At 70.8% G+C, this 56,744-nt stretch carries 46 protein-coding genes and 1 pseudogene (1 of these 47 running past the window's edge); 13 read left to right on the top strand and 34 right to left on the bottom strand.

Going from position 1 to position 56,744, the window contains the following annotated elements; translation table 11 throughout:
* Window positions 1-528: the 5' end (the start) of an MFS transporter gene (locus D7Y21_RS06295; protein WP_121711900.1), read on the bottom strand. It extends 723 nt beyond the left edge of the window; the window shows 528 of its 1,251 coding nt (coding positions 1-528); it begins with the start codon at window positions 526-528; the stop codon falls past the left edge of the window.
* A gap of 85 nt (window positions 529-613) precedes the next feature.
* Here D7Y21_RS06295 and D7Y21_RS06290 point away from each other — a divergent pair, with 85 nt between their 5' ends.
* Window positions 614-1,315 (top strand): SIMPL domain-containing protein, encoded by a 702-nt coding sequence (locus D7Y21_RS06290; RefSeq protein WP_120567328.1) that lies wholly within the window; start codon window positions 614-616, stop codon window positions 1,313-1,315.
* Between the two features lie 22 nt (window positions 1,316-1,337).
* Here D7Y21_RS06290 and D7Y21_RS06285 read toward each other — a convergent pair whose 3' ends face one another.
* From D7Y21_RS06285 to D7Y21_RS06270, 4 genes are all read right to left on the bottom strand, one after another.
* Window positions 1,338-2,612, bottom strand: a complete 1,275-nt coding sequence (locus tag D7Y21_RS06285) for a pyridoxal phosphate-dependent aminotransferase (RefSeq protein WP_121711928.1) — start codon at window positions 2,610-2,612, stop codon at window positions 1,338-1,340.
* Between the two features lie 39 nt (window positions 2,613-2,651).
* Window positions 2,652-3,134, bottom strand: a complete 483-nt coding sequence (gene dps, locus D7Y21_RS06280; RefSeq protein WP_121711898.1) for a DNA starvation/stationary phase protection protein Dps — start codon at window positions 3,132-3,134, stop codon at window positions 2,652-2,654.
* A 113-nt stretch (window positions 3,135-3,247) separates the two neighbouring features.
* Window positions 3,248-3,775, bottom strand: coding sequence for a carboxymuconolactone decarboxylase family protein (locus D7Y21_RS06275; RefSeq protein WP_120550488.1), 528 nt, complete (start codon window positions 3,773-3,775; stop codon window positions 3,248-3,250).
* A 6-nt stretch (window positions 3,776-3,781) separates the two neighbouring features.
* Entirely contained in the window at window positions 3,782-4,336 is a 555-nt protein-coding gene (locus D7Y21_RS06270; protein WP_014394422.1) for a peroxiredoxin, read from the bottom strand.
* 501 nt (window positions 4,337-4,837) lie between these two features.
* Between D7Y21_RS06270 and D7Y21_RS06265 the strand changes: the two genes are divergently transcribed.
* The 5 genes from D7Y21_RS06265 to mxcH are packed head-to-tail and all read left to right on the top strand — an operon-like array spanning window position 4,838 to window position 10,760.
* Window positions 4,838-6,046 (top strand): MxcI, encoded by a 1,209-nt coding sequence (locus tag D7Y21_RS06265; protein ID WP_233612002.1) that lies wholly within the window; start codon window positions 4,838-4,840, stop codon window positions 6,044-6,046.
* Window positions 6,047-6,100: 54 nt separating this feature from the next.
* Window positions 6,101-6,430 carry a hypothetical protein gene (locus D7Y21_RS06260; RefSeq protein WP_120567331.1) on the top strand — a complete coding sequence of 110 codons (330 nt, stop codon included), beginning with the start codon at window positions 6,101-6,103 and terminating at the stop codon, window positions 6,428-6,430.
* The gene (locus D7Y21_RS06255; protein ID WP_233612001.1) at window positions 6,427-6,705 is read left to right on the top strand and encodes a hypothetical protein; all 279 of its coding nucleotides are present in this window, start codon (window positions 6,427-6,429) and stop codon (window positions 6,703-6,705) included. Before D7Y21_RS06260 ends, D7Y21_RS06255 begins: the two co-directional genes overlap by 4 nt.
* Window positions 6,702-8,255 carry a PepSY domain-containing protein gene (locus D7Y21_RS06250; RefSeq protein ID WP_121711894.1) on the top strand — a complete coding sequence of 518 codons (1,554 nt, stop codon included), beginning with the start codon at window positions 6,702-6,704 and terminating at the stop codon, window positions 8,253-8,255. Before D7Y21_RS06255 ends, D7Y21_RS06250 begins: the two co-directional genes overlap by 4 nt.
* Window positions 8,256-10,760 carry a TonB-dependent siderophore myxochelin receptor MxcH gene (gene mxcH / locus D7Y21_RS06245; protein ID WP_233612000.1) on the top strand — a complete coding sequence of 835 codons (2,505 nt, stop codon included), beginning with the start codon at window positions 8,256-8,258 and terminating at the stop codon, window positions 10,758-10,760. It abuts the gene before it with no gap.
* A gap of 27 nt (window positions 10,761-10,787) precedes the next feature.
* Here the strand turns inward: mxcH and D7Y21_RS06240 are convergent, their stop codons facing one another.
* Genes D7Y21_RS06240 through D7Y21_RS06215 form a run of 6 tightly spaced genes read right to left on the bottom strand, consistent with a single transcriptional unit; the run spans window position 10,788 to window position 19,587 of the window.
* Entirely contained in the window at window positions 10,788-12,692 is a 1,905-nt protein-coding gene (locus tag D7Y21_RS06240; protein ID WP_199735371.1) for an IucA/IucC family siderophore biosynthesis protein, read from the bottom strand.
* Entirely contained in the window at window positions 12,689-14,272 is a 1,584-nt protein-coding gene (locus D7Y21_RS06235) for an MFS transporter (protein WP_121711893.1), read from the bottom strand. Before D7Y21_RS06235 ends, D7Y21_RS06240 begins: the two co-directional genes overlap by 4 nt.
* Window positions 14,269-15,699, bottom strand: a complete 1,431-nt coding sequence (locus D7Y21_RS06230) for a lysine N(6)-hydroxylase/L-ornithine N(5)-oxygenase family protein (RefSeq protein ID WP_121711891.1) — start codon at window positions 15,697-15,699, stop codon at window positions 14,269-14,271. Before D7Y21_RS06230 ends, D7Y21_RS06235 begins: the two co-directional genes overlap by 4 nt.
* Window positions 15,696-16,283 (bottom strand): GNAT family N-acetyltransferase, encoded by a 588-nt coding sequence (locus D7Y21_RS06225; protein WP_120567335.1) that lies wholly within the window; start codon window positions 16,281-16,283, stop codon window positions 15,696-15,698. Before D7Y21_RS06225 ends, D7Y21_RS06230 begins: the two co-directional genes overlap by 4 nt.
* On the bottom strand, window positions 16,280-18,064 hold the full coding sequence (locus tag D7Y21_RS06220) for an IucA/IucC family siderophore biosynthesis protein (RefSeq protein WP_120567336.1): 1,785 nt from the start codon (window positions 18,062-18,064) through the stop codon (window positions 16,280-16,282). The genes D7Y21_RS06225 and D7Y21_RS06220 overlap by 4 nt, the downstream gene beginning before the upstream one ends.
* A complete protein-coding gene (locus D7Y21_RS06215; protein WP_121711889.1) occupies window positions 18,061-19,587 on the bottom strand; it encodes an aspartate aminotransferase family protein in 1,527 nt (508 codons plus the stop codon). The genes D7Y21_RS06220 and D7Y21_RS06215 overlap by 4 nt, the downstream gene beginning before the upstream one ends.
* Before the next feature lie 915 nt (window positions 19,588-20,502).
* On the opposite strand from D7Y21_RS06215, the gene D7Y21_RS06210 reads away from it, so the two are divergent.
* The gene (locus D7Y21_RS06210; RefSeq protein ID WP_121711920.1) at window positions 20,503-22,092 is read left to right on the top strand and encodes a sigma 54-interacting transcriptional regulator; all 1,590 of its coding nucleotides are present in this window, start codon (window positions 20,503-20,505) and stop codon (window positions 22,090-22,092) included.
* Window positions 22,093-22,099: 7 nt separating this feature from the next.
* On the opposite strand, the gene D7Y21_RS06205 is transcribed toward D7Y21_RS06210, so the two are convergent.
* From D7Y21_RS06205 to D7Y21_RS06170, 8 genes are all read right to left on the bottom strand, one after another.
* The gene (locus D7Y21_RS06205) at window positions 22,100-22,693 is read right to left on the bottom strand and encodes a hypothetical protein (protein WP_121711887.1); all 594 of its coding nucleotides are present in this window, start codon (window positions 22,691-22,693) and stop codon (window positions 22,100-22,102) included.
* A 96-nt stretch (window positions 22,694-22,789) separates the two neighbouring features.
* Window positions 22,790-24,154, bottom strand: coding sequence for a hypothetical protein (locus tag D7Y21_RS06200; protein WP_121711885.1), 1,365 nt, complete (start codon window positions 24,152-24,154; stop codon window positions 22,790-22,792).
* Window positions 24,151-25,077 (bottom strand): biotin-dependent carboxyltransferase family protein, encoded by a 927-nt coding sequence (locus D7Y21_RS06195; RefSeq protein WP_121711884.1) that lies wholly within the window; start codon window positions 25,075-25,077, stop codon window positions 24,151-24,153. The genes D7Y21_RS06200 and D7Y21_RS06195 overlap by 4 nt, the downstream gene beginning before the upstream one ends.
* Before the next feature lie 237 nt (window positions 25,078-25,314).
* Window positions 25,315-26,604, bottom strand: coding sequence for a LamB/YcsF family protein (locus D7Y21_RS06190; RefSeq protein WP_121711882.1), 1,290 nt, complete (start codon window positions 26,602-26,604; stop codon window positions 25,315-25,317).
* A gap of 27 nt (window positions 26,605-26,631) precedes the next feature.
* Window positions 26,632-27,324 (bottom strand): histidine phosphatase family protein, encoded by a 693-nt coding sequence (locus tag D7Y21_RS06185; RefSeq protein WP_121711880.1) that lies wholly within the window; start codon window positions 27,322-27,324, stop codon window positions 26,632-26,634.
* 1 nt (window position 27,325) lies between these two features.
* A complete protein-coding gene (locus D7Y21_RS06180) occupies window positions 27,326-28,405 on the bottom strand; it encodes a phosphotransferase family protein (RefSeq protein ID WP_121711878.1) in 1,080 nt (359 codons plus the stop codon).
* Window positions 28,406-28,407: 2 nt separating this feature from the next.
* Window positions 28,408-29,646 (bottom strand): acyl-CoA dehydrogenase family protein, encoded by a 1,239-nt coding sequence (locus D7Y21_RS06175; RefSeq protein ID WP_121711877.1) that lies wholly within the window; start codon window positions 29,644-29,646, stop codon window positions 28,408-28,410.
* 87 nt (window positions 29,647-29,733) lie between these two features.
* Entirely contained in the window at window positions 29,734-30,456 is a 723-nt protein-coding gene (locus D7Y21_RS06170; protein ID WP_233611999.1) for a TetR/AcrR family transcriptional regulator, read from the bottom strand.
* 133 nt (window positions 30,457-30,589) lie between these two features.
* On the opposite strand from D7Y21_RS06170, the gene D7Y21_RS06165 reads away from it, so the two are divergent.
* Entirely contained in the window at window positions 30,590-31,240 is a 651-nt protein-coding gene (locus tag D7Y21_RS06165) for a hypothetical protein (RefSeq protein ID WP_121711873.1), read from the top strand.
* 58 nt (window positions 31,241-31,298) lie between these two features.
* Complete coding sequence (locus tag D7Y21_RS06160; protein WP_121711871.1) at window positions 31,299-32,438, top strand: aminotransferase class V-fold PLP-dependent enzyme; 1,140 nt, start codon at window positions 31,299-31,301, stop codon at window positions 32,436-32,438.
* Between the two features lie 34 nt (window positions 32,439-32,472).
* On the opposite strand, the gene cysK is transcribed toward D7Y21_RS06160, so the two are convergent.
* Window positions 32,473-33,393, bottom strand: a complete 921-nt coding sequence (gene cysK, locus D7Y21_RS06155; RefSeq protein WP_120567348.1) for a cysteine synthase A — start codon at window positions 33,391-33,393, stop codon at window positions 32,473-32,475.
* 45 nt (window positions 33,394-33,438) lie between these two features.
* Entirely contained in the window at window positions 33,439-34,284 is an 846-nt protein-coding gene (gene epsC / locus D7Y21_RS06150; protein WP_120567349.1) for a serine O-acetyltransferase EpsC, read from the bottom strand.
* 218 nt (window positions 34,285-34,502) lie between these two features.
* On the opposite strand from epsC, the gene D7Y21_RS06145 reads away from it, so the two are divergent.
* Entirely contained in the window at window positions 34,503-36,146 is a 1,644-nt protein-coding gene (locus D7Y21_RS06145; protein WP_121711870.1) for an AMP-binding protein, read from the top strand.
* Here the strand turns inward: D7Y21_RS06145 and D7Y21_RS06140 are convergent.
* The 8 genes from D7Y21_RS06140 to D7Y21_RS06105 form a co-directional block, all read right to left on the bottom strand.
* Window positions 36,133-36,573 (bottom strand): TfoX/Sxy family protein, encoded by a 441-nt coding sequence (locus D7Y21_RS06140; protein ID WP_121711868.1) that lies wholly within the window; start codon window positions 36,571-36,573, stop codon window positions 36,133-36,135. The two genes, D7Y21_RS06145 and D7Y21_RS06140, sit on opposite strands and share 14 nt — an antisense overlap.
* A 58-nt stretch (window positions 36,574-36,631) precedes the next feature.
* Window positions 36,632-37,072 carry an imm11 family protein gene (locus D7Y21_RS06135; RefSeq protein ID WP_370038197.1) on the bottom strand — a complete coding sequence of 147 codons (441 nt, stop codon included), beginning with the start codon at window positions 37,070-37,072 and terminating at the stop codon, window positions 36,632-36,634.
* Between the two features lie 138 nt (window positions 37,073-37,210).
* The gene (locus tag D7Y21_RS06130) at window positions 37,211-38,551 is read right to left on the bottom strand and encodes an AHH domain-containing protein (protein ID WP_121711866.1); all 1,341 of its coding nucleotides are present in this window, start codon (window positions 38,549-38,551) and stop codon (window positions 37,211-37,213) included.
* A complete protein-coding gene (locus D7Y21_RS06125) occupies window positions 38,548-40,776 on the bottom strand; it encodes a DPP IV N-terminal domain-containing protein (protein WP_121711864.1) in 2,229 nt (742 codons plus the stop codon). The genes D7Y21_RS06130 and D7Y21_RS06125 overlap by 4 nt, the downstream gene beginning before the upstream one ends.
* Before the next feature lie 34 nt (window positions 40,777-40,810).
* Window positions 40,811-42,202, bottom strand: a complete 1,392-nt coding sequence (locus D7Y21_RS06120; protein WP_120567355.1) for a PLP-dependent aminotransferase family protein — start codon at window positions 42,200-42,202, stop codon at window positions 40,811-40,813.
* A gap of 71 nt (window positions 42,203-42,273) precedes the next feature.
* Window positions 42,274-42,849 (bottom strand): imm11 family protein, encoded by a 576-nt coding sequence (locus D7Y21_RS06115; RefSeq protein ID WP_120567356.1) that lies wholly within the window; start codon window positions 42,847-42,849, stop codon window positions 42,274-42,276.
* Window positions 42,846-44,192, bottom strand: a complete 1,347-nt coding sequence (locus D7Y21_RS06110; RefSeq protein WP_121711862.1) for an AHH domain-containing protein — start codon at window positions 44,190-44,192, stop codon at window positions 42,846-42,848. Before D7Y21_RS06110 ends, D7Y21_RS06115 begins: the two co-directional genes overlap by 4 nt.
* 7 nt (window positions 44,193-44,199) lie before the next feature.
* Window positions 44,200-45,516, bottom strand: a complete 1,317-nt coding sequence (locus D7Y21_RS06105) for a putative sensor domain DACNV-containing protein (RefSeq protein WP_120620102.1) — start codon at window positions 45,514-45,516, stop codon at window positions 44,200-44,202.
* A 191-nt stretch (window positions 45,517-45,707) separates the two neighbouring features.
* Here D7Y21_RS06105 and D7Y21_RS06100 point away from each other — a divergent pair, with 191 nt between their 5' ends.
* On the top strand, window positions 45,708-47,081 hold the full coding sequence (locus tag D7Y21_RS06100; RefSeq protein ID WP_121711861.1) for an amidohydrolase family protein: 1,374 nt from the start codon (window positions 45,708-45,710) through the stop codon (window positions 47,079-47,081).
* Window positions 47,082-47,102: 21 nt separating this feature from the next.
* Here the strand turns inward: D7Y21_RS06100 and D7Y21_RS06095 are convergent, their stop codons facing one another.
* A complete protein-coding gene (locus tag D7Y21_RS06095; protein ID WP_120565257.1) occupies window positions 47,103-47,405 on the bottom strand; it encodes a hypothetical protein in 303 nt (100 codons plus the stop codon).
* Window positions 47,406-47,597: 192 nt separating this feature from the next.
* Here D7Y21_RS06095 and D7Y21_RS06090 point away from each other — a divergent pair, with 192 nt between their 5' ends.
* Both D7Y21_RS06090 and D7Y21_RS06085 read left to right on the top strand, forming a co-directional pair.
* A complete protein-coding gene (locus tag D7Y21_RS06090; protein ID WP_120565256.1) occupies window positions 47,598-48,071 on the top strand; it encodes a YqaA family protein in 474 nt (157 codons plus the stop codon).
* Window positions 48,072-48,249: 178 nt separating this feature from the next.
* On the top strand, window positions 48,250-49,971 hold the full coding sequence (locus D7Y21_RS06085) for a lamin tail domain-containing protein (RefSeq protein WP_121711859.1): 1,722 nt from the start codon (window positions 48,250-48,252) through the stop codon (window positions 49,969-49,971).
* Between the two features lie 111 nt (window positions 49,972-50,082).
* Here the strand turns inward: D7Y21_RS06085 and D7Y21_RS06080 are convergent, their stop codons facing one another.
* The 4 genes and pseudogenes from D7Y21_RS06080 to D7Y21_RS41695 all read right to left on the bottom strand — a co-directional run.
* Window positions 50,083-51,906, bottom strand: a complete 1,824-nt coding sequence (locus tag D7Y21_RS06080) for a S28 family serine protease (RefSeq protein WP_121711857.1) — start codon at window positions 51,904-51,906, stop codon at window positions 50,083-50,085.
* 76 nt (window positions 51,907-51,982) lie between these two features.
* The gene (locus D7Y21_RS06075; RefSeq protein ID WP_158627240.1) at window positions 51,983-54,313 is read right to left on the bottom strand and encodes an Ig-like domain-containing protein; all 2,331 of its coding nucleotides are present in this window, start codon (window positions 54,311-54,313) and stop codon (window positions 51,983-51,985) included.
* A gap of 26 nt (window positions 54,314-54,339) precedes the next feature.
* The gene (locus tag D7Y21_RS06070) at window positions 54,340-54,774 is read right to left on the bottom strand and encodes a hypothetical protein (protein WP_147469198.1); all 435 of its coding nucleotides are present in this window, start codon (window positions 54,772-54,774) and stop codon (window positions 54,340-54,342) included.
* Window positions 54,764-56,744: pseudogene (locus D7Y21_RS41695) on the bottom strand (hypothetical protein); the annotation flags it as partial. The pseudogene D7Y21_RS41695 and the gene D7Y21_RS06070, both read right to left, overlap by 11 nt.

The following is a 56,744-nucleotide window of genomic DNA, read 5'->3' as shown; positions in this document are numbered from 1 at the left end:
CAGCGCCGACATGACCAGGAACAGCCCGGACCAGCCGATGCTCGCGCTGGCCCACACCAGCAGCCCGCCGCCGGTGAGCATGCCCACCTTGTAGCCCACCACCTGCGCGGTGTTGCCAAGGCCCAGCTCCTCCGGACGCAAGAGGTCCACCGCGAAGCCGTCCACCGCGATGTCCTGCGTCGCGGCGAAGAGGTTCATCACGAAGATGAGGCCCAACAGCAGCGGCAGCGAGTCCTGCCCCGCCGCGAAGGCCGCCCCCGCGCACGCGATGGCGAGCCCCGCCTGCATGGGGAGAATCCACGAACGCCTGCGCCCGATGCGCGCGGAGCCGTAGCGGTCCACCATCGGCGCCCACAGCGCCTTGAGCATCCACGGCAGGGACAGCGCGCCCGCGAAGCCCAGCGCGGCCAGGGACACGCCGCGCGTGCGCAAGTAGACGGGCAGCGCCGTCACCTGGAAGCCGAAGGGCAGCCCCTGCACGAAGTATAGCGCGCACAACAGCCACAGCCGGGACGGGATGCGTCGCATGGTCGTGGCGCGAGCATAGGCATGCCCTCCGGTGTCCGTCGTGGGCCTATACTCGCCGTTCCAGTCACCAACCCCGGGGAGACGCATGCCGGAGCAAGCCGCAACCGAGTCGGGACTCATCGTCGTGGAGCTGTCCGCCGAGCACGAGCTGGAGGCGGATCACGTGGACGCGGTGGTGGACGTGAAGGCTTCCGAGTTCTTCACCGGCAACGCGGCCTTCACCAACGCGCGCGAGGTGGCCTCGCTGGTGGGCCGCATGGGGGAGCTGGGCGTGCCGGCCTCGGCCTTCACCCTCCAGGCGGTGCAGGCGGAGACATCGGAGGGGCTGCTCTCGCGCTCCTCGTCCGCGCGCTACACGGTGCGCATCCACCTGGCGGACATGGGTCGGGTGGGGGACGTGCTCGCGGCGCTCTCCGGTCTGAAGCAGGCGACGCTGCGCGAGCTCCGGTGGGGCTACACGCGCGAGCCGGAGGCCCGGCAGGACTGGCTGGAGGCGCTGGCCCGCGAGTCGGTGAAGAAGGCGCGCCGCGTGGCGGCCGGGCTGGGCGTGACGCTGGCCGGGCTGCACCGCTTCTCCGAGCGCACCTGGGAGTCGCAGACGCGGGTCTTCGGGCTCCGGGCCGGGGGCTACGGCGGAGACGATGACATGCGACCCCTGGCCTCCACGGTCAGTTCCTACAGCGCGCCTCGCGCCTCCGCGTCCATGGGCTTCACCGTGTCCCACCGCAAGAAGGTGCAGGTGATGGCCACCGCGGAGTTCCGCACGCATCCGGCCCCCGAGTCCTGAGCCCGGGGCCGGGCGTCGCGCTTCACGGCAGGGCGCCGGGCGTGTGCTGGAGCACGAGCGCCTCCAGCCGCTGGAGCGCCTTGTCCAGCGTCTCCCACGACGGGCCGAAGGACAGGCGCACGTAGTTGCGGAAGCGCGAGGCCCGCGCGCGGCGCTTGCCGGGGTTCACGTCGAAGAACTCACCGGGCACGGTGATGACCTGGTGCTCCAGCGCGGCGCGGAAGAAGGCCATGCCGTCGTTGAGCGGCGCGGGCAGCCCGGACAGGTTGCCCCAGACGTAGAACGTCCCGTCCGGCGCGCGGTCCGTGCGGATGCCCAGCCGCTCCAGCCGGGAGTGGAACCTGTCCCGCTTCTCCCGGAACGTGTGGTGGATGGCGCGTGTCTCCGCCACCACCGTGTCCTCCTGGAGCAGCGGAATCGCCGCGCGCTGCAGGGGCCGGCTGCCGCCGCCGTCCAGGAAGCTGCCCGCGCTGGAGACCGTGTCGATGACCTGCTTGGGCCCCACCGTCCACGTCATGCGCCAGCCCGGGTAGCGCCAGTTCTTGGTGAGCCCGTCGAAGAGAACCACCGGGTCGCGGTTCACGTCCTCCACGTACCGGGCGGCGCTCTCCACCGGCAGCACGCCCGGGCGGCCCGTCCAGATGTAGTGCGAATAGAACTCGTCGATGAGCAGCGAGCACTCCAGCTCGCGCGCCACGCCCACCCACCGCGCCAGCTCCTCGCCCTGCACCAGCTTGCCGGTGGGGTTGCACGGGTTGGAGAAGAGCAGCGCGGACAGCCCGCGCCCCTGAATCTCCCGGCGCAGGTCGTCGTGCGTGAAGGCGTAGCCGCGCTCGCCCTCCAGCAGGATGGGGATGGCGGTGAACGCCTTGAAGACGTCCAGCAGCTCTTCGTACGCGGTGTAGTCCGGCAGGAAGTGGCCCAGGTTCACCTGGCCCAGGCTCGCCGCGGCGCGGGTGAGGGCCGCGCGGCCGCCGCCGGACAGGCAGACGTTCTCCGCCTTGTACTGGGACGGCATCCCCTTGCGGTAGAGCCGGTTGTAGAGCGCCGCGATGGCCTCCCGCACCTCCCAGAGGCCCGCGACGGGGGCGTACTCCTGGTCCGCCATGTCCACCGTCACCGAGTGCACGCGCGACGGGGCACCGGGCAAATCCCCCGTCTCCGGCTGACCCTGGCCCAGGTTGCACCAGTCCGGGTCGCCGGGACGGTAGCCGCGGCGCGTGGCCTCGGCGGTGACGAAGATGACGCCCGTGCGGGGCACGGTGCGAAACGCATGCAGGGGGACGCTGTCGCTCACGGACAGCACGCTAGCGCGCCCCCTGCTTCGGCGCAGCCCCTAGCCTTCGAGGGAGGCCCGGAGGAACCAGGCGTGCTTCTCGAACTCGGTGATGATGCCCGTGAAGAGGTCCACCGTGTCCGTGTCCTTGTGGCCCTCCACCGCCGTGCGGCTCTCACGCAGGCCGTTGAGGTACACCTCGATGCGCTCGGCCAGCAGCTTCACGTGCTCCAGGTCGCGCGAGGTCTCCTGCGGATACTCCGGCAGGTGGCTGCTCTTGCCCACGTGGCGGCTGGTGCCGTACGCGCGGCCGCCCAGCGTCACCGCGCGCTCCGCGATGGAGTCGTTGTGGTTGGCCAGGCTCACCGCGAACGTTTCGAACAGCGGGTGCAGCGCGGCGAACTGCGGGCCCTTGATGTTCCAGTGGGCGACCTTGATCTGCGAGTGCAGGTCCAACCCATCCGCGAGCCGCTCGTTGAGGGTGGCGGCGATGGCGGTGCGGGCCTGCTCGGAGAGGGGACTCGGGCTCTTGTAGAGGGCCATGACGAACACGTTCCTTTCGGGTGAGGGGTGGGACGTCGAAGAGAAAAGACAGCGCCCCCCGGTGTCTTCCACCGGAGGGCGCCAGTCACAGCTCGGAGATAACGACGAGGGGACTAGGACTCCAGTCCAACCGCCGCCGCGTGGATGACGCTCGCGATGCGGACCGCATCGTGCACGTGGTCCTCGCTCAGGCCGCCTTCCAGCACGACCTTCTCATGCGACTGGATGCACATCTCGCAGCCGTTGATGGCGCTGACCGCGAGGCAGACCAGCTCGAAGTCCACCTTGTTGGTCAGCACCTGGGCCAGCCGGTTCATCCGCAGCCCGGCCCGCTTGGTCGCGTACGACTCCTTCCCGATCATGTGACGGAACCGGTAGAAGACGTTGTTCATCGCCATCAGCGAGGCCGCAGCACGCGCGTCCTCGATGACCGGCGTGGCCTTGTCGCCCAGTGCCTGCTTCGCCTCGTTGAGCATGGCCTCCTTCAGCCGCTCGTTCCGGGCGGCGAAGGCGCATGCCACGGCCGTCCCCCAGCGCTGCTCGGGGGTGAGGGTCGTGCTCTCCAGGACCGCGGAGAGGTTGAGGCGGGTGTCCTTGTGGGCGTCCGCGAGTTCGCTGCGGACGACTTCGAGCGAAGCCATGGGTGCTTACCCCGCCTTCTGCAGCTTGGAGGTGAGCGTCTCCTCACCCTTCTGCCAGTTGCACGGGCACAGCTCGTCGGTCTGGAGCGCGTCCAGCGTGCGGACGGTCTCCTTGACGTTGCGGCCCACGGACAGGTCGTTCACGGACACGTGGCGGATGATGCCCTCGGGGTCCGCGATGAACGTGGCGCGCAGGGCCACGCCCTCCTCCTTGTGCAGGATGCCCAGCGCGCTGGACAGCTCGCGCTTGATGTCCGCCAGCATGGGGAAGGGCAGGTTCTTCAGGTCCGGGTGGTGCGTGCGCCACGCGTGGTGCACGAACTCGCTGTCGGTGGACAGGCCCAGCACCTGCGCGTCGCGGTCCTGGAAGTCCTTGTTGTGCTTGCCGAACTCCGCGATCTCCGTCGGGCAGATGAACGTGAAGTCCTTCGGCCACGCGAACAGGACCGTCCACTTGCCCTTGTACGTGTCGTTGGAGATGTCCTGGAATTCCTTGTTCTTCTCCAGGCTCACGGTGCCCTTCAGCTTGAAGTTCGGAAGCTTGTCGCCAACGGTCAGCATGGGATTCGACTCCTTGGGGATGGGGGGCGGGCCACCGTGGTCCACCCCAGAGGTTGTGGGTTGCTACGGGTATTTGCAGCCACCGTGCCAGTACATCAACCGCCCTGATTCCAGAGGGTTACGGCTCCCCCTGAGAATCGCACCGGCGGGGCGGTGACGCTGGGTCGGTGCATAACGAAATCCCGGTGTCTTTAGCCACTGCAATTTCGGTGAACCATCTCACCGGGGCGCGTGGAGACTGTTCGACGTCTCGGGCACGAGCGCCACGGAAAATACTCGAAGCCACGAGGGGTTGCCTCAAGGGCAAGCAGCTGGCCGGACGAATGATGGTTCGCCAACGCCCCACGCCCGCGCATGTCGGCGCGAAGAATTGACAGGGGACGGCCGGGCGAGCTACTCCCCGGGCCTCGCCGATAATTTTGAAACTGAGTGTCAATTTCAGGAGTCGACGAACCCCGTTCGTCCGAGGAGCACGTGATGCTGGGAGCGCCGAGGGCTGGCATGGGCAGTGTCGCGCGGGGACTCCTGGCGTGTGCCGCCCTGGTGCTGGGCGCGTGTGGGGACGATCCGAAGCCGGTGGAGGAGAACCCGGGACCGCAGGATGGCGAGCTGTACCTGGTCCACTCCGCGGTGGAGACGAACGGCAGCCGGACGAACTACTTCACCCTGGTGGACTCCCTGGAGGGTTCCAGGACGCTGGACTACACAAAGTCGCTGGAGCTGCCGGGGCGCCCGCGGCTCTATGCGGCGAAGGGCGTGGGCTTCTTCGCCATTGGCGCGGGAGAGGCCCCCACCATCACCCGCTACGAGGTGCGCGACGGCACGCTGGTGGCGGGGCAGAGCATCTCCTTCCAGAACCTGGGCGTGAAGCGGATGGGCGCGCAGGCGGTGCACTTCGTCAGCGAGACGAAGGCCTATTACAAGGATGACGCGCAGGGCCTGGTCATCGTCTGGAACCCGGCGGAGATGTCCATCGTGAAGACCCTGCAGTTGCCGGCGGAGTTCATCCGGCAGGGGTACGTCACGGCGCTGAGCCAGTGGATTGGCCGCGACGGCGAGGCGTTCTTCGCGCTGGGCTGGTCCACGTCCACCTATGACGGGGCGCTGCCGGGCTCCGTGCTGGTGCGCGTGGACACGGCGACGGACGAGATGACCTGGACGCGCGACGAGCGCTGCCGCGACCTGTTGAAGGTGGGGCGCCAGGGAGACTCGCTCTATTTCTTCAGCGGCGTGGTGAACGGCCTGGGCTACGCGGTCAAGGGCACCGGCGAGTTCGGCCAGCAGGACTGCTTCCTGCGCATCTCGCCGGGGCAGAAGACGTTCGACGCGGACTTCGTGGGCAGCGTGGCCCCCGCGCTGGGCGCGGGCAAGGTGGGCGCCGTCATCGCGTTGACCGAGGACGGCACCGCGTGGATCCAGGTGGCGGACACGAGCGTCACCCCGACGGCGCCGGGCACCACCTACGCGGACTGGTACAGCAAGGGGTGGAGCTGGTACCGGATGCCGCTGGCCACGTTGAAGGAGCCGGTGCGGGCCCCGGGCGAGCTGGGCGCCTACAGCGGCTTCACCTTCGTGGCGGGCTCCCAGTTGCTCATCACCCAGAGCGCGGCGGACTACTCCACGTCGTCGATGGTGGACCTGTCGGGCGGCACTCCGCAGCCCCGATTGACCTTCCCGGGCTTCGCGCTGGACATCGCCCGCATCCGTTAGTTCGAGCCTTCCGCCGGGCGCCGCGCGGCGCCTCTGCCCCATGAGGTGCGCTGCATGGACATCCTGGCTCCCTCGCTGCTGTGGCTCGGCGTGGTGTGTCTCTATGGTGCGTGGTGGTGCCGGCACACCGGACGGTGGCAGGACTTCCCGCGCGCGCCCTGGTTCCTGAACGGGGCGGGACTGGCGTTGCTGCTGGGCGGGCTCGCCGCGTCGCTCCGGGGAAGCGTCTCCGCGGGCGCGGCGGTGGGCGCGGCCATGGCGTACGTCATGGCCGCGGGCTCGCTGCTCGCCATCTTGACGCCGCTGGCGCGCAAGCCGGTGTGGGTGATGGGGTTGCTGCTCCCGGTCGGTCTGGTGCTGGGGATGCTGGAGCGGGTGTCGTGACCCTGGCGGGGACGCGGGCCCGCCCGGGGTGGCGCTGGGTGCTGGCGGCGGCGGTGGGTGCGCCGTTGGCGGCGCTGCTGGCCTCGCTCGCCCTGTCCGCCGTGGTGCCCGTGTCCCCGGACCTGCGTTACCTGGTGGCGTGCGTCGCGGTCGCGCCGCTGATGGCCGCGGCCCCATGCGCGGCGCTGCTGGCCCGCTCGGAGGCCCGTGCGTGGGCGGGGGTCGCGCTGACCTGCTGCGTGTCCCTGCTGCTGCTGTGGAGGGCGCTGCCGTGAAGCTGCGCTCCGACACGTATCGCCTGCTGTGGGAGGCGCATGCGTGGGCGGGCGCGGTGGCGTCGGTCCTGCTGGTGGGCATGTTCCTGCTCGGGGTCGCGTCGTTGTTCCGCCATGAGCTGGTGCCCTGGCAGGAGCCGCGCCTGCGCGCGCCCGTCGCCGCCGACGAGTCGCGAGTGTTGGCCACGCTCCAGGCGTGGCTGGACGCGCGCGTGGGCAGGGACGGGCCCGCCACGCTGGACGTGGACCTGCCCGCGCCGTACGCGCCGTGGATGCGGCTGGAGTGGCGGGCCGCGGGCGGCGAGAAGCAGGCCGTCTGGGTGGAGCCGGCCACCGGCGAGGAGGTGCCGGAGCGCAGCGACCTGGGCTACTTCCTGTTCCTCGCGCACTTCCTCTATCCGCTGCCTGGGGGCATGGCCCTGGCCGGCCTGGTGGCGGTGGTGCTGCTGCTGGTGGTGGGCACGGGGCTGATCATCCAGTTGGGACGGCTGCGCCGGGAGCTGGTCCGCTTCCGTCCGCGCGAGGCGCTGCGCACGGTGTGGGGTGACCTGCACAAGGTGCTCGGGAGCGTGGGGACGCCCTTCCAGGCGATGATGGCCTGGACGGCGGCCATCATCTGCTTGAACGCCGCGGTGCTTCAGCCGGTGGTGGTGCGCACGGCGTTCCAGGGCGACGTGGACGCGGGGCTCCAGACGCTGGGCTATCCGCGCGGCGCGAAGCCCTCCGGACAGGCCGCGCCCGCGCCCCGGGTGGCCGCCATCCTGGCCCGGGCCCGCGAGGCGCTGCCGGACGTGCGCCACTACCGCTTCAGCCTGCGCAACCTGGGGGACGCGTCCGCCTACGCGGACGTCCGGGGCTCCGCGCGCGACGGGCTCGCCGAGTTCACCACCGTGCGGGTGGCGGGCGACGGGCAGCTCTTGCACGTGCGGCGGGCCGGTGGGCCGAGCGCGTCCGCGAAGCTGCTGGAGGGGGCCTACGTGCTGCACTCCGGCCTCTATTCGGGCATGGGGCTGCGGCTCGCATACGCGCTCCTGGGGCTCTTCAGCGCGCTGTGCGTCGTGACCGGCAACCTGGTGTGGCTGGAGCGGCGGGCGCGCTCCATGCGCCGGGTGGACGTGGCGCTCGCGCGGCTGACGGCGGGCGGCTGTGGGGGCGCGGCGTTCGCGCTCGCGGCGGTCTTCCTGGCGAACCAGCTGCTGCCGGACGCGCTGCCCCACCGGGTGGAATGGGAGCACCGCATCTTCTTCGGGGCCTGGTGCGCCAGCGTGCTCGGCGGGCTCGTGTATCCCCGCGCCCGGGGCTGGGCGCGGTGGCTGCTGGGCCTGTCCGGCGGAGTCCTGGTGGTGCTGCCCTGGCTGGATGCGTGGCGCCACCTGCGGCGCGTCTTCGACCCCGCGGGTTCGCCTTTCGTGTTCTTCGTGGACCTGGGGCTCGCGGCCCTGGGCGCCGCGTTCCTCCTCTCCGCCTGGGCCATCGGGCGCATCGCCCCCCACGACCCGGGTGGGGCCCGGGTCGCACCGCTGGGTGTTCCGGCGCACGAAGGGCGCTGAATGTCCTCCAGGTCCTGCTCCCCGCGTGTCTCGCGGCTCGCTCCTCGCACCATGTCCATCCTCTCCGGCCGTTCCGCCTCGCCCGTGTGTCTCCCCCGCTCGCGCTCGCGCGTGGGCTGGAAGCGGGCCCTGGGGGCGCTGGCCCTGTGCCTGTCGGTGCCCGCGCTGGCGCAGGACGCGGTGGTGCCCGCGCCGGGCGTGGGCGAGCTTTCGGGCCAGCTGACCGCGTGCGCGGACGGGGACCTGGGGAAGGCGGAGCTGCTCCTGCTGGAGCCGGATGGGAACACCCGGGCGCCGGGGATGGACGCGCGCCGCCGCTTCCAGGTGAAGGGGCTGAGCCCCGGCGACTACGAGCTGCACGTCTACGTCCCCGGCTGCGAGCCGCGTGCATGGCGCGTCCAGGTGTCGGCGGGGCAGCGGACGGAGGTGGAGGCCCGGCTGGAGGTGGCCCTCGACATGGGGACCACCATCGGCGTGACGGGCCGGGAGCTGAGCAAGTCGGAGGAGCGTGCCCTGTCCGCGGAGTCGGTCCGCGTGGTGGAGCTGGAGGCCGCGAAGCAGCAGACGGCGGACCTGGGCGAGGTGCTCAGCCGCAACAGCGGCGTCAGCGTGCAGCGCACCGGCGGCCTGGGGTCCAACGCCCGCTTCTCGCTCAACGGCTTCACGGGGGAGCAGGTCCGCTTCTTCCTGGACGGCGTTCCGCTGGAGCTCGCGGGCTTCGGGCTGGGCATCGCCAACGTGCCGGTCAACCTGCTCAAGCGCGTGGAGGTGTACCGGGGCGTGGTGCCCGTGCGCTTCGGCGCGGACGCGCTGGGCGGCGCGGTGAACCTCGTCTCGTCGGACGGCAATGAGAAGGACGGCCTGTCCGCGTCGCTGCAGGCGGGCTCGTTCGACACGTACCGGGGCTCCGTCTCCGGCCAGTACCGGCTGGGGCCGAGCGGCGTGTTCCTGCGCGGCCACGCCTTCGGGGACTTCGCGCGCAACGACTACGCGGTGGACGTGGAGGTGCCGGACGACCGGGGGCGGCTCCAGCCGGCCCGCGTGCCGCGCTTCCACGACGGCTTCGCCGCGGGAGGCGCCGGGCTGGAGCTGGGCGTCGTCGACAAGCCCTTCGCGGAGCGCCTGTCGCTGCGCGCGTTCGGGTCGCGCTACCGCAAGGAGCTCCAGCACAACGTGGTGATGACGGTGCCCTACGGAGAGGCGCTCTCCTCCGAATCAAGCTATGGCGCGCTGGCCACCTGGGCCCGGGGCGGGCTGTTGTCCGGGAGGCTGCGGCTGGAGGCCGTGGGCGGCTACAGCCGCCGGGACACCGACTTCCGCGACACGTCGCTGTTCGTCTACGACTGGTACGGCACCCCGGTCACCGAGCGCCGCCAGCCGGGCGAGCTGGGCGCCACGCCCACGGACCAGACGCTCTGGCAGCACAGCGCCCTGGCGCGTCTTCACGCGGGCTACGAGCTGTCGGAGTCACAGCGCCTGCGCTTCACGCTGGCGCCCACCTTCGTGAGCCGCCAGGGGCAGGACCGGCTCAAGCAGGACACCGGGCAGAGGGATCCGCTCGACGCGCGCAGGAACCTGCTCACGCTGGTGGGCGGCCTGGAGCACGAGGCCATGCTGGCGGACGGGCTGCTCAAGAACGTGGCCTTCGTGAAGGGCTACGTGATGCGCTCCGCGTCGGAGGAGGTGCTCGCCGCCGGCGACGTCTTGCGCCGCGACCAGGCCAGCGAACGGTTGGGCGTGGGCGACGGCCTGCGGCTGTTCCTGCCGCACGGGCTGCTGGCCAAGGCGTCCTACGAATACACCACGCGCCTGCCCGGCCCGGACGAGCTGTTCGGTGACGGCGTCCTGGTGGCCGCGAACCTGGCGCTGCGGCCCGAGGCCAGCCACAACGCGAACCTGGAGCTGGCGCTGGAGGACCTGGGCACCGGGCTGGGCCACTTCCGCGGCAGCGTGGGCGGCTTCGCCCGCTTCGCGGATCAGCTCATCGTTCTGTTGGGCAACGACACCACCCTCAGCTACGAGAACGTCTACGCGGCGCGCTCGCTGGGCGTGGAGGCGTCCGCGGGGTGGACGGTGCCGGGGGACTGGCTGTCGCTGGACGCCAACGCGACCTGGCAGGACTTCCGCAACGCGGGCGGCGCGGGCGCCTTCGCGGCCTTCGACGGCGACCGCATCCCCAACCGCCCGTGGCTCTTCGCCAACGCGTCGGCGCGGCTCCAGCGGCGCGCGCTGTTCAAGCCCACCGACGTCGCGTCCCTGGGCTTCACCTCGCGCTACGTGCACGGGTTCTTCCGGGGCTGGGAGAGCCAGGGCCTGCGCCAGTACAAGCAGGAGGTGGACGCGCAGCTCGTCCACTCCCTGGCGCTCTCCTACGTGCGCGAGGGCTCCCCCCGCCTGGGCGGGACGCTGGAGGTGCTCAACCTCACGAACGCGAAGGCCTACGACTTCTTCGGCGTGCAGCGGCCGGGCCGCTTCCTGTCCGTCAAGCTGACGGCGGACTTCTGAGGAAGCGGCCCGCTCCCCCGCGCGGCGTCAGTCCTGTGCGAGCGGGTTGGGCAGCGTCCCGTTCGGGTACAGCGCGTGGCGCAGGGCCCGGTCGGTGTAGCGGGTGACGACGATGCGGTCCCGGTTGAGCGCGTAGCGCGGGATGCGCGGCACCAGCAGGTCGTACTCGGCGAAGCGCTCGCGCAGCTCCGGGTTCTTCTGGTGGAAGGCCAGGATGGTCCTGCGCACCTGGCGCCAGAAGGCCTGCTCCGGCACGCCCAGCTGCTCCTCGCACAGCGGCGCCAGGTAGCGGAAATGGCCCACGAAGATCTGATCCACCACGTGCTGGCGGATGACCGACGGGTGCTTGCGCGGCAGCACGTGGTCATGGCCGTCCGGCTCCGGGCCGCGCTCCGGCACGTCCGTGAAGGACACGCACACGTCGTCCACGAAGTCCTTCAGGTACAGCCGGCGGGGCACGTCGTCGCCGTCGAAGCCCAAGAGCGTGTTCTGCCCGTGCGGGTTGAAGGTGATGCCGTAGCGATACAGCACGTGCATGATGGGGATGAGCAGCGTGTCGAACAGCTGCTGCAGCCACGCTTCCGCGCCCAGGCCCGACGCGCGCACCAGCTCCGCGACGAACGCCGTGCCCTGGTTGTCCACGTGCAAGAGCGACGCGAAGGTGCGCACGCGCTCGGAGGCGTCCTGCCTCGCGGCGACGGGCTCGCGCCAGATGCAGCCCAGCGTCTCCAGGTGCTGGTAGGGCACCTCCGCCACCTTGGAGAGGTACGGGTGGCGCACCGTCACGGAGGCCACCTCGCCCAGGAACACCGTGCGGCAGGTGTCCGTGAGGAAGGGGTCGCTGTCCAGAAGGCACTTGAGCCACTGCGTGACGACGGGCGCGCCCAGCGTGCAGTGCGGGGGGATGCCGCGCCACACCAGCGTGTTGAGGATGCGCAGCGGCAGCTTCACGTCATAGCGGCCCGGCGTGGTGATGTTGGCCATGGTGCGGATGGACTGGCCGGGCAGGTACTCGTCCGGGCTCTCGCCCAGGGGCACGATGCGCCGCTGCGCCACGTCCGCCGCGTGCAGCACCTGCACCGCGTGCTCCCACTGCCACGGGTGCACGGGCATCCACACGAAGGCGTCCGGCTTGAGGTCCAGCGAGGTGAGGACGCGGGTGAAGCGGGCGCGCGTCGCCGCGTCCAGCTCGCGCTCCAGGATGGCCTGCTCGGACAGCTCCGACGTGCCGCGGAACTCCGCCAGCCCCCGGTGCACCGCCACCCACCGCAGCCGCACCGGTTGGCGCGCCTCCGGGGCGTAGCGGCGCACGTCGGACGCGGAGAAGCCCACGCGGCCCTTGTTCGCCACCAGCCAGTTGTGCCCCGTCATGTGGCACTCCAGCTCGGTGTGGCCCAGCCCGCGCATCTGGGCGGCGGTGTGGCCGCCGTGCGTGAGGCGGGCCGCGTCCACCGCCAGCGTGGAGGACAGCTCGTTGAAGTAGGTGGCCAGCGTGGACGCGTCGGTGTTCAGCGTGGACGCGGCGTCCGCGAGGAACTGGAGCGCGTCCCAGGCGGGCTCCGCGATGCTGTTGCCCAGCATGCCGGTGGCGCTGCGGGTGATGGACGCGGGGTCCACCTTCATCCAGCCGAAGGCGCCCGGCCGTGCGCGGAACTGGTAGGACGTGCCGCTGCCCAGGTCCACGCGGTAGCGGCCCTCGCCGCCGTCCTCGATGGGCTTGAGCATCTCCTCGAAGCTCCATTCGCCCAGGGCCTTGGCCAGCAGCCGCCGGCTGGCCTCGCGCCAGTCGGCGGGGCTCACGTCGGACAGGGCGGGCACCGGGTGTTCACCGGTCCCGGTGGACGCGCCGGGGACCGCCGCGTTGGAGGCCGCCGCTAGGTGCGCGGGGGCGACGGGGGACTCGAGGTTCGTGGTTTCGTTACGGGGGTTCACGGGGACTCCTTCAAGGAAAGGGAGGGGGCTCCGACGGCCGGGCGCGAGGCCCGGGGCGCGGAGCGGGAGAGGACGGCAAGGGCGATGACGGCGCCGCCCAGGCACACCGCGGCGGCGGACAGGCACACGGCCAGGTACGCGGCGCCGAAGGCCGAGGTGGCCAGCGGCAACAGGGACGACTCCACGGCGCTGAACTGCCCGGTCTCCACCGCCGTGCGCGTGTGCCGGGCCACGTCGGCCGGCAGCGACGCCTGGGACAGCGCCGCGCCGAGCCGCGACGAGAACACGGCGCCGAAGACGGCCACCCCCGTGGCGGTGCCCAGGGGGTAGCAGGCGTTGGTCAGTCCAGAGGCCATGCCCGCGCGCTCCGGGGGCACCACGCTCACCGCCACGCCCATCAGCGGCGGGAAGAGGACGGCGCCACCGGTGCCCATCAGGATGAGCCCCAGGAAGTTCACCCACGGCGAGGCCTGGGCGGCTCCCAGCGCCAGGAAGGCCAGCCCCGCGCCCTGGAAGACGAAGCCGCTGGCCACCAGCGTGGACGCCTTGAAGCGCGCCTGGATGCGCGCCATGAACATGCCCACGACGAGCAGGCTGCCCGTCAGCGGCAGCAGCCGCAGGCCCACCACCAGGGGCGAACCGTCCGCCGCGCGCTGCAACCACAGCGTGGTGAAGACGAGCACGCCCAGGCTGGACATGCGCGCCAGGAACCCGAGCACCGCCGCGCCCGACAGCTCCGGGATGCGCAGCAGCTCCAGGTCCAGCATGGCGCCGGGGCGGCGCTGGCTGGCGATGAGCGCCACCAGGAACACCCCGCCCGCGCACGCCGGCACCCACACGTGCGCGGAGCCCCAGCCGGCGTCCGGCCCCATCATCAGGGGGTAGTGCAGGGACAGCAGCACGCCGATGGCGAGCAGCGCCCCCAGCAGGTCCAGGCTGCGGTGGGTGTCCTTCGGCGTGAGCGCGGGCATCCGGGTCAGCGCGCCCGCCACCACCCAGAGGCCGATGGGGACGTTGACCAGGAAGATCCACCGCCAGCCCACCAGCTCCACCAGCACGCCGCCCACCACGGGCCCGAGCGCGCCCGCGGCGGAGGCGATGGCCGCGTACGTGGCGATGGCGCGCTGACGCTCCGCGCCCTCGTACACGGCGGCGAGCAGCGCCAGCGCGGGCGCGAACATCATGGAGCCGCCCAGGCCCTGGGCGACGCGGGCGGCCACCAGCGTGCCCGCGTCGGGGGCCAGGCCGCACAGCACGGAGGCGACGGTGAACAGGGCGGTGCCTGCGACGAAGACGCTCCGCCGGCCCACGCGGTCGGACAGCGCGCCCGCGGTGAGCAGCAGCGCGCCGAACGCGAGCGAATACGCGGACACCGTCCACTGCACCTGGTTCAGCCCGGCCTTCAAGTCCGCGGCGATGGCCGCCAGCGCGACGTTGACCACCGTCACGTCCAGCGTCATCACCACGCCCCCCGCGCTCACCAGCGCGAACGTCCACCGCGCGGCGCGGCGGGCCTCCGCGCTGGCGCGCGCGGCCGACTCCGTCTCCGGGGCCAGGGCTTGCTGCGAGCGCGTGCTCATGAAGCCTCCGACAGGCGCGGGCCGACCGGCCGGGGCGGCTCGCCCAGCACCACCGGGTGCGCGTGCGGCACCTGGGGCCTGTCCACGGAGTGGGCCTCGTCTCCGGAGCGCTCCGGGACGCCGAATCTGGAGAAGGCCGTGCGCCGCGGCAGCCGGAAGATTTCGCGCCCCAGCAGGGTGTTGAGGATGGTGGCGTTGCGGAACGCGGAGATGCCCAGGTCCGGCGCGGCCACGCCGTGGCTGTGCAGGTCGGCGTGGGTGACGAAGACGCGGCCCTGGATTTCGGGAGCGAGCTCCACGGAGTAGTCCAGGCGGACGCGGTAGCGGCCCTGGTCGTCCCAGCGCAGCTGCCGCTCCATGGGCTCGAGGAACCCGGGCGAGCGCTGCTTGTAGCCGGTGGCCGCGACGACCAGCGCCGTCGTGTGCTCGAACGTCTCGCCGGTGTCCAGGTGCCGGCACTGGAGCACCACGTCCCCGGCGGGGCTCACGGACGCGTCCTCCACCGCCACGCTGGAGCGCAGCTCCACCGGAGCCAGGCCCTGCTCCAGCTCCCGCCGGTACAGCACGTCGTGCAGCTGCTCCAGGGTCTCCGTGGAGATGCCCTTGTAGTGCCGCCACTGCTCGGCGACGAGCCGGTCCTTGGTGGGCTGGGGCAGCGCGTGGAAGTACCGGACGTAGGCCGGCGTGGTCATCTCCAGCGTCAGCTTGGTGTAGTCCAGCGGCGCGAAGGACACCGTGCGCGTGAGCCAGCTCACCGCGGCGCCGCCCGCCAGGTTGCGCTGGAGCAGGTGCAGGGCCACCTCCGCGCCGGACTGCCCGGAGCCCACCACCGTCACCCGGCGCGCGGCCTCCACGTCCCGCTGACGGTGCAGGTAGTGGCCGGTATGCACCACGCGGCCCTCCGGCAGCGACGCCAGCGCGCGGGGCAGTGCCGGCTCCGTGCCGATGCCGATGACGACGTCGCGCGCCAGCATCGTCACGCGCTCGCCCTCCCCGCGCCGCACGTGCAGCACGAAGCGCTGGCGCCCGGCGTCCCAGTCCATGGACTCCACGCGGTGCGAGAAGCGCACGGACGGCAGCTTCGTCACGGCCCAGCGCAGGTAGTCCTCGTATTCGCGCCGCGTCGGGTGGAAGCGCTCGCGGATGTAGAACGGGTAGAGCCGGTCCTTCTCACCCAGGTACGCGAGGAACGACAGCGGGTGCGTGGGGTCGATGAGGCTGACCAGGTCCGCCAGGAAGCTGAGCTGGAGCAGGGCCTCGTCGAACATCAGTCCCGGGTGCCAGTGCAGGCCCGGCTGGGCCTCCAGCACCACCAGGTCCAGGCCCTCCACGCGCGAGGCGAGCGCCGCCAGGCCCAGGTTGAAGGGGCCACAGCCAATGGCCACCACGTCGTGTTCGGAAGCGGTTTCAGCGGTCAGGGGATTCATGGAAGGTCTTTCTCGGAGCGGGGGTAGACGAACAACGTCGCCGCCTTGTCCGGCAGGGAGATGGCGCCAACGGCCCGGAAGCCGGCGGCGGAGAAGGCGCGCAGCGAGGGCGCGTTGCGTGAGTCCGGTTCGGCCACCACCCGGGTGCAGGCGGGGTCCGCGGCGAGCAGCCCCTCCGCCACCGCGTGCAACAGCGAGCGGCCCAGGCCGCGCCCGGTGCCGCCCAATTCGCCAATGGCCACGTGGACCCCCAGGTCGTGGGGCCGCTGCGCGTAGTGCCCGGCCAGCCGGTCGCGCACCACGCGGTAGATTTCCAGGTACGCGAGCGGAACGCCGTCCCGTTCGAGCATGCACGGCAGCGAATGCGTTCCCGCCAGCTGCCGCTCCAGCTCCGCGCGCCAGCGGTCCTCCGGCCAGGCCTGCTTCCAGAACTCGGCCACGTGCGGCGCGTGCATCCACCGCACCAGGCGCTCCAGGTCCTCGGAGACGCTCGCGGGCCTGAGCAGCCACGGGGCGGGGAGCTGGGGCAGCGGGGGCGCGGGCACGTCCGCGTCCGGCGTCAGGGCCTGTGCGAGCGCGCTCATCGCCGGGCCTCGCGCAGGGGGTTGGGCGCGTCGAGGTAGACGGACTGCGCGTCCAGCGGCGCGAGCACCTCGTCGATACCGTGCAGCCGGGTGAGCAGGTTGCTCTTGGTGGGGAGGATGTCCGCCTCCAGCCACCGGCGCGCCAGCCGGTCCCCCGTGGGGCCCGCGGCGGCCAGCGACGGCAGGGCCTCACGCAGCCGGCCCGCCATCACCCCGAGCAGCCGGCGCTCGTCGCCCAGCCCTTCGGAGCCCAGGCAGCCCACGACCGCGAGGGCCTGGTTGCGCAGGAGGTAGTAGGAGAGCCGCTCGTCGACGAGGGCGTCGTCCACCACGGCCAGCGTGGAGGCCTCCACGCCCAGCAGCCCGAGCAGCCGGGGCAGGTGGGACGAGGCCAGGTAGTAGCCCTGGTTGTCGCGGAACGCGGAGCCCACGACGTGGCCCCGGGCATCCAACTGGACCAGCGTGTTCTGCTGGTGCGCCTCCAGTCCGATGCCGGTGGACGCGTACAGGTGCAGCATGGGGACCAGCACGTGGTCCGTGTAGTCGGCCACCCACGCTTCCGCGGCGCCCGGGCCCAGCGCGGCCACCAGCGTGCCCAGCATGCTGCGCCCCAGGCCCGGGCGCGGCGCCACCAGGCCCACGAGGCAGCGCAGGTCCGCGACGCGCGACGGCACCTCGCGCACCGCCACGTCCAGGCCCGTCACCTCCGGCCCTCCGGGCCGCGACGGCTCGTCCACCGCCAGCCAGGACGGGTCCTTCACGATGGAGAAGGACGGGTGCGCGGCGGTGGTGGCGCTCGCGTAGCCCGCGTCCAGCAGCCGGTGGATCTCCAGGCCGCGGCGCAGCTCCGTGCGGGTGGACTCCCGGCGGGAGTTGGTCAGCCGCAGGCCCAGCGACAGCTTCAGCATCACCGGCATGTCCGGGCGGTAGACGGTGCGCACGCTCGACGTGGCCCACCAGCGCGGCCCCAGCTCGCCCAGCGGCGTCAGCAGGCCCGCTTCAATGAGCGCCGCGATGCGCGGCCGGCGGAGCACGTCCCGGGCCTGCCACGGGTGGGCGGGCACCAGCACGCGGCCGTCGTTCCGGGGCCGCTCCGCCAGGTCCGCCATCAGCGCCACCATGTCCCGCCCCGACAGCGACGGCGCGCCCGCCACCGCGTCGTGGGACACCACGGATGGATCCGCGGCGAACCAGTGCAGCCGGAACGAGCCCCGGAGCTCCGGGGAGAAGTCCGCGCTGTCCGTGGAGGACAGCCCGTCCCGGCTCTTGGGGGCCGGGTGGTGCAGGTGGCCCAGCAGCAGCGCCTGCTCCGCGTCCAGGAAGCCGTCCACTCCGGCCGGCGGCTGGGGCCGGGCGCGGCGGTGGCCCACGAAGTCCGTCACCCGGCGCACGGACTCGGCCGTGCGCTCCACCAGGTCCGCGACCTGGCCCGCGGGGACGCCACCCCGGCGGGCGGCGCCACCGCGCAGCGCGGCCTCGTGCGCCACCAGCGCCACGGCGAGCACGGGGTCCGCCCGTGTCGCGCCGCCCGGTCCTTCCAGGGACACCGGCCCGAAGCGGTGCCAGCCGCTCGGGGAGCAGTGGGTCACCTCGGTGGTGAGCGCGAGCCCCGACCCGGGCAGGGACACGCGCAGCGGCCCCGGGTGCACGGGGGTATGGGTCTCCAGGAGCCAGCAGCGCAGCAGCGCCTCCAGGTGGGCGTGCTCCGCGGACAGGCGCGCGTCCGCGTGCTCCAGCGGATCCACGGCGGGGGAGGGCGTCAGGGCAAGGGCGGTGCTCATGCGGCCCCCTTCTGGAAGCGCGGCGACAGGGCGCGGCCGGCTTCGAGGACGGTGTGCACGAGGGCGTCGATGTCCTCGGGCGTGGTGGTGGGGTTGAGGAGGGTGAACTTCAGGCAGACACGCTCCGGTGAGCCCGGCCCGTCCAGGCGGACGGCGGTGCGGCCGATGAGCGCGGCCCCGGTCTCCAGGAGGCGGCGGCGCAGGGCGCCGTTGATTTCGTCCTCGCGGGAAGGGGCTTCGGGGACGCGGTAGCGGAAGACGACGGTGGTCAGCTCGGCGGGGGCCACCAGCTCCAGCTCCGGCTCCGCCAGGATGCGCTGCTCGGCGTGGCGGGCCAGGTCGTGGCAGGTGTCCACCATGTCGCCCAGGCCCCGGCGCCCGTGCGCCAGCAGCGTGGCGGCGACCTTCACCGCGTCCGGCCGGCGCGTCGTCTGGAGGCTGCGGCCCAGCAGGCCGTCATAGCCCGCCTCCGAGTCGTCCTCCGGGTTGAGGTAGGCGACCTGCCGGTCCAGCGCGGCGAAGGCGCTGGCGTCGGAGACCAGCAGCACGCTGGTGGCGGCGGGCTGCCAGCCCAGCTTGTGCAGGTCCAGGGTGATGGAGTCCGCCCGCGAGACGCCGTCCAGCCGGCCCTTGAGCCGCTCGGAGAACAGCGCGCCGAAGCCGTAGGCCGCGTCCACGTGCAGCCAGACGCCGTGCTCGGCGGCGATGTCCGCGATGGCATGCAGCGGATCCACGCTGCCGAAGTCCGTGGTGCCCGCCGTGGCCACGATGGCCAGCGGGGTGTGCTCCGGCGGCAGCTCCCGGAGGAGGGCCGCCAGCGCGTCCGGGCGGATGCACCGGCGCGAGTCCGTGGGCACCGGCCGCACGGCGTTCTCGCCCAGCCCCAGGGCCGCGCAGGCCCGGTGCACGGAGAAGTGCGCCAGCTCCGAGCACAGCACCACCGGGCCCGGGAGCGCGGCCACGCCCTGCCGGCGCGTGTCGATGCCCCGGCGCAGCGCCGCCGCGTCCCGGGCCAGCATCAGGCCCATCAGGTTGGACATGGAGCCGCCCGGGGTGAGCACCCCGTCCGCCCGAGCCGAGAGCCCGGCCAGCTCCAGGAGGCCCTGGATCAGCCAGCGCTCGATGGCGATGGCGGAGGGCCCGGAGTCATAGGTGTCCAGCGACGCGTTGCTCGCGCTGGCCAGCGCGTCGGCGGCCACCGCGACCGCCAGCGGGGGCGGTTGCAGGTGCGCCACCGCGTGCGGGTGCGACAGGTGCAGCCCGTACTCCACCAGCACCCGCCCCAGCCGGGACAGGGCCGCCTCCACGCCCATGCCTTCCTCGGGAATGCCGTCCCCGCCCAGCGCCGCCCGGGCGGCGGCGAGCACGTCCTCCGGAGTCCCGGCGCGCAAGGGGCCCGAGGGCCACCGCGCGACGGCCAGCGCGCTGCCCACTGCGCCCGTCAGGGCCGCCGTCACCGCGGCCAGGCCCTCTCGGGACCCCGCCAGCACCGACGACGGGCGCCGCGGCCAGCGAGGAGGCATGTCTGCTCCTCGCGTTCCCTGCTCAGTCTCTGTCTGCATGGTTTTACTGTCTCCAGTCTTGGTTTGGATGATGCGTATTGCCGCCAGCGCATGGACATGCGCCGGGTGGGGGAGGGGCTGGAATCACGTCTTGGAAAAGCCGCGGCACACCGCGGTCGTGGTCTGGCTCGCCATGGCCAGACATGGATGTCTGGATACACTCCGGCCATGCGGGGCGGACGGTGTCGCCACGGTGGGGATGAATCAGCGGAGCGCTGCTGGTGTATGGGGATGGGTTCCTGGCGCGCGCAAAACCGCGTCAGCCCACCCGGTCTGGGAGGAGGATGAGAGTCTTTGGGTTGTCACCGCACGTGCCGACCCGTCACGGGAGACGAGGGGCACCCTGGAGCAGCGTTGGCTTTGGAGCAGACAGGCAACGGCATCCGCCCGCTGTCTGGAGGCGGAGCCTCCGGACGCGCCGCGCACGGATGTGTCGCGATTTCATTCGCTTGTGAATTTGATGATGATTCTCAAATTCATGTTCTGGATGGGGCTGGAGTATCCGGATGCTTCAATGCTTGTCAACAAGATGTTTTCTGGGATTTGTCTTCTTACGCCGATACCTGGATGTTGCGTATGGGATGGGCTGCGCGGGCTCCGGGGTGGCTTTCACACGCACCGTGAGCCGGCTGGGATGACAGGCATGTCTGTATCGAGATGTTGTGTTTGAAGATGCTCCACCCACGGGGTGACGCCGACCCGGAGCGAAATGGGCGCAAGGCGGGTACACGGGCAGCCGAGGGGGCACACGGCCTGTGTCCCGGCCGCCGGCCTGGCCAACGGGGCTGTAGCGCCGGTGAGCAACGAAATCCCGGTGCCGGACGCACTGCAATTTCGGTGGTCCGCTATTATCGCCAGTCCATGTCGGATGAACTGATGGGGCGTCAGCCAGGAGTCGCGCAGGACGCTCGGGAACTGGTCGAGCTGGCCGCCACCGAAGAAGGGGTGGGCGAACTGCTGCGTCGTGGGCTGGACTGGCTCACGCGCGTGGTGCCCTTCGACCTGGCCACGCTGTTCCTCCTCAAGGAGGGACGGCTGGAGGCGGTGGCGGCGCGCGGCCCGCTCGCGAACCAGGCGGTGCGCAAGCATTCCCTGCAGCTGGCGGACTTTCCGTCCCTGAAGCAGGCGCTGGAGACGCGGCGCGCGCGGGCCTTCACGGAGGAGGACCACTCGCACGGGGACGGCGACCCGTTCGACGGGGTGCTGGACCTGCCCGCGGGGCACTCATGCATGGTGGTGCCGCTGTGCGCGGGGGAGCGCTGCTACGGCGTGCTGACGCTGGACCGCGTGCAGTGTGAGACGTACGCGCAGCCGGTGGTGGACCTGGTGGAGGTCTACGGCCAGATGCTGGCCACGGCACTCCAGGGCGCGGAGCAGCGCGCGACGGCGGAGCGGCTGCACCGCCAGGACCACGAGCACGCGAAGCTGTTGGAGTCGCAGCTGGGCGGGGACTCCGAAGGCATCCTGGAGACGTCCTTGAGTCCGGTGATGCGCGACCTGTCCCGCCGCGCGCGGCAGGTGGCGGAGACGGACACGCCGGTGCTGATTACCGGAGAGACGGGCACGGGCAAGGAGCGGCTGGCGCGGGCCATCCACCGCTGGAGCGCGCGGGCGGATCAGCCCTTCGTGTCGCTCAACTGCGCGGCCATTCCCGCGGGCCTGCTGGAGAGCGAGCTGTTCGGCCACGTGAAGGGGGCCTTCACCGGCGCGAACCGCGACCGGGCGGGCCGCTTCCAGATGGCGCACGGAGGCACGCTGCTGCTGGATGAGATTGGCGAGCTGCCGGTGGAGCTGCAGGCGAAGCTGTTGCGCGCGCTCCAGGAGAAGGCGTTCGAGCCGGTGGGCAGCGACAAGACGGTGCGGGCGGACGTGCGCATCCTCGCGGCGACGCACGTGGACCTGCACCAGGCCATCGCGCAGAAGCGCTTCCGCGAGGACCTCTTCTACCGTCTGAGCGTCTTCCCCTTGAGGCTGCCGCCCCTGCGCGAGCGGCGCGAGGACCTGCCGCAGCTCACCGTGTTCCTCCTGGAGGAGCAGGCGAAGCGCACGGGCCGGCGGGGCATGCGGGTGTCGGCGTCAGGGCTGACGCGGCTGGCGTCCTACGACTGGCCGGGCAACCTGCGCGAGCTGGCGAACGCGCTGGAGCGCGCCACCATCCTCACGCGCGGGCAGGAGCTGACGGCGCAGTCCTTTGACCTGCCGACTGGTGAGCGCGCGCGGGAGGTGTCGGGCCCGGTGACGGTGGAGGAGACCCCGGCGCCGCTGCCCGCGGGGGCGAAGGTGCCCACGCTGGCGGCGGTGCAGCGTGAGCACATCCTGCGGGTGCTCACGCTCACCCGGGGCCGCGTCTACGGTGAAGGCGGCGCGGCGGCGCTCTTGGGGCTCAAGCCGTCCACGCTGCAGAGCCGGATGAAGAAGCTGGGCATCGAGCGGCTGGAGGGCTTCACCGCCGCCGAGGACGCGTGATGCGAGGTCAGTGCCAGCGGCTGTCCTCGCGGGCCTCACGGCGGTCCTCGCGCGTCTCCTGACGGTTCTGCGCCGTCTCGGTGCGGGCGAGCTGGACCAGGTCGGCGATGAGCATGCGCTTGCGCGAGAGGCTGCCGCTGTCCATCCGGCCGTAGAGGTTGTTGAGCTCCTGGGAGATGGAGCGAGTCTGCCGCAGGGCGCGGGACTCCTGGCGGGCGTCGCGCACGTCATCGCGGTGGTCCTGGCGGGCGTCGCGGCGGTTGTCGTCGTAGCGCGCCTCGCGGGCGCTGGAGCGTGCCTCCTGCTTGTCCTGGGCCAGCTCGCGGCGGGTCTCGTTCAGCTCCGACGCCACGTAGCGGCGCACGTCCTCTTCCACCTGGAGCAGGTCGCGGCGCGCCGCGCGGCCACGGGCGGAGTCGTACCGGGAGAGCAGCGACTCCACCTGCCGCAGGTCGTAATGGTCATCCCGGGTCTCGCGCGCGTCCTGCCTCAGCTCCTGGCGGTCACGGGTCTGCTCGCCGTGGTTGTTGCCGCGGGGACCGCCTGCGTGAGCCAGGGCCGGGAGGGACAGCGCCATCGTTGCCAGCAGCCACTTCGACATGGGGGGCTCCATCAAGTGCGTCGGATGCCCTGATGGACGCAGCGGGCCGCCGCGAATTCACGGCGGCGGACATTCCCCCATGGGTGGGCGCGGGGCCTACGACACCGCGGGTGCGACCGGGCGCGGCTTGGAGGGCGCCACGGGATAGTGGGCTTCCTTGCCGAAGGGCTGGTCGAAGAGGTGCGGATCCGACTGGCGCGAGCGGAAGAGGTCCACGATGTAGTTCATCCGCTGGTCCAGCTTGCTCCAGTCCTTCGCGGCGGTGCCGGTGAGGCTGTCGGGCGTCTTGTCCAGGCGGCCCAGCAGCTCCTTCAGCTTCGGGTCCTCGATGGTGCGCAGGTGCGGCGGGAAGAGCGTGGACTCCATGCCGGCGGGGGGCGGCAGATCATTGCCCAGCTTCAGCGCGCCGCCGGGCACCGCGAGCTTCATCATGTGCTCGGTGGCGATGCCCCGGAACACGCCGGCCAGCTTGTCCACCAGCGGGTTGACGACGAGGTCCACCGCGCCCGTCTTGATGGCGGCCTTGGCGGCGAGGTTGGCGGGGAAGGGCAGGGCGTTGGCGCCCGCCTCGATGCTCTTCTTGAGGATGTTGGCGAAGACCTCCTTCACCGGGGCGTTGAGCGCCTTCTCCACGAAGGACTGGAGCTGGGTCTGCTCGTGCAGGCCCACGGTGTCGTTGGCCCGGAGCATCAGCTCGGCCTTCTTGTTCGGGTCCTTCTCGAACATGGCCTGCGCGTAGGTGCCGAAGGCCTCCTTGAGCAGCGGCTTGTCCGAGGGGAAGCCGGCCAGGTACTGCTGGAGCTTCGCGGGGTCCAGCTGGGTGTCACCCTGGAAGGTCTCCACGAAGCGGGCGAACTCGTGGCCCACCTCGCGGAAGACGAACTGGTTGCCGTCGCCAATGGCCTTGCTGACGGTGTTGAGCGCGTCCGCGCCGGCCTTGGCGATGTCGCCGGTGGGCATGGCGGGCAGGCCCAGCTTGCGCAGCAGGTCGTCCACCTTGGACATGGCCTCGCCCATGGCGCCGCCGCCCTTGAGGACGTCCACGAAGGCCTTGGGCATGTCCTCCTGGCGGATGCTCACGCCGGCCTGCTTCGAGGCCCAGGTGGCGAAGGTGGACCAGTTGGCGTTCTCCTTGCCCAGGAGCGTGCCCATGGCGTCGGACAGGTCGTGGTAGCCCTGGGTGATGGCCAGGTTGCGCGCGACGGGGTCCTGCATCGCGGCGATGTTCGCCACGTCCGCGGCGGTGGGGTAGCTGCCCGGCGTGGGGCGCGGGCCGCCCTGCTGGGGGGCCGCGGCGGGGGTGGACAGGGCCACCGGGGCCTTCTTGGCCTTGGACGACTCGAAGAGGGACGCGCCCTGGTTGGCGCCGGGCTTCACCTCGTTGCGGGGGCGCGGCGGGAGGGCCGGCTCCGGCGGGCGGGGCGTGGTGGTGGGGCGCGGGCCAATCTTCGGAGGAGTCATGCCTCCAGTATCGGCCGGGCCGGGTCCGAAGTTGCCCTGGTGGGCCGGGCGGGGTGGGTCCTCCAGGCGTCGCGAGCGACCTCCAGGGTCACGGCCTGGAAGCGCACCGGGGCGCCCGGACGGCGGGCCCCCAGGCGGCCCCAGTCCGCGCGGATGACCGCGGCGATGAGGGGGTAGCCCCCGGTGGTGGGGTGGTCCGGGCCCATCACGATGGGCGTGCCGGAGAGGGTGACCTGGATGGCGCCGCGCACCATGGGACGGCAGGTGCCCCCGCCCTCGTCTCCATGCTGCACGGGAGGTCCGTCCATCCGCTGGCCCACGCGGTCGCTGGAGGGCGACACGGTGAAGGTGCTGCCCAGGAGGAGCGCCATGGCCGCGTCGCTGAATCGGGAGGCATCCGGGCCCAGGAGCACGCGCAGCGGGGCGGCGGGGTCCAGGGCTTCCGTGAGACGTGTCAGGTCGGCTGCGGAAGGAGTGGCAAGCGGCGTGGCGGAAGGTCCCAGCGGGAGCCGGTCGCCGGTGCGCAGGGGACGGCCTTCCCAGCCGCCCATGCGGGCCACCCACAGCGTGCCCTGGCCTCCGAGGACTTCAGGCACGGCGAGCGCGCCGTCCACGGCCACGTAGCGCACGGCATGCCGGGTGGGCGCGGGCACGGTGAGCGTGGCGCCGTCCGCGAGGACGCTGGGGGCTTCGCCATCCACGGACACGCGCACGTCGCGGCCCTGGGCGCGCAGCTCCAGCCGGCCGAAGGCCTCCAGCGCCGCGGCGCCAGGAGCGTTGCCCACCGCGCGGTTCGCCGCGACGAGCAGCTCCGGCACCCACGCGCCGCCGGGCGGCACGCCGTGATGCATGACGCCGGGCCGTCCACCGTCCTGCACGGTAGCGGGGGCGCCCAGGCCGACGATCTCGATACAGGCGCTCATGCTTCTTCACTCCGCGCGGTCATGCCAAGGCCCTGTCCCTGTGGATGAGAAGGCGAGAGGCGTTGATGGCTCCCTGGCGGCGGCACACCGCACGAACCTGTCCGACAGTCGGACAAGTTTCGAAGCCCGCGCCTCCGCCTCGGCACCTGCCGTGGATGAGGAGGCCCCTTTCCAGCCGGGCAGCGGAAACCTGTCCGACAGTCGGACAGGTTGGAGGCCGGGTCGGGCGGACCGCCGTCATGTCTCCACCCGCTCGAAGCGCACGCGGGCTCCCAGTTGGAGCTCCGTGCCGCGCTTGGGGTCGAAGGCGGTGAAGTCCAGCGCGGTGCCCACCAGGTTCCAGCCTCCTGGCGACGCGAACGGATACACGCCCGTGCGCGTCCCGGCGATGCCCACCGCGAGCGCTGGCACCCGCGTGCGCGGCACCGGCAGCCGGGGACACGCGATGCTCGGATCCACGTCCCCCAGGTACGCGAAGCCCGGCAGGAAGCCCACGCAGCGCACCCTGTACTCGCGTGCCGTGTGCCGCCGCACCACTTCCTCCACCGACAGGCCCGCGTGCCCGGCCACCTTCGCCAGGTCCTCGCCGTCGTAGCGCACGCGGATGCGGATGAGCGGATGCTCCACGTGCGTGACCGGTGCCACGCGCAGCCGCGTCAGCACGAGCGCCGGGGACTCGGGCGGTGTCTCCGGGTCGAAGTACACGCAGGCGTGGGACTCGGTAATGACCGCGTCGCGCACGCCCGGCAGCGCGGACAGGGCTTCGCGCGCCAGGCCCCGGTCCACCGACTCCGGCAGCACAAGCCGCAGCGCGCTGTCCCCCAGTGGCTCCGGCGGCTGCTCCAGCGCGTCCAGCATCGCGCGCACCTCGCGGGCCAGCACCACCGCGCCCGGCGTGTCGCCGTGCACGCAAAGCGTGTCCACCGTGCCTCCCGTGGCCAGCCGCACCGTGTTCTCGCGCGCCTGCCCCACGTCCGTCAGCACCGCGCCGGGCTGGCCGCGCGGAATCAATGAACCGTCCGGCAACGTGCCCCGGTCCGCGAAGCCCTCGCGCGCATACCCGAGCCCCGCCGCCCGCGCCGCGTCCCTCAGCGCGCCGGTGCCGGGCCCCACGATCGTGACGTCCGTGCCCAGCGCCTCCACCACGCCGTCCACCACCGCGCGCGCCAGCTCCGGGGACTTGTTGGCCGCGTGGTACAGCGCTCCATGGGGCTTCGCATGCCGCACCGGCACGCCGCGCTCGCGGGCCAGCGTGGCCAGCTGTCCGCACTGTTCCGCCACCTGCGCTCGCAGCACCTCTGGCGCCACGTCCAGCGCCTTGCGCCCGAAGTTCTCCCGGTCCGCGTAGGACGGATGCGCGCCCGCCAGCGTGCCGTGGCGTTCGCACAGCTCCAGCGCCCGCCGCATGGACGCCGCATCCCCCGCGTGGCCTCCGCAGGCGATGTTCGCCAGGTGCGCGAGCGCGTAGAGCTGTTTGTCCTCCCCGGGCAGCTCCCCCAGGTCGATGTTGAGCAGGCACCGCGTCATGGGCTCACGCTACGCGAGCCCCCCACCTCAGCGGTAGGTGATGAGCGCGCGGTGTTCGCCCTCGAAGTGTCCGTGCTCGTTGAGGGTGGACAGATACCGGCCCCGCTCGCTGTAGATGACCTTCGTGACTCCACAGTTCGCCAGCGTCCAGTTCGTCCGGAACGCGTGCTCGTCCGGGATGCCCAGCAGGTCCTGGCTGATGGCCGTGATGGGGCCGCCGGAAGTGAACACCAGCGCCGTCCTGGAGGGCCCCAGCGAAGCCACGAGCGCCGCCAGCGCCTCCAGGCATCGCGCCTTGAACGCGCTCCAGGACTCTTTGTACTCGCTGTCGTGCCCGCCCGCGACCCAGCGCCCCACGGCCTGGGCGAACAGGTCCTGGTACGCGCGGCGAGGGTCCTTCATCGCGGCCAGCTCTTCACGCAGCACGGCGAAGTCCGCGTAGCGCGGCGTGTGCCGGTGCACGACCTCCTCGTGGTCGAACTCGTTGAACCCTACCGTCCTCACGGGCTCCACCTGCTGGCCCAGCGCCTGGAGGCACGCGTCCGCCGTCTCCCGGTGGCGCAGCATGGTGCCTGTCACCACTACGTCCACCTTCGGCAGCCGCGTGCGCAGCGCTCCGCCCAGGACGCGCGCCTGCTGCACGCCCACGTCCGACAGCTTGTCGTAGTCCTTCGCGCCGAAGGACGCCTGTCCGTGACGGATGAAGTAGAGCGCGCCCATCTCAGCCCCCCGCCTTCTTGATGAGCTGCCGGCAGCGGTAGGCCAGGTAGTTGACGATGAGCCAGTAGTTCTTGAACGCCGGGTTGCGCGTCTGCTTGTGGTGGTAGCGGTAGTAGATCTGCTGCGCGATGACCGCGAGCCGGAACACGCCGTAGACCTCGTAGAAGGTCCAGTTGGCGGGCTTCAGGCCGGTGCGCTCCAGGTAGTACGCCACCACCTCCTCGCGCGTGAGCATGCCGGGCAGGTCCGTGGGCTGCCTTCGTGTCATGCGCAGGAAGGCGTCGTCATCCGCCTGGACCCAGTAGGCCAGCGTGTTGCCCAGGTCCATCAGCGGGTCGCCCAGCGTGGCCATCTCCCAGTCCAGCACCCCGATGACCTGCGTGGGGTCCTCCGGCTTGAGCACCACGTTGTCGAAGCGCCAGTCGTTGTGGATGACGCACGTCTTGATGTCCGGTGGGACGTGCGCGGCCAGCCACTCGCGCGTGCGCTCCATCCGGGGCACGTTCCAGGTGAGCGCCTTCTCGTAGCGGTCGGACCAGCCGGAGATCTGCCGCTGCGGATAGCCCGGCCCCTTGCCCAGCGACTGGAGCCCCACCGCCTGCGCGTCCACGCCGTGCAGCGCGATGAGCTGATCCACCACGTTGAGGCACAGCTGGCGCGTGCGGGCCTTGTCCAGGTCCAGCCCCTTGGGCAGGTGCTTGCGCGGGATGAGGCCGGGGATGCGCTCCATCACGTAGAACTCCGCGCCCAGCACGGCCGGGTCCTGGCACAGACCCACCATGGTGGGCACCACCGGATACACGGGCTTGAGCGCCTGCTGCACCGTGTACTCGCGCGACATGTCGTGCGCGGACTTCGCCTTGGTGCCCGAGGGCGGCCTGCGCAGGATGAGGTCGCGGTTCTCGTACTTGAGCCGGTAGGTCCAGTTGGAGGCGCCGCCCGTGTACTGCGTCACCTCCGGCGTGCCCTGGAGCGAGGGCACCTGGGCCTTCAGCCACGCGTCCACCGCGGGCACGTCCAGCGCCTCGCCGGAGCGCACGGCCTTGCCCTCGTCCAGGAGGATGGAGACCGGAGCCGTCATGTTCAACCTCCCTTGCTGAAGCCGCGCTTCGCGAGCTCGATGCGGGTGATGACGCCCTTGTGCACTTCGTCCGGGCCGTCCGCGATGCGCAGGCTGCGTGCCTGGGCGAAGAAGCCCGCCAGCGGCGTGTCGCGCGACACACCCGCGCCGCCGTGCACCTGGATGGCGTCGTCCACCACCTTCTGGAGCACGTTGGGCGCCACGACCTTGATGGCCGAAATCTCCGTCATCGCGCCCAGCGCGCCCACGTCGTCCAGCTTCCACGCCGCGTACAGCGTGAGCAGGCGCGCCTGATCGATGGCGATGCGCGCCTCCGCCACGCGCTCGCGGTTGCCGCCCAGGTTGATGAGCGGCTTGCCGAACGCGGTGCGGCCCATGCCCCGGTCGATCATCAGCTCCAGCGCCCGCTCCGCCGCGCCGATGCAGCGCATGCAGTGGTGGATGCGGCCCGGGCCCAGACGGCCCTGCGCGATTTCAAAGCCCATGCCCGGCCCGGAGATGAGCGCGGACACCGGCAGCCGCACATTCTTGAAGTGCACCTCGCCGTGGCCGTGCGGGGCGTCATGGTCGCCGTACACGGGCAGCATGCGGATGATCTCCACACCCGGCGCGTCCATGGGCACCAGGACCATGGAGTGCTGATGGTGGCGGTCCGCGCCCGCCTGCGACGTGCGGCCCATGAAGATGGCCACCTTCGCGTTGGGGTGGCCCAGGCCACTGGACCACCACTTCTTGCCGTTGAGGACCACGTGGTCGCCGTCCACTTCGGCGGTGGCCTGCATGTTGGTGGCGTCCGACGACGCCGCGTCCGGCTCCGTCATGCAGAACACCGAGCGGATGTCGCCCGCGAGCAGCGGCTTCAACCACTGCTCCTGCTGCTCCGGGGAGCCGTAGCGCCAGAGCACCTCCATGTTGCCGGTGTCCGGGGCGCTGCAGTTGAAGACCTCGGGGGCCATGAAGCTGCGGCCCATCTGCTCCGCGAGCGGCGCGTACTCCAGCGTGCTCAGGCCCGCGCCCAGCTTCGCGTCCGGGAGGAAGAGGTTCCACAGCCCTTCCGCCTTCGCGCGGGCCTTGAGCTCCACCATCACCGGCGGCACCTTCCACTGGCGCCAATCTCCGCCGGCCTCCATCGCGTGCAGGGCCTGGAGGTACTCGGCCTCCACCGGCTCGATGTGGTCAGCCATGAAGCGCTTCACGCGCTCCAGGTATTCGGTCGTCCTGGCGGAAGGCTGGAAGTCCATGCGGGGCATCCTGCGCCCCGCCGGGTTGGCGATGCCACTGAATGTTGAATGTCTGTTCTGGGGCTGGCGCTGGCCTGGCCGCTGCCTTCAGCGGCGGCGCGGGCCCGGCGCCTTGCGCGGCGTACGGAGTGAGCGCGTCCCACGCCGGCCCTGGGCCTTCGGCTTGCGCGCGGGCGCGCGGGGCGGGGCGGGCTGCTCGATGCTCGCGAGCATGATCCGCCGCAGCAGCGCGTACACGGGCAGCGGGTCGAAGCTCTTGTCCAGCTGGTGGTGCAGCGCGAGCCCGTCCACGCACGCCTTGATGATGACCGCGTAGTGCAGGTCCTCGGCGGTGGGCGCCGAGTCGTAGCCCGTGCGCACGTGCGCCACGGTGCGGGCGATCTCCTCGTCGCCCTGGCCCAGGAGCTGCGCGACGGCGGGCGTCAGCTCCCGGTTGCGCAGGCCCAGCGCGAACAGCTCGTAACGCAACCGGCACGTGCCCGGCGCGTCCGTGGCCAGCTTCTCGCCCCAGGCGAAGGCCGTCTGCGCCAGCTCCTCCGCCGGGGTCTGCGCGCGCAGCCGCTCCAGCTCCGACAGGTACTGCCGGCTCGCCTCCTGGGTGACGGCCAGCAGCAGCGCGTCCTTGCTGCCGAAGTAGTAGTGCACCAGGCCCTGGTTCACCCCGGCCTCGCGCGCCACCTCCTTCACCGTGGCGGCGTCGTAGCCGCGCTCCCCCAACACACGCTGTCCGGCGGCGATGAGGCGCGCCCGGGCGTCAGGCTCCGGAGCAGTGGGGGGAGGCGGCGTCTTGCCACGGCGGGGGGATGGCATCCCAGACCCATAGGGCACCGCCTCCCACCCCCGCAAGGCCGGCGACCGCTCGTCGGCTTGACATCCCGCGTTGCCAGTCTTAGTTAGTCGTGTGACTAAGTTAGTCGTCCGGCTAAATCGAAGGAGACGGGCCATGCGAGTCGAGTCCAGGCGGTCGATGCAGTGGGTGAAGGCGGTGGCGGTGGGTGCGGCGTTGGTGTCGGTGCCGGCGATGGCCCAGGACATGGCGTCCTCGTCCACGGGGCAGGAGCAGCAGCGGCGTGGCGCGTTCCTGCTGGAGCTGCAGCCGCCCGCGCTGGACGGCTCGCTGTACGGCATCCGGGCGGAGGTCGCGCCGTCGAGGGACTCGCGGCTGGCGTTCGGCCTGCTGGGGCGCGCGGGCGGGTGGAACCGGTCGCTGGGCGCGAAGGCGCGCTTCACCCATGTGGGCGGCGCCGACGTGAAGCTCAACTTCGGCGTGGGCGTGGACAGCCGCTACACGCTGGCCTTCCTGGCGGACGGCACGGTGCGCCCGTTCGTGGGGATGACGCTGGGCCTGGAGGAGTTCGTCGCGCGCCCGGACGGCGCGGCGATGCCGGACCGCAAGGACTACACGACGACGGCCTTCCTGGAGCCGACGCTGGGCGTGATGTGGCGGCCGGGCTCCGGGCGCGTGGGCCTGTCGGCTCGGGCGGGCCCGGGCTTCACCTTCACGGATGTGCGAGAGCTCCAGGTGGGCAACAGCAACCTGGGCCTGCGCACGGTGTACCCCACGGCGTCGCTGGGCCTGCTGGTCGTCCTGTAGTCGACGGGGCTTACGGAGCGTGTCGTGGGCGGTGGAGGGGTGGCTACACTCGCCACCCATGAGTGCCCCGTTCGAGTCCTACCGCGCCGAGTTCCCCGTCCTGAAGGAACAGCTCTACCTCAACCACGCCGGGGTCGCGCCCACCAGCACGCGTGCCGCCGCCGCGGTGAAGGCCTGGATGGACGACGTGGTGAATCACGGCGTCCTCCATGAGCGCGGCTGGGAGGCCCAGAGCGAGAAGGTGCGAGGACTCGCCGCGCGCATCATCGGTGCCGCTCCGGAGGAAATCGCCTTCGTTCGCAACACCAGCCACGGCCTGGGGCTGGTGGCCGAAGGGCTGGACTGGCAACCCGGAGACGAGGTCGCCGTTGCCACGAGCCTCGAGTATCCCTCCAACGTCTACCCTTGGCTGCACCTCAAGGGCCGGGGCGTGGAGGTCCGGGAGATTCCCACGCCGAATGGCGGCGTGACGCCGGAGGCGGTGGCGTCCGTGCTCACTCCGCGCACGCGGCTGGTTGCGGTGTCGTCGGTGCAGTTCGCGACCGGCCACCGCACGGACCTGGATGCGCTGGGCGCATTGTGTGAGCGCTCGGGCGTGCTCTTGTGCGTGGACGGCATCCAGAGCGTGGGCTGCATCCCGGTGGACGTGAAGAAGAGCCGCGTGCACTTCCTCAGCGCGGACAGCCACAAGTGGATGCTGGGCATCTCCGGCATCGGCTTCCTGTACGTGGCGAAGGACGTGCTGCCGCGCGTGCGCCCCGCGCTGGTGGGCTGGCGCAGCACCACCGACGCGTGGAACTTCAACCGCTCGCACTTCGAATTGCGCCCGGACGCGGCGAAGTTCGAGGAGGGCAGCGCCGCGTACCCCGGCATCTACGCGATGGGCGCCGCCTTGGAATTGCTGCTGGAGGTGGGGACGGACGCCATCGGCGCGCGCATTGGCGAGCTGCTGGCCCGACTGGACACAGGCCTGCGCGGCCTGGGCTGCGACGTGGGCCCCGAACCGAAGGACCGCGCGGGCATCCTCACCTTCCTGCCGCCTGGCGCGGACGTCCGGGCGCTCAGCGCGTATCTGGCGGAGAAGACGGTGTCCCACTCCGTCCGGCGCGGGCGCATCCGCCTGTCGCCGCACTTCTACAACACGAACGAGGAGATGGACCGGCTGGTGGAGCTGGTGCGCGCGTACCGGCCCGGGTGAGGCGTCCCACCCGGACCGGGGTACACGATGACGGCTACTGCGCCGGGAAGAGGTTCTCCACGGAGAGGTAGCGCTCGCCGGTGTCGTAGCAGAAGGCGAGCACGCGGCTGCCGTCCGGCATCTCCGCCAGCTTCTGGTTCACCGCGGACAGCGCGGCGCCGGAGGACACGCCCACGAAGATGCCCTCCTCGCGCGCGGCGCGGCGGGTGAACTCGTAGGCGTCCTTCTCATCCACCTGGATGGTGCCGTCGAGGATGTCCGTGTGCAGGTTCTTCGGGATGAAGCCCGCGCCGAGGCCCTGGATGGGGTGCGGGCCCGGCTGGCCGCCGCTGATGACGGGGGACTTCACCGGCTCCACCGCGAGCACCTTCAGCTTGGGCCACTTCGCCTTGAGCACCTCACCGCACGCGGTGATGTGGCCGCCGGTGCCCACGCCCGTGATGAGGTAGTCCAGCCCTTCGGGGAAGTCGTTGAGGATCTCCTGCGCGGTGGTGCGCTTGTGGACCTCGATGTTGGACTCGTTCTCGAACTGCTGCGGCATCCACGCGTTGGGCGTCTGCGAGACGAGCTCCTGGGCGCGGGCGATGGCGCCCTTCATGCCCTTGGCGCGCTCCGTCAGGTCGAACTGGGCGCCGTAGGCGGCCAGCACGCGGCGGCGCTCGATGCTCATGGACTCCGGCATCACCAGGATGAGCTTGTAGCCCTTCACCGCGGCGACCATGGCCAGGCCGATGCCGGTGTTGCCGCTCGTCGGCTCGATGATGACGCTGCCTTCCTTGAGGAGGCCCTTCTTCTCCGCGTCTTCAATCATCGCCAGGCCGATGCGGTCCTTGATGCTGCCGCCCGGGTTGGCGCGCTCCAGCTTCAGGTGCACCGTCACGCGCGACGGGTACAGCCGGTTGATGCGCACGTGCGGCGTGTTGCCAATGGTCTGCAGGATGTTGTCGACCTTCATGGCGTCTCCTGTGAATGGGGAACGGGCACTGCGTGGGGGAAAGACTCAAATCTGGTAGTCGAGGACGTCCAGGCCCTCTTCGCCGTGGCGCGCGCGCACCTCGCTGCGGCGGGTGACGACGGATTGGGCGGGCACGCTCTGCGTGAGCCACGCGTTGCCGGCGATGATGCTGCCCTTGCCCACCACGGTGCCGCCTCCGAGGATGGTGGCGTTCGCGTACACCACGACGTCGTCCTCGATGGTGGGGTGGCGCTTCTTGTCCGCCAGCGCCTTCTCCACCATCAGCGCGCCCAGCGTGACGCCCTGGTAGAGCTTCACGTTGTCGCCAATCACCGTCGTCTCGCCGACGACCAGGCCCGTGCCGTGGTCGATGACGAACTTGCGGCCGACGGTGGCGCCCGGGTGGATGTCCACGCCGGTGCGCTGGTGGGCGTACTCGGTGAGCAGGCGCGGCAGCAGGGGGAAGTTCAGCCGGTGCAGCGCGTTCGCCACGCGGTAGATGGCAATGGCGTAGAAGCCCGGATAGGTGAGGACGACTTCGTCCACGCTGCGCGCGGCGGGATCCGCTTCGAAGATGGCGCGCGCGTCCTGCTGGAGCCACTCGTAGAGGTCCGGCAGCTTCGCCATGAAGCGCGAGGACATGCCCGCGTCCGAGACGGGGTAGTGCGGCGCGAGCAGCGACTGGATGCGCTGGAGGCTCGCCTCCACCGCGGTGACGTCCCGGCGTACGGCGGCGGCGTTGCACTCCAGCCGCTCCGCGAAGTGGGGGAAGAGCAACCCCAGCACCTGCGCGACGAACTCCGGCGCCGCCTTTCGCACGTCCGGGGGGAAACAGTGGCGCTGCCGCGCCTCCAGCAGGGTGGCTACCAGTCGGGCGTTCGGATCGTCCATGGGGCGTTGCGTCAGAATAACGTGCCGTGACGGCGTTTTCTTTGTTTCCGGCGCTGGAAAGGCTGATGGCGGCGGGATTGGCCTTTTTCCGGCGTCCCGGGGTGTAACGGCAGGGGTCTGGAGGTGGATGCCGTTGGCGGGAAAACGTCGCGGCCGTCCAGCCGCCCTGCTCCCCGCTGACGCTTGCCGACCCGAGGGCCCCTGGGGACGATGAAGTCATGACGACCGCCCTGTCCTATGCCCATGGCACCAGCACCACCCCGCTGCTGGGGGAGACCATCGGTCAGAACCTGCGCCGCACCGTCGAGCGTTACGGCGACCGCGAGGCGCTGGTGGTGGCCTCGCAGAACTACCGCGTCACCTGGCGGCAGTTCTGGGACGCGACGACGGCGGTGGCCAAGGGCCTGCTGGCGCTGGGCCTCCAGAAGGGGGACCGGGTGGGGCTCTGGTCGCCCAACCGCTTCGAGTGGACCGTGTCGCAGTACGCGCTCGCGCGCACGGGCGCCATCCTGGTCAACCTGAACCCCGCCTACCGCACGTCGGAGCTGGAGTACGCGCTCAACCAGGCGGGCGTGAGCGTGCTGCTCTTTGCGAAGGGCTTCCGGCAGACGGACTACACGCAGATGCTGGCGGAGGTGCGGCCCCGGTGCGCGGGCCTGCGCGAGGCGCTGGTGCTGGACTCGGACTGGGACCGGCTGGTGAAGGGCGGCGCGAACATTGGCGACGACGTGCTGGAGGCGCGGGAGCTGTCGCTCCAGTTCGATGACCCCATCAACATCCAGTACACGTCCGGCACCACGGGCTTCCCGAAGGGCGCGACGCTGTCGCACCACAACGTGCTCAACAACGGCTTCTTCGTGGGCGAGGTGCTGCGCTACGGACCGGAGGACCGCGTGTGCATTCCGGTGCCCTTCTACCACTGCTTCGGCATGGTGATGGGCAACCTGGCCTGTACGTCACACGGCTCGGCCATGGTGATTCCGGGCGAGGCGTTCGACCCGCTGGCGGTGCTCCAGACGGTGCAGGCCGAGCGCTGCACGTCCCTCTACGGCGTGCCCACGATGTTCATCGCGGAGCTGGACCACCCGCGCTTCGGCGAGTTCGACCTGCGCACGCTGCGCACCGGCATCATGGCGGGCTCGCCGTGTCCGGTGGAGGTGATGAAGCAGGTGCAGTCGCGGATGCACATGGGGGAGGTCACCATCTGCTACGGCATGACGGAGACGTCGCCCGTGTCCACGCAGAACCCGCTGGATGACACGCTGGAGAAGCGCGTGGCCACGGTGGGCCGCGTGCATCCGCACCTGGAGGTGAAGGTGGTGGACCCGGACTCGGGCGCGGTGGTGCCGCTGGGGCAGCCGGGGGAGCTGTGCACGCGCGGCTACAGCGTGATGCTCGGGTACTGGGAGAACACAGCGGCCACGGCGGCGGCCATCGACCGGGCGGGGTGGATGCACACCGGTGACCTGGCGACGATGGACGGGGAGGGCTACGTCAAGATTGTCGGCCGCATCAAGGACATGATCATCCGGGGCGGGGAGAACGTGTACCCGCGCGAGGTGGAGGAGTTCCTCCACACGCACCCGGAGATCTCCGAAGCGCAGGTCATCGGCGTGCCCAGCGTGAGGTACGGCGAGGAGGTGATGGCGTGGGTGCGCGTGAAGTCTGGCGCTTCGCTCACGCAGGAGACGCTGACGGCGTTCTGCACCGGCCGCATCTCCACGTTCAAGATTCCCCGCCACTGGAAGTTCGTGGACAGCTTCCCGATGACCGTCACCGGCAAGGTGCAGAAGTTCCGCATGCGCGAGGTGTCCATCGCCGAGCTGGGGCTCGGCGATGTGGCCAACATCAAGACCGCTTGACGGGCTTCTTCTTCGCGGCAGGTGCCTTCTTGGCTGCGGGTGCCTTCTTCGCGGCAGGGGCCTTCTTGGCCGCGGGTGCCTTCTTCGCGGCCTTCTTCATCGCGGCGCGGTTGGAGGCCTCCACGGCGCGGCGGGCCCAGGGCAGCAGCCGGCGGCCGTCGTCCTCGGCGTCCGCGGGCGGCGTCCAGTAGCTCATGGGCTGTTCCTTGCCGCGGCTCTGGTAGATGAAGGGCCGGCAGCCCTCGGCCTCGAAGGCGGGGCGGGTGACGTCGTCCGTCTTCAGGTAGAGCTGGCCCTGGATGATGAGGCCGAACATCCGGCCACCGAAGTACAGGCCCCAGCCGCCGAACATCGAGCGGGCCTGCACCGGACCGAGCGGCTCCAGCAGTTCGACCGTGTACTCCACGAAGCTGTCCATACGGGGCATGGGCGAGGTCCTCTGAACGCTGGACTCTAGCGACCTGGACGCACGGCGGGCGTCTTCATCAAACCTCCGTGAAGAACATTCCGGTGGCGCCAGTGCGCTCCAGCGCCGTCTTCAGGTCCTCGGAGACGATGAGCGCGACCTTCCAGCCCCAGGGACGGAAGAGCTTCGCGTCACCCACCTTCGACTTGTCGATGCGCATGATGTCCACGGAGCGGTATTCACCGATCTTCCAGGGCTGGCCATGCTGGGGCTCCCAGAACCGGACTCCTTCCGATGCCTGCTCGTCGATGCAGCGGATGAGCTTCGTGGCAACGAGGAGCGCGTATTGATCGGGATGCTTCGGGATGGTGACGGGGATGAGTTGCACGTCGTCGGCCGCGTGCTCCAGGAGCACATTCGCCAGCTTGACGTGAATAACGGGCGTCAGACCAAAGGTAATCCGGCAGAAGTCATGGGGACGGCCGGGGTCTCCGATGGGAACGGTCAGGTGTCCTTCCACGTGGACACGACTCCCCTTCGTGAACATCCAGGGGTCTTCCTCTTCCTGGCGTAGCTCATTCCAGGGGACCTCCAGTACCCAGACACCTTCCTGGACATCTTCCGAGAGCTCAAAGTATCGGGCAGCCATAGGACATCTTTAGCGCCCCTGACGCGAGGTCAGGAGTTGATTGATGCGAGTGCCTGGGGTGGATGCTTCCTCGGCAAGCGCTCGGAGTGCATTCGTCAAGGCTTCGCGGCATTGCATCACGGTCCGGCAGTCTCCCAGGGATGTACTCAGCTTTTGCAGGACCAGATCATGATACGCCCTGGGATGTGGTCCCCGGTGGCCCGGAACCTCGACGATGTTCTCTGGGTCCTTCAGTTCCATCCCGGCCCGCTTGAAGATGCGCCGAAATCGAGGGGTCCACGGCCCGCCGGTCTTCGAAGACTTCTCATTACGGATGGTGGCCAGGTGGTGACGCTGGGGCTTGCCGGACCGCGATGACATGGCCACCGCGTTGGGCGTCAGCGCGATGGTGAAGCCTTCGGCCGTCATGGCCACGGAGCGCACGCCTCCGAGGGCCACGAACTGGAGGCCCGCCTGCGTCTCCACCGCGACCGCCGCCTGCGCGGAGCCCGGCAGGGTGGGCGCCTTCATCGCGAGCCCCGCCGTGTTGCCAATCGCCGCCGTGGCCAGCATCACGAAGATGCGCGCGGCGTTCCTGCCCAGCACCGCTCCGTAGGCTTCGCCCTCGTCGCGCACCTGGAGGAACGTGGTGGCCTGGTCCACGTGGCGCACCAGCGTCACCCAGCCGTCGAGGAGGGTCCACACGGTGTCCACGCCCAGGTAGGCAATCGCCGTGGCGGTGATGAGGGCGGCCAGTCCCTTGGAGACAGGCTCGGGCATGGCCCACATCAGCAGATACATCGTTACGGCGGAAGTCATCGAGGCGATGACGGCCTGGGGGCTGGCCATGCCCTCCAGGGCTTCGGCCGTCTCGTTCCAGACGGAGTCCATCGCGATGGCCATGGCCAGGGCATAGCGGCCGTCGCTGCCCAGCAAGGGGCCTTCCTCCAGCAAGCGCAGGCAGTCTCCCGGCTGCTTGCGCTTCTTGCCGCACCACTGCTGGTAGCCGCGCGTCAGGTCGTCCGACGCATCCAGAAGCCGCAGCTCCCGTGCCTCTTCTTCGCCCAGTGGGATGATTTGCCGGGTTCGCTCCTTGAACCCGAAGAGGCCGCTGCGCTCCGGCAGGCCGAACAGCTCTCGCGCCTGCCGCAGAGGATGGGCGAAGGGCCGCACGTCCCGGGCGAGCGTCTTCACCGCCGCCTTGAACTCGTCCTTTTCCAGCCGGGCCTCGGAGGGAGACGCGTCTTCCTCCTCTTGGGGGATGACGACGACCCGCTCGCCGCCATCGACCTCCAGGCGCACGCCCCGCGTCGTCGCGCAGCCCGACACGAGCAGCCCCAGCAGCAGCACCCAAAACAGTCGCGTCGTCACCGGGGCTCTCCCAGTTCCCGCAGGAAGAACCGGCGCACGTCGTCCCGGTAGTACCTGCCTTCGGGGCCGTGTCCCTCTCCGGGCATGATCAACAGGTCGAAGTGCTTGTTCGCGCGCACCAGCGCCTGGGCCATCCGCATCGTCGTGGACAGCGATGCGTTCACGTCGCTCGTTCCGTGCATCAGCTTGAGCGCTCCCTGGAGCTTGTCCGCCAGGGCTTCGTTGGAGCCTGCCGCGTAGCCCTCTGGATTCTCTGAGAGCAGGCCCATGTTCGGCTCGTTGATGATGGCTTCTTCCGTCAGTGCGCCCGGCGCTCCCGCGTAGCCTGCCTTGAAGAACGTCGGTGCCGTCAGCATGCCTCGCAGCGCGAAGTAGCCACCCCAGGAATGGCCATGGATGCCCACCCGCTCCAGGTCCATGTAGGGCCGGCTGGCTCCCGCCTGCTTCAGCGCCTCGACGTGGTCTGGAATCTCCGTCTGGCCCACGCGGCCGTAGTTCACGTCCTGGAAGGCCTTGCCACGCCCTGGCGTGCCCCGCGCGTCCAGCACCATCACGATGAACCCGAGCTGCGCCAGCGAGTGCGCGATGATCGATTCATACGGGCCCACGTAGCTCCAGGGCACCACCGTCGTGAACGGCCCCGCGTAGATGACGTCGATGACCGGGTAGCGCTTCTTTGGATCGAAGTCCCACGGCTTGTAGAGCGCGCCGTACAGGGGCGTGACGCCGTCCGCCGCCTTGACCGTGATGCCTTCCGGCGGCGTGTAGTGCAGCTCCGCCAGGGCGCTCGTGTCCGCCTTCGCGTAGCGGAAAGGGGCACGCCCCTCCGTGGACACCACGTCCCAGACCCTCGGCTGCTCTCGCGTGGAGTGTCCATCCACGAAGTAGCCCGTGGAGGGGGACAGCACGGCCCGGTGGAGCCCGGGCTCGGGCGTCAGCCGCTTCAGTGCTCCGCCCGCGATCCGTGCCCGGTACACCGACCGGTCATAGGGTGCCCCGGGCTCGGCGGACGCGGTGACGAAGAAGGCGTCTGACTTCGGCGTGATGCCCACCACCGTGTGGACCGGAAACGCGCCTTTGGTGAGTTGGCGCACGAGCTTGCCGGAATAGTCATACAGGTAGACGTGACGCCAGCCATCGCGCTCGGACATCCAGAGGAAGTGCTGGTTGTCCGGCAGCGGCTTCATCTGCTGGGACCAGCCGCCCACCGCGAACTCCAGCGCCGCGACGAAGGTCTCCTTCCGCTCCTCCCGCAGCACGCGGCGGCGCTTGCCCGTCACCGGCTCTACCGCCACCAGGTCCAGCCGCTTGCCATCCCGCGACAGCTGGAGCACCAGCGCCTCGCTGCCGTCCGGACGCCAGCCCGCGAACCAGTCGTAGCGCTCCGCCGCGTCACCGGGCGCGGGCGTCACCTGCCCCGTCTCCACGGAGACGAAGTGCAGCTCCGAGCGCATCAGCGGAGTGCCCGTCTTGGAGTAGGGGACCCACGTCACCTTCTCCAGTGGGGTGCTGTAGTCGACCAACGGGAGCCGATGCATGCCTCGCATGTCGTCGCGCCAGACCGCGAGGAACCGGCCCTGGGGAGACCATGCGCCTTCGGGCAGCCGCCAGGGCGAGTCCTCCGTGCCAGTGCGCTCCAGCCGGGTCGAGCCCTTCGCGTCCACCACGGCGAAGCCCGTGTCCCGCTGCACCGCGACCGTTCCCCCGTCCGGCGACAGGCTGTTGCCAGGCACGAGCGACAGCGCGGCCGGATGCGTGGGTTCGAGCGCCACGAGCCGCTTGTCGGTGAGGCCCAGGGAGAAGGCCCGGCCCTGGACGGTGAAGACGATTGCCTTCGCATCGGTGGCGAGCGTGAAGGGCATGACGGCGGGCAACGTCATCGGCTTGCCGAACAGCGCCGTGAGCTGGGACCGCAGCGATTCCGAATCCAGCAGGGGCTGCTGGGTGTGGCGCTTCGCATCCACCAGGACCCACGTGTCCCGGTAGGGCTCGACCCTGGACCCGTACACGAACCGGTCGCCCTCGGGCAGCCACCGGGGCGGTGTCAGGGTGTCCCGGATGCGGTCCGGCCAGCGGAGCGAGGCTTCCGAGAAGTCGAGCCGCGCCTGGAGGGCGTCCCCGGCTTCGGCTCCCATCGCCTGCCAGGGGACTGCGAGTCCCGCCAGGAGGAGCGCGAGGCGCGCACGCGACAGGAGTCCACCACGGTGGGGCAGGGAAGGCGTCATGGGCACTCTCCTCGGAACGAGGTGAAGGGAAACGTCAGGCCATGCGTCGCGGTGCCGGGGACGTGGTGCCGAGCAGCTCGGCCAGCGTCTTCAATCCCCGCTCCAGCTCTTCGCGAGAGCCGGCCGCGCCCAGCGAGACCCGCAGCGCATTGGGCGCCTGACCCGGACGGGCCGCGAACAGGTGTGACGGGCCGAGCAGCACGTCGCGCGCGGCAGCGGCTTCCACCAGCTCCGTGGCGCGGCGTTGTTCTGGGATGGGCATCCACAGGAAGTACGCGCTGGGGTGCGCGACATAGGGATGGCCCTTCAGCACCTTCGCCGCCAGGGACTGCCGGGCCGTGGCTTCGGCGCGTCGCGCGTCGCGCAGGGACTCGGCGGTTCCGTCCGTCACCCACTGTGTGGCCAGCTCATTCAGCAGGGGAGACCCCGACCAGACCGTCGCCGCGGCCGCGAGCTCCAGCGTCTGCCACGACGAGCCCGGCGCCCGGATGTAGCCGACGCGCAGCGCGGGCAGCACCGCCTTGGACAGACTCCCCAGGTGATAGGTCCGCTCGGGCGCCAGCGCGGCCAGGGGGGCGGGCGCCTTCGCCACGAGCGGGGCCAGCGCGCCGTTTTCGATGACGGTGACGTCGAACTTCCGGCAGACCTCCACCAGCGCCTGCCGCCGCTTCAAGGGCATGACGACCGTGGTCGGGTTGTGGTTCGTGGGCGTGCAGTAGAGCACCCGCGCCTTGGTCCTCCGGCAGGCCTCCGCGAGTGCTTCGGGCACGAGCCCCTCCGCGTCGAGCGCCACCGGATGCGTGGGCAGCCGGAGCCACTCCGCGGCGGCGAGGACGCCGGGATAGGTGACGTCCTCCACCAGCAGGCCGTCCGCGTTCGCGAGCAGGGACAACACCATCAGGGTCGCATGCTGGGCCCCGCTGCTCACGATGACGTTCTCGCGAGTGGCAGGCACGCCCGCGAGCTCCAGCCAGCGGGCTCCCGCTGTCCGCTGGGCCTCCGTGCCCGCATGGGCCTGATAGCCACTGAGCGCGCCCAGGTCCGCGCGTTCCCCCAGCCGTTGGAGCGCGGCGGCGAAGGCGAGGTGTCCCATATCGCCAGGGACGATGGGCACGGCCGTGGGCCCCAGGTCGATGCGCGTCCGGTCGAGCTGGGGCGAGTAGCGGTCTCCGTCCCGCAGGTTCCGCACGAACGTCCCGTTGCCCACCTGGCTCCAGATGAGGCCCCGCCGCTCTGCTTCGGCGTAGGCCCGGGTCACCGTTCCCAGCGACGTCCCCAGCGTGCTCGCGAGCTCCCGGTGCGTGGGGAGCCGGTCCCCCGCGCGAAGCCGCCCCGCGCTGATGTCCGCCGCGAGCGCATCGACGAGCGCCCCGTACAGGGGGCCCTCGGAGCGTTTCAGGCGCGGCTTCCAATTGGAGTGGGACATGAACCAGATTGTATCATGACAATCAGGGGCATGTGCCAGGGCCCTCTGGCGGGCTTCCACGGCAGGAGGCTCTACACTTCCGTGAACCGCATGCCGGTGGCGCCAGTCTGATCCAGCGCTGCCTTGAGGTCCTCGGAGACGATGAGGGCGACCTTCCAACCCCAGGTGCGGAAGACCTTGGCGTGGCCCACCTTCGACGCGTCGATGCGCATTCCCGCGACGGAGTAGTACTGGCCTGCCTTCTCGGGCTGCTTGTGCTTGATGGGGTCCCAGTACTCCACTTCCCGGGAGGCCTTGTCGTCGATGCAGCGGATCAACCGGGTGGCCACGAGCATGTTGAACTGTTCGGGATGGCCAGGGATGTCCACAGCGAAGAGCTGGACGTCATCAGGCGCAAGCTCCGCGAACACGGTGGCCAGCTTCACGTGGAGGATGGGCGTACTTCCGATACCGGCTTCGGAGTAGTCCAACGGTCTCCCAGGCTCGTCGATGGGAAACAGGAGGGAGCCGGGGGCCTGGATGGTTTTCCCCGCGCTGAACATCCACGGGTCCTCGATCTCCACGGACTTTTCATCAACGGGATCACCCAGATACCAGCGCCCCGGCGCGTAGACGTCCTCTGACAATCTGAAGTAACGGGCGGTCATGGTCGTGGCTCTCCGTGGCGTCGGGTCAGCAGTCGATTGAGTTCCGTGCCATGGGTTCTGGCCTGCTCGCCAAGGATCCTGAGTGCATCGGTCAAGGCTTCGCGGCATGCCCCCACGCTGCGGCATTCGGAGGTCACCTGCCTCAACCTGTCATAGACGAGTTGGTGGTACTCGGCGGGATGCGGTCCACGATGGCCCTGAACCTCGACGATGTTCTCTGGGTCCTTCAGCTCCATCCCAGCCTTCTTGAAGATGCGCCGGAAGAGCGGGGTCCAAGGGCCGCCATTCCTTGAGGACTTCTCATTGCGGATGGTGGCCAGGTGGTGACGCTGGGGCTTGCCGGACCGCGATGACATGGCCACCGCGTTGGGCGCCAGCGCGATGGTGAAGCCCTCGGCCGTCATGGCCACGGAGCGCACGCCTCCGAGGGCCACGAACTGGAGGCCCGCCTGCGTCTCCACCGCGACCGCCGCCTGCGCGGAGCCCGGCAGGGTGGGGGCCTTCATCGCGAGTCCCGCTGTGTTGCCAATCGCCGCCGTGGCCAGCATCACGAAGATGCGCGCGGCGTTCTTGCCCAGCACCGCTCCGTAGGCTTCGCCCTCGTCGCGCACCTGAACGAACGTGGTCGCCTGGTCCACGTGGCGCACCAGCGTCACCCAGCCGTCGAGGAGGGTCCACACGGTGTCCACGCCCAGGTACGCAATCGCCGTGGCGGTGATGAGGGCGGCGAGTCCCTTGGAAACAGGCTCGGGCATGGCCCACATCAGCAGATACATCGTTACGGCGGAAGTCATCGAGGCGATGACGGCCTGGGGGCTGGCCATGCCCTCCAGGGCTTCGGCCGTCTCGTTCCAGACGGAGTCCATCGCGATGGCCATGGCCAGGGCATAGCGGCCGTCGCTGCCCAGCAAGGGGCCTTCCTCCAGCAAGCGCAGGCAGTCTCCCGGCTGCTTGCGCTTCTTGCCGCACCACTGCTGGTAGCCGCGCGTCAGGTCGTCCGACGCATCCAGAAGCCGCAGCTCCCGTGCCTCTTCTTCGCCCAGTGGGATGATTTGCCGGGTTCGCTCCTTGAACCCGAAGAGGCCGCTGCGCTCCGGCAGGCCGAACAGCTCTCGCGCCTGCCGCAGAGGATGGGCGAAGGGCCGCACGTCCCGGGCGAGCGTCTTCACCGCCGCCTTGAACTCGTCCTTTTCCAGCCGGGCCTCGGAGGGAGACGCGTCTTCCTCCTCTTGGGGGATGACGACGACCCGCTCGCCGCCATCGACCTCCAGGCGCACGCCCCGCGTCGTCGCGCAGCCCGACACGAGCAGCCCCAGCAGCAGCACCCAAAACAGCCGCTTCATTCCGGCCTCAGTCCTCCGTCAGCAGGAGGCTCCAGAGCAGCACCTTCTTCTTGCCCGGCGGCCGGTGCAGGCAGCGGAGCGGGCCGTCCTGGGACGCCACGAACACGATGGCTCCGGAGTGCTGGTTGGCGAAGACGGCCGCGGCGCGGTGGCGCGAGCCGTGCTGGTGGATGGGGTAGTGCGGCCCGGGACGCCCCTGGAGCGTGCGCGCCTCGAAGACCTGCGGCGGGCCGCTTCGCGGGAGCGCAATCTGATACCCCGCGCAGAGCACCTCCAGCTCCGGCCCCAACACCAGCGCGTTGTCCACCGCCGTGAACTGCCCGATGCTCTCCACCAGCGCCTGGAAGTCGCTCTCCGTCACCTTGTCGTCGTGCTCGGCGGCGGCCTTCTTCAACTCCGGATCCTCTTCCTCCTCCGCCGCCTTGCCGGCCTCCGCCTGCCAGGCGCCGTTGATGAGGTCCGCCCGCGCCTGCACGAAGCGCTGCAACCGCTGGCGCAACAGCGAGCCCTGCTCCGGCGGCAGGACGTACTTGCCTCGCGCCCGGAAGCGCTCCACGTCGTGCTGCTTGGGCAGGAACGCGATGAGCCCTCCGTGATGCAGACCCGCCATCCTCCGGATGAGTCCCTGCACCGCGTTGGACACGTACCACTCGCGGTTGCCGCCCATCAGCGGCTGCACCTTGGGCAGCGACTCCACCAGCGTGGCGCACATCTCCATCAGCGCCGCGCGCACCGCGCTGTCCTCGTGGAAGAGCAGGTCGTGCAACGCCACTCGCCGGCCCGGTGGCACCGGCGCGCCCTGCTCGTAGCGGAACACCTCGCGCCCCTGCGTGCTCACCACCAGGTGGCCCGGCTCCGGCGCGTGGAGGATGAAGACGTCCTCCTCGCCCTCGGCGTGGAACTCCGTGTACTCCACCCGGCGCGCCAGCCCCTGGATGCGCAGCTTGCCTTCGCGCGGCCCCACCACCACCGCCGTGCGCGGCAGGTTCGCCGCGGGCGCCAGCTTCACCAGCGCCTCCACGCTGAAGTCGGTGATGCTCGACTTGGCCTCCAGGGGCAGCGTCTCCCACGCCTGCCGCTTGCCCTTCTGTCCACCGATATAGACCGTCTCCCGCACCGCCTGCAGGCCCTGCAACCCCTGCGCGTGGTAGGCGATGCGCACGCGCGTGGCCTCGCCCTCCTCGCGGCCCAGGCTCGCGAAGAACACCGTGTCCGCCAGCACGACCAGCAGCTTCAGCGTCGGCTCGGCGAGCGGCGTCTTGGCGAACTGCCGGAGCCACCCACGCAGGGCTTCTCCGGGATATTGCAGGCCGGGTTCATCCATCGGGCGGGCAGCATAATCACGGCGCCGTGTTTCCCGGTGGAAGTCGCTCGCGCGCCGCGATGCGGCGTTGGGTTCCCACCGTGGGCCCGGCCTGTAGCACCGGCGTCACGACAGTCTTGGGCCACGAAGGGTTGTCGACACCCGGACGCGCTCCTAGGGTTTCCCCCTTCCCCCCGGAGGAGACCGCCCTGATGCGCTCGCGTTACCTGACCGCCGCCCTGCTCGCCCTCGCGCTGCCGCTGTCCGTCAGCGCGGCGCCTGCCGCCTCCCGCACCGTCGTCTTCCAGGGCGGCACGGTGCTGGATGGCTCCGGGGGCCAGCCGCTGGAGGAGGCCGCGGTCGTGGTGCGCGACGGGCGCATCGTGTCCGTGGGGCTCGCCATCAACGTCAAGGTGCCCAAGGGCGCGGAGGTCATCGACTTCAAGGGCCAGACGCTCCTGCCCGGCCTCATCTCCGACCACAGCCACGTGGGCCAGACGTCCGGCACCACCACGGGCTCCCAGAGCTACACGCGGGAGAACGTGGAGAAGCAGCTGCGCCAGTTCGCCGCCTACGGTGTCACCACCGTGACGGCGCTCGGGATGAACCGGCCGCTGTTCAACGAGCTGCGCAAGGAGGCCCACGCGGACACCTTCACCGGCGCGGACCTCTTCGGCGCGGGGCAGGGCATCGGCGTGCCGGAGGGCGGGCCGCCCCAGGCCATGACGAACAACGCGCCCGACCAGCTCTTCCGCCCCACCACGGCGCAGGAGGCCCGCGCCGCCGTGCGCACGCTGGCCAAGAACCGCGTGGACCTGGTGAAGGTCTGGGTGGACACGTTCCTGGGCAAGCTCCCGAAGATGAAGCCGGACATCTACAAGGCCGTCATCGACGAGTCCCACAAGCAGGGCCTGCGCGTCGCCGCCCACATCCACGACCTGGAGGACGCGAAGGCCGTGGTGGACGCGGGCGTGGACATCATCGCCCACGGCGTGCGCGACCAGCCCGTGGACGCGGCCTTCATCCAGGCCATGAAGAAGCGCGGCGTCTGGTACGTGCCCACCCTGGAGCTGGACGAGGCCACCGTCGTCTACGCGGACCAGCCCCTGCTCGTGGACGACCCCGTCCTCCAGCCCGCGCTGTCCCCCGAATTGCGCGCGCAGTTCAACGACTCCGCGTGGCGCAAGAAGACTTTGGAGGATCCCAAGGCCCAGGAGGCGCGCCACGCGCTCTCCACCAACCAGGCCAACCTGAAGGCGCTGTACGACGCGGGCGTGAAGGTGGGCTTCGGCACGGACTCCGGCGCCACCCCGCTGCGCATCCCCGGCTACGCGGAGCACCGCGAGCTGAAGCTGATGGTCGGCGCGGGCCTCACGCCGGGACAGGCCCTGGCCGTCGCCACCGGGAACGCGGCGGACCTGCTCAAGCTCAAGGACCGGGGCCGCATCAAGCCCGGCCTGCGCGCCGACTTCTTCCTCGTGGAGGGCGACCCCACAGCCAGCATCATCGCCGCGGACCGCATCACCGGCGTGTGGCGCCAGGGCCGCAAGGTGGCGGGGAAGCTCACCGGGGCTCCCGCGCCCTGAGCCGGCGCGCCCCCCGGTGCCCTATTCTTCAATGGGCGGTTGGAGCGTGCCGAAGTGTTCCAGGCCCTGGTCCAGCGCGGAGCGCACCGCGTGGAGCAGGGCGCCGTCCGACATCCGCCGCACCAGGACCATGCCGGTCGCCACGTAGGACGGCGCGCTTCCCAGCCGTGCCTCCAGCGCCTCCAGGGTGAGCACGGTGAGGACGAAGGTGCGTCCGTCGCGCAGCCGCACCACCAGGTTCCGGGAGCCCTCGAAGTGCAGCGCCGGGGGCTCCGCCACCAGCAGGGAGGCGATCCGCTCGTCCTCCGTGTCGATGGACCGCATGCCTGACCGTTCGCGCGTCGAGCGTCGCATGGCGGGGACGATGGTGACCCCCACCCGCGCCTACAACCCCTGCCCCTGAGGGGGCCGCGTCGCCGGACAGCCTCCGGCACCGGGGGCCAGGATGGCGGGCAAGGGAGCGTTGACGCCGCACAAGACGAACGCCCCGTGCCGGGTGTATGGCCCAGGCCGCCCATGCCCGCCGAGCCGTCCATCCTGTCCACCTGGGGCCTTCCCGGGATGTTCTTCGTCGCCATGCTGGCGGGCTCCGTGGTGCCGGTGCCCTCCGAGGCGATGCTCGCCGCCCTCATCTACAACGGCACGCCGCCGGTGGTGGCCACCGTGGTGGCCACCGTGGGCAACGTGCTGGGCGCGGTGACGCTCTACATCCTGGGCCAGTGGGTGTCGCACGGCGGAGGCGGGGCCGTGGGCCGCTGGGTGGCGCGCCGCCGGGAGAAGGAAGGCCCGCGCATGGCGCGCGTGGAGGCGAACCTGCGCACCTGGGGCGCTCCCGCCCTGCTGATGTCGTGGCTGCCCATCCTGGGGGATGCGTTCGTGCTCGCGGGCGGCTTCGTGGGCGTGCGCCCCTTGCCCTTCGTCGTCTTTGTCACGCTGGGCAAAGGCCTGCGCTACGCCTTCGTCGCGCTGTCCACCACGGCCGCGATGTAACAATGCGTAACATTGCGCGTCCCCGCCGGGGGGGATGCGGCGCTCACGCAACGTTTCAAGGAATGTGACGGATAAACGGCGGAGGCGTCGTGTACGCGGAATACTGCGTCCGCGGCGCTGCCGTGACGTCCTTGAACCTCTACGGCTCCCGGGTTTTCCGGGAGCAGGATGAAACATCGTGAGCCTGAAACAAGACCTCTTCCGGCGGCCTGCCGCCTCCTGGCGTACGTGGTCCTTCACGCTGGTGTGCGCGGCGCTCAGCGCGTGCGGTGGCTCCGTGGAGGCGGATGCGGAGCAGCCGGCGCCGGAGCTCGTCGCGCGCGAGGACTCGCTGGCGAACGTGCGGCTGCGCCTGATGGCGGCCAACCTGAGCAGCGGCAATGGGCAGGACTACAACCCGGGCCACGGCATCCGCATCTTCCAGGGCACGGACGCGGACGTCGTGATGATCCAGGAGTTCAACTACCAGACGGACTCCGCGGCGGACATCCGGGCCTTCGTGGACACGGCGTTCGGCACGGGCTTCTCGTACTACCGCGAGGCCGGCGCGCAGATTCCGAACGGCATCATCAGCCGCTACCCCATCATCGCCGCCGGCGAGTGGGACGACACGCAGGTGTCCAACCGCGACTTCGCGTGGGCGCGCATCGACATCCCGGGCCCCAAGGACCTGTGGGCCATCAGCGTGCACCTGCTGACGACCAGCTCCAGCATCCGCAACACGGAAGCGTCCAACCTGGTGAAGTTCATCAACGCCAACGTGCCCGCCAGCGACTACCTGGTCATTGGCGGTGACTTCAACACCGGCAGCCGCAGCGAGGCGACCTTCAGCACCTTCTCCAGCGTGGTGTCCACGGCGTCGCCGTACCCGGCGGACAAGAATGGCAACACCAACACCAACGCGGGCCGCAACTCGCCGTATGACCACGTGCTGGTGGACAACGACCTGCGCGCCTACCAGACGTCCGTCGTGATGGGCTCCAGCACCTTCGCCAACGGCCTGGTGGTGGACACGCGCGTGTACTCGCCCCTGTCCGACATCTCCCCGGCGCTGTCGGGCGACAGCGGCGCGTCCGGCATGCAGCACATGGGCGTCATCAAGGACTTCCTCATCCCGGGGGACGGCGCGACGGCCTCCTCCGTGACGGTGCTGTCGCCCAACGGCGGTGAGAGCTGGACGGCGGGCTCGGCGCGCACCATCACCTGGTCCGCGTCCGGCGTCTCCAACGTGAAGGTGGAGTATTCGCTGAACGGCTCCACCTGGACCACCATCACGTCCAGCACGGGCGCGTCCTCCGGCAGCGTGGCGTGGACGGTGCCCTCCAGCGCCAGCACCACCGCGTGGGTGCGGGTGAGCGACGCGAGCAACGCCACCGTCACCGACCTGTCCAACGCGGCCTTCACCATCACCACGGGCGGCACCGGCGGCACGGGCACCCTGTTCATCAACGAGGTGCTCATCAACGAGCCGGGCTCGGACGTGAACGGCGAGTTCGTGGAGCTGGTCAACAGCGGCACGGCGGCGGTGGACCTGAGCGGCTGGACGGTGTCGGACGGCACGGCCGTGCGCCACACCTTCGCCAGCGGCACCTCGGTGGCGGCGGGCAAGGCGGTGGTGGTGTTCGGCGGCGCGTCCGGCATCCCATCCGGCACGCCAGGCGCGGTGGCCGCGTCCACGGGCTCGCTGGTCCTGGGCAACAGCGGTGACACCGTCACGGTGAAGAACAGCGCCGGCACGGTGGTGGACACGGCCACGTTCGCCTCGTCGCTCGCGGGCACGGACGGCGTGTCCGCCAACCGCAGCCCGGACACGTCCTCCACGGGCAGCTTCGTGCTGCACACGGGTGTGTCCAGCCTGAGCAGCTCTCCCGGCAAGCGCGCCAGCGGCGCCGCGTTCTAGTGCTGAACACCGCTCCTCCGGACCGCGCTGGTCCGGAGGAGTCGCTGCTGAAAAGACGACGGGCCGCCCCGGTGCATCCGGGACGGCCCGTGGCCTTGTCCGGCTGTCGGACTAGTTCCGCGACGCCTCGCGCAGGTGGGGCGGCACGTGGGGCCCGAAGACGGGCGGCTCCTCCGACTGCACGAACCTGGGGGCCCGCTTCAGCGGCGAGATGCCCATCCAGCGGTTGAGCGTGGCCTTCGCCTCCGCCTGCTGGGCCGCTGGGAGCTGGCTGATGCGCGCGCCGTGGTTTCCGCCCTCCACCGTGTACAGGTAGGAGTCCTGCGAATTGCCCAGCACGTAGGCCGCCGCCGTCCACGGGTCGTAGCTGCCGTAGATGAACATCAGGCGCTGTCCCTGCGTGGACACCCAGTCCTGGATGTCCGGCATCGCGCTGGGACGGAACACGAACGGGATGCCAGGGGGCGAGTACACCTCGCCGGTGTCGGTGTCCGGGAAGTGGATGAGCGAGCCCAGGTGCTTCTCATAGGGCTGGGGCCAGCCCAGCTCCGCCGCGGCCTGGTAGTAGTAGGCGGCGTACGGCGTGATGCCCTGGTCCGAGAAGGACCGGATGCCCACCGCGTAGTCCATCGCGTCGAACAGCTCCTGGTCCGTGGCGGTGGCGGCGGGGATGTTCTGGGTGCAGTTCTCCGCGGAGTCGTACTGCCAGAAGGCGAAGTAGGTCTCGATGGCGGCGTGCTCCAGCGCCAGCTCCCGGCCCAGCTGGGAATACGTCAGGTTGAACCTCGCCGCGTAGGCATCCACGAGGGAGAGCATCTGGCTCCGGCGCAAGAGCACTTCACGCTGGAAGGCCCACAGCCGCTCGCGGCACGCGACCTGCGCGTCGCCGCCCACGGTGTCCTGGAACGTCACGAAGCGCTCGTCGTTGCGCTTCGTGATGGGCGCCACGTACGCCACGGTGGCGTCCACGTCGTCCGGGTGGAAGCGGCGGAAGAACACCACCGTCTCGCCGCCCTTGCTGCCGCCGGTGGACACCCACTTGCCGGTGTAGATGGGCTTGAGCGCCTGGGTGATGCGGTGGAAGTCATCCGCGGACTGGCGGATGGTGAGGTGGCTCCAGTCCGCGGGCGACGGGATGCTGGGCGGGAAGAAGCGGTGCTCCACGGCGACCTGGTTGGCGGACAGGAGCTGCGTGGGCTCCGAACGGCCGGTGCCGGTGGAGACGTTGTAGCCGCTGGTGGAGAGCACCATCGGGCTGGCGTCCGCCTTGTGCATCAGCGTCAAGCGCTGCTCGAAGCGCTGGCACTCCGGGTGGGCGTGGTCCGACGGCTGGTTGTACCGCAGGACGAAGTGCCGGTAGCCCGCGGGGACACTGCCGCCGGTCCGGTCCTGGTCCACGATGAGGCCCGGGATGGCCTCCAGCCGGGTCCGGATGTCCAGCGACGTATCGCCGATGACGCTCAGGTCCGGGGGCGTGTCGACCCAGCCGCTCGGGGTGCATGTCACCACGCCGCCGTCCGTGCCCGCATCGGCGTCCGTGCCCGCATCACTCTCCGAGCCCGCGTCCGTCCCGGAACCCGCATCGGTGTCCGTGCCTGCGTCCGTCCCGGAACCCGCATCGGCGTCCGTGCCTGCATCGGCGTCCGTGCCTGCGTCGGTGTCCATGCCCGCATCGGTGTCCGTGCCTGCATCGGTGTCCGTGCCTGCATCGGTGTCCGTGCCTGCGTCGGTGTCCGTGCCCGCGTCGGAGCCGGCGTCCGAGCCCGCATCAGAGCCGGCGTCCACGGTCTGGGTGCCGCTGTCCGGACGCGGGTCGTCCGGCTCGTCATCGCCACAGGCGACCGGTCCCCCCAGCAGCATGAGCAGGGGAACAAGCGACGCCCAGTGGGCCAGGCGCGCCGGCTTGGAGGGCTGGGAGAACAGGTAGGGCTTCATGGGTCCGCGTTCCTCGGCGACCGCGCCCGCCGGGCCTGTCCCGGCGAGCAACGGTGCTCACGCGCGGATTCCAGCCTCAAGGCCGGAGCATGTTCAAGGGGGCCGCCCCCGTGAGGTCCTCCACGCTGTCGTAGAGGAGCTGCCCGATGTAGTTGAAGTTGTGCGCCCAGGCGCCCGGGTCCTTCTTGCTCAGCTGGTAGTTGTGGGCGGCCTTCACGAGCGCCGGTGTGAACGGCGCGAACGCGTTGGCGGAGACGGACTCGGTGGCGCTGCAGGCCCCGTTCTTGTCCGTGTCCTTGAAGAAGTACGGATTGACGTCGCCGTTGTAGCAGAGGCCGTTGCTCGTCACCCCGCGCATGGCGGTCAGCACGCGCGCGGCCATGCCCTCCACCTCCGCCTCCAGGGTCTCCGCCGTGTTCCCGTCGCCGTCGTAGTCCGACACGTGGACGAGCCGGATCTGCTCCGCCGCGCTCTGGTCCGCGTGGCACGTCTCACAGCGCTCGTTCCACACGTCCTGGATGCGGAAGGTGTGGTTGCTCTTGCCCGGGACATGGCAGCTCGTGCACTGCACCCCGCCCATGTGCGTGAGCCGGCCCGCGTAGGTCTTGTTGGGGTACTCGTAGCCGATCCGCGCCAGCGTTCCTTCGCGCGTCCCCGCGGCCGGCAGGTAGTGCACGTTCTGGAAGCGCGGCGTGCCCCCCGCGCTTAGCGCCGTGTCGATGGTGGCTTTGGACGCGCGGCCGATGTGGCAGTTGGCGCAGAGGTTGTCCTGGCCCGGCAGGTTCACCGTCTTGCCGTCCGGCAGCCACGTCTGGGCGGGGACGAAGACGTCGTAGTCCGGTTCGAAGTTCTCGTGGCAGGTGGAGCACTCCAGGCCGTTGGCGGTCTCCGGCACCAGCTGCCCGACCCCGTACTGGACGAAGAAGCGGTAGCCCTGCGCGCCGCTGTGGCAGCGCGAGCAGCTGGCCTGGACGGTCTCGCTCGAGTCCCAGTTTCGCGCCGCCTTGCTGGCGCCGTTGAAGTGACCTGGGTCGTTGCGCACCAGCAGCGACGTGTCGAAGGGCACGCTCAGCGCCGTGTTCAACGACTGGGTCGAGTCATGCAGCAGCTGGATGATGTACTTCGCGTTGTGCGCGAACGCGCCCGGGTCCACCCGGGACAGCTGGTAGTTGTACGCCGCCTTCTGCAGGCGAGGGGTCCAGCCGGCGAACGCGTTGGTGGCGGTGGCTTCGGCTGGATTGCAGGTCCCGTCTCCGTTGGTGTCCCGGAACCAGTACGGGTGGGTGTTGCCGTAGCAGAGGGGCCGGGCCCGCTCCGCGCCGTACCGCTGGATGGCGGCGAGCAGCCGGTCCCGCAGGCCCTGGATCTCGTAGTAGACGCCCTCGGTGCGGTTGTTGTCCCCGTCGTAGTCCTGATTGCGCGAGGCGATCTGCCGGATGTCCCAGGCCTTCGTGACGTCGGTCACGCCGGGGTGGCAGGTGGCACAGGCATCCCAGCGGACCCGCGTGGTGTGCGGATCATGGCACTCGTTGCACTTGTCGAAGCTGGGGACGTGGCGGAAGCGCGAGTCGTAGACCTGATCCGCGTACTGGTAGCCGCCCGCGGCCTGACTGGCGAAGAGCGTCGCGCCCGCGGGGTAGTAGTGGATGTTGGTGAAGCCCAGGGCGGGCGAGGCGGTGTCCTCGCCCACCACGCCCGCGTCCGCGACCTGCGCGTCGATGTCCCTGCCCGCGGCGCGTCCCTGGTGACACACCACGCACCTCGCCTCCGGGCCCAGGCCGGTGACCTGCTTGCCCGAGGGGAAGGTGACCGAGGTCAGGCTTGCGGCGGCGCTGTCGTGGCACGTCTCGCAGCGGACCACGGACTGCGTCGGCGCGGGGGCGTCCACCCTGCCAGGGGCGGACCCGTCACCGCCCAGGAAGTCGATGTAGCCCTCCGAGCTGTGGCACCTCGCGCAGCTGGCGGGGACGAGGCCGTCCTCGTTCCAGTGGGAGAAGGCCTCGGCGGTGGTGTCCGCGTGCGGAGAGCCTGACCAGGCGAGGTAGTAGGGCACCTGGTTGGGGTCGACGCCGGCGTCGCCCGCGAAGCCGCCCATCACCACCACCACATGGCGCGCCTCCAGCCTGGAGCTCGCGCCGGTGACCTTGATGGCGGTCTCTCCCGCGCCCACGCCCGTCACCTGCCCGGAGTCGTCCACGGTCGCGATGGCCGGGGCCTCGCTCTCCCAGTGGTAGCCGTCGTCGGTGGCCTCGCGCGTGGTGACCGTGAGTTGAATCGTCTGGCCCACGAGCACCGAATGCGGGCCGTCGGTGATGAGCTCCGGGTGGGGTGTCTCCAGTTTGGCGCAGGCGCTCAGCGCGCAGGCCAGGAGCAGCGCTCCGGCCGGGAGCAGGAGGGGTCGTCTCATGGGGGCCGCCTCGGGAAGAATGTGCGTCATGGTTGAGCGCCTCCGGAGATCCACGCCAGGAGGGTCTGGTACTCCGGGGTGCCCTCCCCATAGACGGCCCCGCCGCCGTGGCCCGCGCCGGTGGCCTTGCGCAGCAGCCGGCTGGCGGAGGGATTGGAGGTGTCCGTGAGGGAGATGGCCGCCGCGTAGTCCGCGTCGGCATCGCCCGTCAGCAGGAAGGAGGTGTTGCCAGCGGAGCCCCCGCTGCGATGGCAGCTCTGGCAGCCGGTGGTGAGGAGCGGATGGGCGTCGCTCGCGAAGGACACGGCGCTTCCTCCGTCCCCTTCGCCACCGCCGTCGGTGGGGAGCGCACCGGCGTCGGCGGCGACGGGGCCACGCTCGAAGTCCGCGCAGCCCAGGGCCAGCGCGAACATCGCGGTGAGGACCGCGGCCCGTGTCTGGATTCGGGAGTCAGAACTCATACGCCACCACCAGCCGGGTGAAGTCGTCCGGCGTTTCGTCTGTCTTCTCCAGGTTCCAGAACTGGAAGAGGCCGGCGCTCAAGCCCCGCCACCGCGCGACCACGCCCACGTTGTGGCTGGAGGCGTCCTCCCGGGTGAGCGCGTTCGAGTCCAGGATGAGGCCTCGCCGGTTTCCGAAGGTGCGCAGCCCCTGCCGGTACTGGACGTAGAGCCAGTCCGTGGGGTGGTAGCGCAGCTGGAGGTAGCTGGCGAAGTGGTAGTAGTCCTCGCCCGGCCCGCCGTAGCCCTCCGCCTCTCCCCCGGAGACATCCGCGCGCAGCAGCCCGGCGCCCAGCGAGAAGTGCTCCAGCACCGGAAGCCCGCGCGGACGCCACACCGCCACGTCCAGCGCCTGGAGGAACAGGCGGCGCCCGAACCCCAGCGAATTGAAGTAGGGCGAGTACCACACGTTGATGGGCCCCCAGGAGCCGCCAAGCCTCGCTCCGACGCCCAGTCGGGTGTCCTCCAGCGGTGCCAGGTCCGACTGGAGGTTGAGCACCGCGTCCGCGCGCTTCAGCCGGTAGCCGGAGATGACGTAGGCGTCGCCGGAGAATGCGAGCGGCCCCATGCGGCGCTCCACGTTCACCGTCAGCCCTTCGCGGGCGAACACCACCGGAAGCACCCGCTGGTCGAAGCCCGCGAGCCCTCCGTAGCCGTGGTGGAAGAGCGGATCCGCGCCGAAGGGCACCAGGATCTTCCCCCCCTTGGCGAACACCTTCACCGGCCAGGATGCCTCGCTGAGCCGGTAGCCCACCTCCCAGAACTGGAGCGAAAGGAGCTCCAGGGTGAGGGTCACCGGATCCTCGGCGGACTGCCGCGTCAGGAAGAGGAAGTGGTGGTAGCTGCGCAGCGCGCTCTCGCCCTCTGACTTGAAGGGGTGGTCGTTGTAGTTGACGCGCTCGTAGTTGAGGTCGAAGCGTCCGTTCAGGCTCAGCGAGCCGAGGACCGGGAAGGTCCCCAGCGGCACGCCGCCGTGAGGGCCCGACGGCGCGTGCGGGCTGGCCGGGGTGGACGGCGGTGTTGGGGGCGCCGCGGCGGGCCCGGGCGCGGGCGTGGCGGTGGCCACGGCGGTGTTCTCGGGGGCCGGTGGGGTCGTCCCCAAGGCGCCCGCGTCAATCCACCGGGCCAGGAGCGACAGCTGCGCGCTGCCCGGCTCCCACACCGCGCCGCCCGGGTGCGAGTCGCCCTTCGCGCGCTGGTACAGGACGCTGCTGGCGGCGGTGCCGGGCACCACCAGGGGCTCCACCGAACGCAGGTGCTGCTCCGGATCCGCGTGCGTCACGTAGCGGCTGGAGCCGGCCATCCCGTCCGAGGCATGACAGCTGGAGCAATCCGCCAGCAGCGCCTCGTGCACCTGGGGAGCGAAGCGCGGCGCGGCCGAGGCGTCTCCGGAAGGCGGGCCGGCGCTCGCGGACGCGGATGGTGCTGGCGGAGAGGCGGGGGGCGTGGACGCGCCGGGCACCGGATTGGCGCCGGGAGGCGTGGCCGCGACGGGCGCTGGAGTGGCGCCGGGAGACGCGGGCGCGCCGTCGCGGGACGGATGGGGAGCTCCAGGGCTGGCCGTGGTCAGCGCCGCGGTCGTGCCGCCGCGTGCCTTGCCGGGCGGGGCGCCTCCTTCAATCCACCGCAGGATCGTCGCGTACTCCGCCGACTCCACCGCGAAGACCTTCTTGCCTCCGTGGAGCGTGGTGCCGGTGCCCTTCTTGAGCAGCGGGCTCTGGGCGGCGGTGGCGGGCTGCACGAAGCGCAGGGTGGCCTCGTAGTCCGCCGGCTCGCCCCGGAGCACCCAGCGGGACCGGGACGCCATTCCGTCCGGGCCGTGGCAGGACCCGCACTCCTTCTCCAGGATGGGCCGGACGTCCTCCGCGAAGCCCGGCACGCGGGGCCGGTTCGCGCTGGCGGGCGTCCGGGCGGGGGGCGCGGACGGGGGC

The sequence above is a fragment of the Corallococcus sp. AB045 genome (assembly GCF_003668895.1).
GTDB lineage: Bacteria > Myxococcota > Myxococcia > Myxococcales > Myxococcaceae > Corallococcus > Corallococcus coralloides.
The sequence above is the reverse complement of the archived record's forward strand: the minus strand, read 5'-3'. Positions and strand labels throughout refer to the sequence as shown.

Coding starts and splice junctions, on each gene's coding strand:
- D7Y21_RS06215 (WP_121711889.1), bottom strand. CDS start 19,587: ATGCCTCCTCGCTGGCCGCGGCGCCCGTCGTCGGTGCTGGCGGGGTCC.
- D7Y21_RS06120 (WP_120567355.1), bottom strand. CDS start 42,202: ATGTCCCACTCCAATTGGAAGCCGCGCCTGAAACGCTCCGAGGGCCCC.
- D7Y21_RS06140 (WP_121711868.1), bottom strand. CDS start 36,573: ATGCCCCGTATGGACAGCTTCGTGGAGTACACGGTCGAACTGCTGGAG.
- D7Y21_RS06170 (WP_233611999.1), bottom strand. CDS start 30,456: ATGCCATCCCCCCGCCGTGGCAAGACGCCGCCTCCCCCCACTGCTCCG.
- D7Y21_RS06160 (WP_121711871.1), top strand. CDS start 31,299: ATGAGTGCCCCGTTCGAGTCCTACCGCGCCGAGTTCCCCGTCCTGAAG.
- D7Y21_RS06290 (WP_120567328.1), top strand. CDS start 614: ATGCCGGAGCAAGCCGCAACCGAGTCGGGACTCATCGTCGTGGAGCTG.
- D7Y21_RS06205 (WP_121711887.1), bottom strand. CDS start 22,693: ATGTCGAAGTGGCTGCTGGCAACGATGGCGCTGTCCCTCCCGGCCCTG.
- D7Y21_RS06080 (WP_121711857.1), bottom strand. CDS start 51,906: ATGAAGCCCTACCTGTTCTCCCAGCCCTCCAAGCCGGCGCGCCTGGCC.
- D7Y21_RS06220 (WP_120567336.1), bottom strand. CDS start 18,064: ATGAGCACCGCCCTTGCCCTGACGCCCTCCCCCGCCGTGGATCCGCTG.
- D7Y21_RS06180 (WP_121711878.1), bottom strand. CDS start 28,405: ATGACGGCTCCGGTCTCCATCCTCCTGGACGAGGGCAAGGCCGTGCGC.
- D7Y21_RS06090 (WP_120565256.1), top strand. CDS start 47,598: ATGCCCGCCGAGCCGTCCATCCTGTCCACCTGGGGCCTTCCCGGGATG.
- D7Y21_RS06105 (WP_120620102.1), bottom strand. CDS start 45,516: ATGGATGAACCCGGCCTGCAATATCCCGGAGAAGCCCTGCGTGGGTGG.
- D7Y21_RS06235 (WP_121711893.1), bottom strand. CDS start 14,272: ATGAGCACGCGCTCGCAGCAAGCCCTGGCCCCGGAGACGGAGTCGGCC.
- dps (WP_121711898.1), bottom strand. CDS start 3,134: ATGGCCCTCTACAAGAGCCCGAGTCCCCTCTCCGAGCAGGCCCGCACC.
- D7Y21_RS06185 (WP_121711880.1), bottom strand. CDS start 27,324: ATGGGCGCGCTCTACTTCATCCGTCACGGACAGGCGTCCTTCGGCGCG.
- D7Y21_RS06190 (WP_121711882.1), bottom strand. CDS start 26,604: ATGACGCGGTGCCTGCTCAACATCGACCTGGGGGAGCTGCCCGGGGAG.
- D7Y21_RS06145 (WP_121711870.1), top strand. CDS start 34,503: ATGACGACCGCCCTGTCCTATGCCCATGGCACCAGCACCACCCCGCTG.
- D7Y21_RS06200 (WP_121711885.1), bottom strand. CDS start 24,154: ATGACTCCTCCGAAGATTGGCCCGCGCCCCACCACCACGCCCCGCCCG.
- D7Y21_RS06210 (WP_121711920.1), top strand. CDS start 20,503: ATGGGGCGTCAGCCAGGAGTCGCGCAGGACGCTCGGGAACTGGTCGAG.
- cysK (WP_120567348.1), bottom strand. CDS start 33,393: ATGAAGGTCGACAACATCCTGCAGACCATTGGCAACACGCCGCACGTG.
- D7Y21_RS06225 (WP_120567335.1), bottom strand. CDS start 16,283: ATGAGCGCGCTCGCACAGGCCCTGACGCCGGACGCGGACGTGCCCGCG.
- D7Y21_RS06230 (WP_121711891.1), bottom strand. CDS start 15,699: ATGAATCCCCTGACCGCTGAAACCGCTTCCGAACACGACGTGGTGGCC.
- D7Y21_RS06265 (WP_233612002.1), top strand. CDS start 4,838: ATGGGCAGTGTCGCGCGGGGACTCCTGGCGTGTGCCGCCCTGGTGCTG.
- D7Y21_RS06075 (WP_158627240.1), bottom strand. CDS start 54,313: ATGAGACGACCCCTCCTGCTCCCGGCCGGAGCGCTGCTCCTGGCCTGC.
- D7Y21_RS06195 (WP_121711884.1), bottom strand. CDS start 25,077: ATGAGCGCCTGTATCGAGATCGTCGGCCTGGGCGCCCCCGCTACCGTG.
- D7Y21_RS06095 (WP_120565257.1), bottom strand. CDS start 47,405: ATGCGGTCCATCGACACGGAGGACGAGCGGATCGCCTCCCTGCTGGTG.
- D7Y21_RS06270 (WP_014394422.1), bottom strand. CDS start 4,336: ATGCTGACCGTTGGCGACAAGCTTCCGAACTTCAAGCTGAAGGGCACC.
- D7Y21_RS06275 (WP_120550488.1), bottom strand. CDS start 3,775: ATGGCTTCGCTCGAAGTCGTCCGCAGCGAACTCGCGGACGCCCACAAG.
- D7Y21_RS06100 (WP_121711861.1), top strand. CDS start 45,708: ATGCGCTCGCGTTACCTGACCGCCGCCCTGCTCGCCCTCGCGCTGCCG.
- D7Y21_RS06175 (WP_121711877.1), bottom strand. CDS start 29,646: ATGGACTTCCAGCCTTCCGCCAGGACGACCGAATACCTGGAGCGCGTG.
- D7Y21_RS06110 (WP_121711862.1), bottom strand. CDS start 44,192: ATGAAGCGGCTGTTTTGGGTGCTGCTGCTGGGGCTGCTCGTGTCGGGC.
- D7Y21_RS06070 (WP_147469198.1), bottom strand. CDS start 54,774: ATGAGTTCTGACTCCCGAATCCAGACACGGGCCGCGGTCCTCACCGCG.
- epsC (WP_120567349.1), bottom strand. CDS start 34,284: ATGGACGATCCGAACGCCCGACTGGTAGCCACCCTGCTGGAGGCGCGG.
- mxcH (WP_233612000.1), top strand. CDS start 8,256: ATGTCCTCCAGGTCCTGCTCCCCGCGTGTCTCGCGGCTCGCTCCTCGC.
- D7Y21_RS06165 (WP_121711873.1), top strand. CDS start 30,590: ATGCGAGTCGAGTCCAGGCGGTCGATGCAGTGGGTGAAGGCGGTGGCG.
- D7Y21_RS06115 (WP_120567356.1), bottom strand. CDS start 42,849: ATGACCGCCCGTTACTTCAGATTGTCAGAGGACGTCTACGCGCCGGGG.
- D7Y21_RS06260 (WP_120567331.1), top strand. CDS start 6,101: ATGGACATCCTGGCTCCCTCGCTGCTGTGGCTCGGCGTGGTGTGTCTC.
- D7Y21_RS06125 (WP_121711864.1), bottom strand. CDS start 40,776: ATGACGCCTTCCCTGCCCCACCGTGGTGGACTCCTGTCGCGTGCGCGC.